Origin of the sequence: Microbacterium sp., assembly GCF_048259935.1 — a bacterium.
Lineage (GTDB): Bacteria > Actinomycetota > Actinomycetes > Actinomycetales > Microbacteriaceae > Microbacterium.
On the sequence record NZ_JBLXHF010000007.1, the window covers coordinates 111,487 to 166,945 of the forward strand.

A 55,459-nucleotide genomic window follows, 5' to 3' on the forward strand; every position below is an offset into this window, starting at 1 on the left:
GCATCGAATTCGAGGACGGGCATGCCCAGCACATCGTGACAGATGAGTCCTGGCGTTCGAGCACCGGTGAAGTCCTTGCCGACGACCTGTACAACGGTGAGACCATTGATGCGCGGTTGCGAGATGACCAGTGCACGAGGCCCGGCTTCGACGACACGTCGTGGGGCGGGGTGCGCGCGGTGCCGTTCGACACCGAGCTGCTCGAATCGCGTGTCTCTGAACCCGTGCGGCGAGTGGGGGAGCTCTCCGCTCAGCGGACCTGGACGTCGCCTGCGGGCAAAACACTGGTCGACTTCGGGCAGAACCTCGTCGGGTTCGTCCGGCTGCGGATACGCGGCGAGCGAGGCAGTGAGGTCGTGCTCCGGCACGCGGAGGTGCTCGAGGACGACGAGCTCGGTACGCGTCCGCTCCGAGCGGCGGAGGCCACCGATCGCTTCATCCTGAGCGGGTCCGATGACGTCTTCGAACCCACCCTCACGTTTCACGGTTTCCGATACGTCGAGGTGAGCGGATGGCCGGGAGAAGTCGATCATGACGCCCTGACGGCCATCGTCGTCGCATCCGATCTTCGTCCCATCGGTACATTCTCATGCTCTGACCCGCTTCTGAACCGACTGCACGAGAACGTCCGGTGGGGTATGAGAGGTAACTTCTTGAGCGTGCCCACCGATTGTCCTCAACGCGACGAGCGACTGGGGTGGACCGGCGACCTCGCGGTCTTTGCGTCAACGGCCGCCTATCTGTGTGATGTCGACGACTTCCTGTGCGACTGGCTTACGGACATGGAGCTGGAGCGCTCCGCCACCCCGGAGCACACCGTTCCGGTTGTTGTGCCGAATGTCATGAAATATCTCGACACCGGGTTTCCCGAGCCGGGGGCGACGGCGGTCTGGGGAGACGCCGCCGCGTGGGTGCCGTGGGCGCTGTGGCGAGCCTACGGAAACGAAGATTCTCTGCGTACTGCGTATCCGCTGATGGCTGCGCATGCCCGCAGCGTCGCGCGTGCACTTTCGCCGACCGGACTCTGGGACACCGGATTCCAGTTCGGCGACTGGCTGGACCCGGATGCTCCGGCCGACGACCCTGGTCGGTCCAAAGCCGATACCGGCGTCGTTGCGACCGCATCGGCGTTTCGAACGGCATCCATCCTCGCGCACGCGGCGGAGGCGCTCGGCGATCTCGCCGGTGCGTCAGAGTTCGCTGCGATGCGGGAGCGAGTGGGGGCGGCGTTTCGCACCCACTACGTCGATGGATCGGGAGTGATTCTCAGCGACAGCGCCACCGTATACGCGCTCGCGATCGTCTTCGGCATCCTTGAAGGGCCAGAGGCCGACTCCGCGGGCGACAGGCTCGCCGAACTCGTGCGAGCGGCGGACTATCGTGTCAGCACAGGGTTCGCCGGTACGCCGTTCATCCTCGATGCGCTCAGCGACACCGGCCATCTCGATGAGGCGTACGGGCTGCTGCTCGAACGAGAGATGCCGTCGTGGCTCTACCCCGTCACGATGGGTGCGACGACGATCTGGGAGCGTTGGGATTCGATGCTGCCCGACGGCACGATCAATCCCGGTGAGATGACGAGTTTCAATCACTACGCCTTCGGCGCGGTCGCAGACTGGATGCATCGCAGGATCGGCGGTATCGAGCCGCTCGAACCCGGTTACCGTCGCATTCTCATCGCCCCGCAGCCCGGTGGCGACCTGACCTGGGCTGATGCGAGTCTGCAGACGCCGCACGGGCTCGTGAGGGTGCGCTGGGATGCTGATGACGCTGCAGGTCTGACCGCAGAGGTCACTGTGCCAGAAGGAACCGAGGCTGTTCTGCGTCTTCCAGGACGCAACGAGGAGATCATCGGTGCGGGAACGCACCGCCGATAAGAGAGGTGAGGCGATGAGTGAGATTCATGAAGTTGCACTGAAGGCTGCCGGTTACGACTATGCGCTGCGGATCTACCCCGCAGCCGAGCCCAACGGGAGCATGCTGGTCTGGCTCCACGGTGGAGCCTTCATGTTCGGCACCTTGGACATGCCCGAAGCGGATCAGGTCGGTCGGCGCCTCAGCGCGGCCGGGATCACTGTGGCATCCGTCGATTACACGCTCGCTCCGCTTGACGCGCTCGATCGACTCAGCCCCCCTGATTCTGATGCAGATTTCCCCTCGCCCGAGCAGTTGCGCGCCGAAGCTGATGCCGCCGGACCGCGTGCACGATTTCCTGTCGCGTCGCTGCAGATCGTGGCGGCGTTCGACTGGGCAGTGGATAACGCGGTTCGCTACGGCGCCGATCCGGCCAGGGTCGCGTTGGGAGGCGCCAGTGCCGGAGCCAACCTCTCGGCCGGGGCGGCGATGCGGTTGCGTGACAGGGCGACGAGCCTGCCGAGCGTCCTCGGACTGGTGTACCCCTCACTGCATGACGGCATCGTGCCGGCGAACGACGAGCTGCGCGCGCTGCTGAGAGACGTTCCACCTGCCAGGATCTTCACCCCCGAGGCTCGCGCGGCGATCAATCGCAATTACCTTCCCGATGCCGGGGACCCCGAGGGGTATGCCTTTCCTGGAGGGCGGAACCTGGTCGGCTTGCCGCCTGTGCTCATCGTCAATGCCGAGCTGGACAGCCTCCGGGCATCAGGTGAGGCTTTCGCAGCAGAACTCGCCACCGCCAGTGTGGATGTGCACGTTGTGCGACAGCGCGGTGCGATGCACGGCTACCTCAATGAGGTCGGTCATCCTGCCGCAGAGCGAACCCTCGCTCTGCTGACTGACGCGGTGACTCAGGACTACCGGGAGCGATGACGGTGGCGCGACGACGCTCCGAGATCCGCATGCGCGATCCATTCATCCTCGAAGCAGCTCCCGGATCGTTCGTCTTGTTCGGCACGACTGACGAGAACGTGTGGGGTGGTCCCGCTACCGGATTCGACTGCTACACGAGCGATGATCTCGAAGAATGGGAGGGCCCCATCGCTGCCTTTCGGCCCCCCGAGGGGTTCTGGGCCGACACGCAGTTCTGGGCTCCTGAAGTCCATCGGTATGGCGGCCGATTCTTCCTGTTCGCGACGTTCGCCTCATCAGATACTCGGTCGCGCGGCGTCGCGGTGCTGGTCGCCGAGGAGCCGACGGGTCCCTATGTGCCGTGGAGCGATGGCCCGGTCACGCCCGCCGAGCTCCCCTGCCTGGACGGCACGCTGTTCGTCGATGACGCGGGCGCTCCGTGGCTGGTCTACAGCAGAGGCGCCGAGGGGGCGCGGGGAGGCGATCCGGGGCTCGCCGACGGTGAGATGTGGACACTGCGCCTCACGGATGACCTGCGGGCGCCGGCCGAAGAGCCGCACCTTCTCTTCCGCGCGTCGTCGGCACCATGGAGCAGGCCACTGCGATTCCCTGACGGCGTCGGACCTCCGCCGCAGCTGAATCTCGCTGAGGACCCGTTGTTCACCGATGGAGCGTTTCTCGTTCGCGCCCCGGACGGTGCACTCCTCATGCTCTGGTCGAGTTACGGCGAAGAGGGCTATGCGATGGGAGTCGCCCGCTCGGTCACCGGGAGCATCCTCGGTCCGTGGGAGCAGAACCCGAGACCCTTGTGGGCGCGCAATGGCGGTCACGGGATGGTTCTCACGACGTCGAGCGGCGCAACTCGGCTCGTATTCCACCACCCGAACGACAGCCCCTGGGAACGTGTGAAGCTCATCGATGTCAGATTCACAGACGTCGGTATCGAACTCGTGGATGAAGAACGGACTCAGGATGCCTGATGCCCCCACTGCTCTTCGGCTCAGATCGCGCGCAGGCGTTTCGAGATGTCATCTGCCGTCGCCTGCATGCGCTCCCGCAACGGACCCCGCAGCGAGTCGACATCATGCCGCGTCGACGATACGGCGATGTTGATCGCCGCGGCGGGAGTCGCATCGCGCCCGAACAGCGGCACCGACACCGATCGCAGACCTGCCGCGAGCTCCTGGTCCTGAAGCGCGTATCCCTGCTCGCGGATCTCGCCGAGGTGCGAACGCAGCTCCTCGAACGACGATACGGCGTTGGGTCCGGCGTGCAGCGCGAAGTCGTGTCCGGAGAGCGTCGTACGCAGGGCGTCATCGTCGAGGTAGGCCAGCAGAAGCTTGCCCATCGACGTGTACGCGGCGGGAAGCGTGGATCCGACCTGAATGTTGGCCGTGACGAGATCCGAGTTGCGCAGCCGTACGAGGTAGAGCACCTGGTCGCCGAGGAGAACACCGAGATTGACGGTCTCACCGGTCTCTTCCGCGAGACGGCGCAGCGGCTGTTCGCTCACCTGAACGATGCTCGATCCACGAAGCGCTGCCGATCCCAGGGTCAGAACGGCGACTCCGGGGCGGATGGCGCCGTCCGGAAGGCGCTCGAGGAATCCGTCCTCCTCGAGAGTGGCGACGACGCGGAAGGCCGTCGGCATCGGGATGCCGGTGCGATCGCAGATCTCGCGCAGCTTCAACGACGTCACCGATTCGTCGAACAGCCGCATCACGGCGAGGCCCTTAGCGAGCGCCTCGATCCGGTATCGGCTCGGCGATGCGGACGCGTCTGTCTGATCGTCAGTTTTCATCGTGTGAAACCGTATCTTCATGATCGGATCGCCGCAACATCAGTCCTCGACGCCGAAGACGCGCAGTTGCAATGCGAGGGTTGCGTAGTAGCCGACGAGCGTCGTCAACTCGAAAACGGTCTGGGCTCCGAGTGCCGCGGTCGCCTCGTTCCAGGTCTCATCGTCGAGATCGCCGCGTGCGAGTTGGGAGACGACGCGCGCGACGACTCCTTCTTCACCCGTGAAGAGCGATGTGGTTCCGTCGCGCAGTGCACGGAGCTCCTCGATCGTCAGTCCGGCGGCGGCGCCCACGGCTTCGTGCGACTCCCGCTCGAACGCGCTGTCCCATTCCGCGGCCACGAGGAGGATGGCGATCTCTCGTGCTCGGGCGCTGAGCGTTCCTTCATAACGGATCGCGGCTCCGACGGATTGCAGGGCCGAACCGAGTGCGGGCGAAAGCAGCAGCGCATTGAACGGGCCACGCAGAGAGCCGTCTTCGCGCGTCAAAGCGAAATGCTGGGGCCCCTGGGCGCGGGGCCCGCCTGTGATGGCGTCATAGAGCGCGCGCTGATCTTCTCCCAGGGATTCCGGGGGGAGCGACGGGATGCGGCCGGTCATGCGGTGCCCTTCGGGTTGACGGATCGACGTTCTCAGCATACATTCAATCAATGAAAGCAACTTTCAGAGGATGAACTATGGAAAACAGGACCTTATGACTGACCTGGACACCGCGGCAGCTGCGGTCACAGATGCGAGCTGGCTGGGCCTGTCCGGCTCGCGCGTCCTCATCGCTGGTGCGGGCGGCATCGGGGGTGCGTGCGCACTGGCGTACGCGGCTGCGGGAGCATCCGTCGCCGTCGTCGACCGGGATCGTGCCGCGCTCGACGCGCTCGGTGCCGAACTCGCATCGCTCGGCGCTCCTCACCTGCTCGTCGACGCCGATCTCACCGTGCATGGCGCAGGTGCACGCATCGTCTCCGATGTCATCGCCGAGTTCGGTGGGCTCGAAGTCGTGCTGCACGCGGTCGGCATCAATGACCGTCGGCCCATCCTCGACTTCACCGAGGACGAGTGGGACCACATTCTGCAGGTCAACCTCTCGACGGTCTTCGGCCTTGTGCAGGCGGCCGGACGCCATATGGTCGCGCAGGGCTTCGGTCGCGTGCTCGCGCTGTCCAGCGTCTCCGGGCTGCTCGCGCATCACTCGCACGGTCCGTACGCGGCATCCAAGGGGGGCATCAACCAGCTTCTGCGCGTCATGGCGCGGGAGTGGGCAGCCCACGGCGTCACCGTGAATGCACTGGCACCGGGCTATATCGAGACGCCCCTCACGGCTGGCGAACTCGCAAAGCCCGGCAAGAGAGAAGACCTTGAGAGTCTGGTGCCCGCGGGCAGGCTCGGCACACCTGATGAGCTGACCGGACCCGCGCTGTTCCTGTCGTCGCGTCACGCAGGGTTCATCACCGGCCACGTGATGTACATCGACGGCGGACGCACGCTCGTCTGAGAATTCGTACCTGATAGGAGAGACAGATGACTGATACCACCCCGCAGATCTTCCCCCGCTTCGCGGGAAAGACCGTGCTCGTCACGGGCGCTGGCACGGGCTTCGGCGCCGAGATCGCCGTCCGCGCGGCCCAGGAGGGCGCCAAGGTTGCCGTCCATTACCGCTCGTCCACTGCCGGTGCCGAGCGCACGCTCGAGCGCATTCGCGAAGCAGGCAGCGATGGCATTCTCGTGCAGGCCGACATCGGCTCCTGGGAGCAGATCAAGCGCATGGCCGACGAGGTCTTCGACGCGTTCGGCACGCTCGATGTGCTGGTCAACAACGTCGGTGATGTCTCCAGCGAGCAGATGGGGTGGGAAGAGCTCACCCAGGAAGCGCTCGACGCCGTCATCGACATCGACGTCAAGGGCACGCTGCTCATGACGCATGAGTTCGGTGAACGGATGCTCGCACAGGGGCACGGCAACATCGTGCAGGTCGGGTCGACGGTGATCGTCCGCGGTTCTGCGCGTGCTCCGCAGTACGCGGCGGCGAAATACGCGATCCTCGGTATCACCAAGTCTTACGCGAAGGCGTTCGCGCCTGCTGTGCGGGTGAACACCTTCGCCCCTGGCTTCATGGAGACCGAGCGGCTCCTCAACCGTGAGGACTGGAAGAACGGTCGTCGCGAGGTGCTGCTTTCGCAGACGCCGATGGGTGTCATCCCGCCGCCGGAGTTCGTCACAGGTGCCTGCCTCTGGCTGGCGACGGACGAAGCGGCCCACCTCACCGGTGGCTACATGCTCGCCGATGGCGGCTTCAACATGGTCGGCGCTTAAGCGTCGCCCGAGATCACACAGGAGAGAGAAACCATGAAGCTCATCACATTCAACGGCGGCCGCGTGGGCCGGCTCGAGCTCGAAGAGGGCACCGTCATCGAACTGGACGTACCCTCGACGCGGGAGTACTTCGAGCGCGGCGGCGACGTCCGCGAGACCGGCGAGCGCCTTGCGTACGCCGACGTGAAGCTCGAGGCGCCGATCCGTCCGAAGAAGTTCTTCCACACCGCCGGAAACTTCGCCGATCACCACAACGAATTGACCGCCGTCGACTGGTCGCATCCCGTACACAAGGGCATCGTCTTCTTCCAGAACGTCGACGCCATCATCGGCCCGGGCGATGACATCGTCTACCCAGAGGGCCTCACGCGAGAGCTTGACTATGAGCTTGAGCTGGGAATCATCATCGGCAAGTCGGGCAAGTTCTTCGGCCCGGATGAGGCCGATGACTACATCGCCGGCTTCACGGTGTTCAACGACATCACCGCGCGGGACATCCAGCGCAAGGAGATGGAGTCGGGCGTGTTCTCGTTCAGCAAGGGGATCGACACGTTCTGCCCCATCGGTCCCTGGATCGTCACGCGCGACGAGGTGCCTGACATGCACGAGCTTCCCATGCAGCTGCGCGTGAACGGCGAAGTGCGCCAGCAGGGCAACACGAACCAGACCCGGATCAAGTTCCCGCACCTCGTTGCATATCACTCGCCGCAGATCTACTCGGCGGGCGACATCATCACGACGGGGACGATCTCTGGTGTGGCTGCGGTGCAGCCGGACCCGTTCGACTTCTATCTGAAGCCGGGTGACAAGATCGAAGCGGAGATCACCGGGATCGGAACGCTGAACAACACCGTTATCTCGTGGGAAGACCGCTACGGTAAGCCCGCTCCGCAGCGCGTCGACTGGTAAGGCGTACCTGTGAGAGTCGCAAACCTCGCTGGCCGTGCCGTCCTCGTCGACGGCACGGCCGATGCCAGGATGATCGATGTCGCAGAGGCATCCGATGGCAGGTTCGGTCCGGACCCGCAGTCGCTGTTCGATGACTGGGCGGCGTTCACGCAGTGGGCGGCATCCGCAGAGCTCCGCGACGGGACTCTCGTCGCGGAGCAGGTGTTCGGCGCCCCCGTCCCGCGCCCGCGCCAGGTCTTCGCGATCGGCCTGAACTATGCCGAACATGCGGCTGAGGCCGGCTATCCGCCGGACTCGATGCCGGTGACGTTCACGAAGTTCCCGTCGTCGATCGTCGGTCCGGATGTCGTCGTCGAACTGCCCGAAGGCCATGTCGATTGGGAGGTCGAACTCGTCGTGGTGATCGGCAAGAAGGCGCACAAGGTCGATCGGGAGAGTGCGTGGGATCATGTCGCCGGTCTGACGATCGGGCAGGACATCTCCGAGCGCATCACCCAGCTGCAGGGCTCAGCGCCGCAGTTCAGTCTCGGCAAGTCCTTCCCCGGCTTCGGGCCGACAGGGCCATGGCTCGTGACATCGGACGAGTTCACCGATCGTGACGACCTCGCGATCTCCTGCAGTCTTTCCGGCGAGGAGATGCAGTCTTCGCGCACAGGCATGATGCTCTACGACGTTCCAGAACTGCTCGTGCGGCTCTCGGCCGTCTGCCCGCTGCTGCCAGGGGACATCATCTTCTCCGGAACACCCTCCGGGATCGGAAACCGCCGCACGCCGCAGCGGTTCATCGCACCGGACGATGTGCTGGTCAGCGAGATCGAGGGTATCGGCACACTGGTCACGCGTTTCTCCGCGACTGCGTCGCAGTGAGAAATCCGATCCTTCCCGGCTTCAATCCGGACCCGAGCATCGTTTGCGTCGACGGCGTCTACTACCTCGTCACGTCGACGTTCGAGTACCTCCCCGCCTTGCCGATCTATCGCAGCGCGGATCTCGAGTCGTGGGAGCTCATCGGACATGTCGCAACGCGTGAGAAGCAGGTCGGGATCGCGCAATCGCCGACGCCGGGCGGTGCGTGGGCGCCGACGATCCGTCACCACGACGGACGATTCCATGTCATCGTCAGCGTGATGTTCAACGCACGCGGATGCGTCGTCTTCACTGCGGATGCTGCGGAGGGCCCATGGTCGGACGGCGTCGTCATTCCGGCAGTCGACGGCATCGATCCCGACCTCGCGTGGGACGACGACGGAACGGCCTACGTGACGTATGCCGTAATGGGTCAGGGCATCCGCCAGGTGCGTGTCGATCTCGAAACAGGAGGAGCGCTCGAGGAGCCGCGCGGGCTCTGGTCCGGCACGGGGCTGCACGCTCCGGAAGGTCCGCATCTGTACCAGCGGGGAAACGACTGGTATCTGCTCATCGCCGAGGGGGGTACTGAGCGCGGTCACGCAGTGAGCATCGCCAGAGGTCCGTCCCCGAGCGGGCCGTTCGAGGGGTGCGTCGACAACCCGATTCTGAGCGCGCGCAGCACCGGCGCGCCCGTGCAGAACGTCGGCCATGCGGATCTTGTCGAAACGCCGGATGGCGGAACGGCTCTGGTCGCACTGGGTGTTCGCCCGGTCGGATTCACCCGTGCTTTCTCGCCGCTCGGACGCGAGACGTTCCTCACCACGGTCGACTGGGTGGACGGTTGGCCACGGCCTAGGCCGATCCTCGTCGACGCTTCGCCCGATGCCATCGCCGAAACCCTTGATCCGGCGCGTCCATTGGACGAGCAGGGCTGGATCGCGGTGCGTCAGACTCCCTCCGAGCTCGTACAGGCCGATCAGGGTCGAGTGATCCTCCGCGGCCACGGGACGGACCTGGGTGATCTGCGTCCGTGTTTCGTCGGTCGCCGACAGCAGCATCATGCGGCGGTGTTCTCCGCCCGCGTCAATGTCTCCGAGGGGACAGGCGGTATTGCAGGGCGTCATTCCGACGTGCACTGGTTCGCCATCCAAGCGGAACTCATCGGCGACAGCATCCGGGTGACCGCGCGCGCCGCGTTGTCTGGATTCGTGTACGAACAGACCGCCGAACTCGGGGCCGGTGAGGTCGTGCTGACCATCCGCACTCGGCTTCCCCGCGGCGATCGTCCGCGCCCGGAAACCGGTGGCGACCGAATTCAGCTGGTGGTGGCACACGCTGATGCACCGGACGATGAGGTGCTCCTCGTTGAACTCGACGGCAGGTACTGGAGCTTCGAAACCACCGAGTCATTCACTGGACGGGTGCTGGGGCTGTACTCGATCCGCGGTCCGGTGCGATTCGCCGACGTGCGATACGAGGGAATCGCGTGACTGAATCAGCGTGGCGCGTTGCCGTCGACAATGACTTCGCAGGCGATCCGGACGGGCTCGTGTCGCTTGCGCACCTGCTCGTGGGTGATGCGGTGCGGGTCGAACTCATCACGACGTCACTGCTGGATGCGAACCTCGCGGCACTTGCGGGCGTGGATGCGGGGCGAACTGCCGCAGCGGGGGTCATTCGAGTCGAAGGCTTGTATCGCGCGGCAGCGGCCGAGCCTCCGCCGATCATCGCTGGTGCAGAATCTCTCGACGCCGAAGCCGCGAATCCCGCGGCCGAAGCCCTCGTGACCTGGTCGGCCTCATTCGATGATGCGCCGCGGCTGCTGCTCTGCGGTGGCCCGCTCACCAACATCGCGGCAGCTCTTCGTTGCGACGCAGGTCTCGTGGACCGTGTGCGCCTCGTGTGGATCGGCGGTGCTCTCGACGGGGGGCCCGAGTACAACCGCGACACGGATGCCGCGGCGGCCGCCGAAGTCTTCGCGTCTGCGTTCGACATAGTCCAGATTCCGCGGGAGCACTATGCGCAGCTTCGCTATTCGTTGGTTGAGATCGCTGACGGTGTCGGCAGAGCAGGCGTTCTCGGCCGCTGGCTCGTCGACGAGCTGTTCGATGTGCCGCCATTCGTGACTCTTCGAGGTGCGCTCACGCTCGGTGACAGTGCGCTCGTTTCGGTCTCTGCACTCGATCCCACTCTCGACGCCGTGGTGCGTCCGGGGCGCAGAATCATCGCGGACGTCGACCCGCGACTCCTCTGGGGCGATTTCCTGACGCTGCTGAGGGGGCGAGTATGAGTGAGCAGAGCTGCCGGGACCTTCGGCTCGAATACCTCAGTGCACCGATCGGGGTGGGAGCGCGAGTCCCGCGCTTCTCCTGGATCATCGACCAGGCACAGGATGGCTACGAGATCGAGGTGATCACCGGCGACCGCACCGTGTGGGCGAGCGGTCGTATCGAATCCGCCGACACCGTGCTCATCGAGTATGCCGGCGAGCCGCTGAGCTCGAACACCGCGTACTCCTGGCGCGTGCGCAGCTTCGCTGATGGCACCTCGACAGCCTGGGCGGAATCGTCATTTGAGACCGCGCTCCTCGATGTCTCTGACTGGCAGGCGGCGTGGGTCGAGCCCGCGCAGGAGGACGCCGTCGTAGAGCGCTGGAGCATCGTGGACTGGATCCGCGGCCTCGGGCCCGACTCCCCACCTGAGGAGCGACTGCGCCCGCCGCAGCTGCTGCGCCATTCCTTCACCGCTCGCGAGAAGCCGGTGCGCGCACGAATGTATGCCACATCGCGAGGCACGTATTCGGCATTCGTGAACGGGCAGCGCGCCGACGACCAGGTGCTCGCGCCCGGCTCCGACACCTACGAGCACCGCATCTCGGTGCAGTGCTACGACATCACCCACGCGCTCGTCGTGGGGGAGAACGTCATCGCCATCGCCCTCGCCGACGGCTGGTGGGCAGGGCGGCTCGGTCTCACAGGCTCCAGCGCGCAGTTCGGCACGCGCCTCTCCGCCATCTGGCAGCTGCATCTCGACTACGTCGATGGTACGAGCGAAGTCGTGGCATCCGGACCCGATGTGCGCAGCGCATCAGGCCCCTGGGCCTACGCCGATCTCTTCGTCGGCGAGCAGTTCGACCGACGGGCCGTGCCCGAAGGGTGGGACCGGCCGGGATTCGACGACAGTCGATGGGCCCCGGTGACTCAGCTGACCGGTGGTTACGAGGTGCTGCGCCCCTTCAGCGGCGAGCCGATTCGACGCGTGCTCGAGCTGCCAGCGCAGCAGCTCATCGAGACTGCAGACGGAGTGATCGTCGATTTCGGTCAGGTCATCGCAGGGCGCGTCCGTGTGCGGCTGCACTCCACGACTCCAGGCCAGCGCATCACGATCGAACACACGGAGACGCTCGCATCGGACGGTTCGTGGTTCGCCAACATCGTCGGCATCAACAAAGAGCAGACCGACGTGTTCATCGCAGCGGGCGGCGATGACGAGTGGGAACCCGAGTTCACCTTCCACGGATTCCGCTATGCACGCGTGAGCGGTCTCACCGAGCCGCTCGACCCCGATGACATCGTCGCCGTCGTCCTCGCGAGCGATCTCGAGCAGACCGGTCTTTTTGAGACCTCGGACGCCCGACTGAACAGGCTCCACCAGAACGTGGTGTGGAGCCAGCGAGGCAATTTCATCTCGGTGCCGATGGACTGCCCTCAGCGCGAGAAGGTCGGCTGGGCCGGTGATATCCAAGCCTTCGTTGCGGCCGCGACGAACAATGCTCAGGTGGTGCCGTTTCTCTCGCGCTGGCTGGAGAACCTGCGCGCCGATCAGCTCGACGACGGACGCATCCCGATCTTCTCGCCCCGATCACCCTTCGACTCCGAGGCTGCAGCGAATGCACAGGGCGTGGGGGCGATCGTCGCATCCGCGGGCTGGAGCGATGCCATCGCCACGGTGCCGTGGACACTGTACGAGCGCTACGGCGATCGCCGTATCCTCGAGGACAACTTCGAGGCCGCCGTGCACTGGGTCGATTTCCAGCGCACGGCGGCAGCGGCGGAGCTGCCGCATGCGCTGAACGACGACGATCTCGACGACGATCGCCGGCGCAGGCAGGCGCTGCTCTTCAACACCGGTGCGCACTTCGGCGACTGGCTGACCCCCAGCACGATGGAGGGCAAGCCCACACACGAAGCGATCGGGATCGCGCCGGCGTTGACGAGCGAGTTCGTCGCGCCGATGTTCCAGGCGAACACGCTCAGCATCGTCGCCGAGATGGCTGCGGTGCTCGGGAAGGAAGCGGATGCTGCCGCGTTCGCCGTCCACGCTGCGGATGTGCGTGCGGCGTTCGCCGCTGAGTACATCGATGCCGAGGGTGATCTGCCCCTTCGATTGCAGGGCGTGTACGTGCTCGCGCTGGCGTTCGACATGGTGCCCGCGAGTCGGCGCGAATACACGGCGGCGCGCCTGGTCGAGCTGATCGAGCAGCGCGGTGACCGACTTGACACCGGGTTCCTCTCGACGCCGTATCTTCTCGATGTGCTCTGCGACACCGGCCACGCCGACGTGGCTCACCGGCTGCTCTGGCAGCACGAGATGCCGTCGTGGTTGTACGAGGTCGACCACGACGCGACGACCATTTGGGAGTCATGGGATGCGATCGCCCCCGATGGCACCATCCGGCCGATGTCGTTCAACCACTATGCGCCCGGCAGCGTCGACGATTGGCTCTATCGACGTGTCGCCGGCATTCGCTCGACATCCCCGGGCTACCGCTCGGCGACGCTCGCGCCCGACTTCGACAGCGGTGTCGACAGCGCCCGCGCCCAGGTCGGCACACCCTTCGGCCCGCTGCGCGTCGAATGGACGAAGAGTGTGGATGCAGCATCCGTCACCGCCGACGTTCCGTACGGCATCGACGCCGTCCTCCGCGGGCCGACCGGCGACACTATCCCCCTTCTGCCCGGTCGCTCGACCCACATTCTCAACGTCTTCACGGAGATCACGTGATCTCCCGATCCGCTACCGCGACGTCCCCTGTGAGACCGAGCCCTGCAGCTGACGCTGGAAGAAGATGTACACGATGAGCACCGGCACGATCGTGATGATCACCGCGGCGAACAGCGCGCCCTGATCGACCTCGTAGCCGGCGGCCGATGCGAAGGCCGCCATCCCCTGTGAGAGCACGTACTGCGAGGCGTTCGGGTTCAACGCCACCGGCAGCAGGAACTGATTCCACAGCCCGAGGAAGTTCAGGATTCCGACCGCCGCAAGCCCGGGCTTCGCCATCGGCAGCATCACCTGGAAGAACGTGCGCCATTCGCTGGCACCATCGACGTAGGCGGCTTCTTGGATCTCGTACGGCAATGATTTGAAGAACGAGTACAGGAAGAACACCGTGAACGGCCGTGATCACGGATGCCCCCGCTCCTGCCCTGCTCACCGCCGGGTTCGAGGTCATCGTCGCGTGAGGGCGCGCTCGTCGGGGCGCTTTGGTCGCGGTATCCGCGCGCCCGCCCGACACTTGTCAGTCTCGATCGCAGAGGTCAGTGCGGACCCCAGATTCCGGCTCGACATCTGTGATCCGCACTGACCGCTGTAGCAGCGGGTCGGGCGTCAGGGGCGGGTGACGGGCTGCTGCAACTCGGTGACCCAGTCGGACTGGTTGTCCGATACGGCCCGCACGTACAGTTCGCGGCACGCGCCAGACGGAACGAAGCCACGCGCGAGGATCTCCGCGTGGATCGCCTGCCAGCTGTCGGCGATCCCGTCCATAGAACCCAGATGGATGCCGCACACGGCAGCGACCTCTGCGGGCAGCTCGATGATCTCGAAGCCCTTGTGCTCGGGACCTGAGTAGGTGTATCCGACGGTGATCGCCAGGCCATCTTCGCCGTGATCGTACTGCGCGACCGGGGTATCCAGCGCGTCGGATTTGTCGCCGATTATGCCGGCGATCATGTCGAACGCGGGGCCCACGACGCCAGCGACCTCGGGCTGCGACGCCACGACGGCACGGCGAGCGGCTAGTCGGAGCGCGGGCAGAGGCTTCTCGATGATCTCGATCTGGGGCATGTGATTCTCTTTCTCTATGAGGTGGAGCCGCCGTTCCACATCGACGAGTCGGTCAGCTGCGATCCGGTGCTCTTCTTCGACCTCGGCGTGGCGTACGCGCAGCAGGGCGCTGATGCGCGCAGCATCCACTCCTTGTTCAAGGATCATCGAGATGTCATCCAGGCCGAAGCCGAGCTGACGCAGAGCGACGATCCGGTGGAGCCTTGCGAGCTGCGACGGATCATACGAGCGGTAGCCGCTGAACTCGTCCACGTGGGCGGGCACGAGCAAGCCGGCGGTGTCCCAATGCCGAAGCATCCGATGGGTCACCTGGCCGATCTGCGCGAACGCTCCGATGGACAACATGTCTCAGTTCTCCCGTCTGCCACAGTGTCAGAGTCAAGTATCTAGAACTGGGCGGCGTGGGCCAACCAGGCGGACTCGGCGGGAAGCGCGCGCAGCGGCCGCGTCGAGACGGCGAGGATGACCGAGACGGCGCAGAGTGCGGCGCCGATGATGAGGGTCGCTTCGCGCCCGACGAACGACAGCCCGACACCGGCGACCAGTGGGGCGAGCGGCATCGCGCCCATTCCCAGCACAGCGGCGGCGCTGTTCGCGCGGCCCAGCATCGGGCTCGGGGTGGCGACCATGAAGTAGCCCATCAGTGCGGCATTGACCGCGGGGATGAAGAACACCACTGCGCCGAGCACGACCGCGAGCCAGATGGGCGCGTGCACGGGGATGAGGCCGAAGACTCCGACCGTCGACACCAGCAGCCCTGCGATGATGATGGTGCCTGCCCGCACGCGAGAGACGAGAAGCGGCGCGAGCAGCGCGCCGAGGAGCATGGCGATTCCCGCCCCGGTGGCGAGCAGACCGATCGTCACCGGCGAGTGGCCCTGCTGCTGCAGCGCGTAGATGACCGTCGCGATCGCGTGTGGAAGCCCACCGACGGGGCGTGGAACGTTGGCTCTCCGGAGCATCCGATCGTTGATGAAGTGCTCGGCGGCGTGCTCATGAATTCGCTCGCTGACGATCACGTCGATATGGTGCGGCGCGTCCTGGTGTGGGCGCCGGAGTACGTCTCGGGGCGAGACCCGGAGGTGCACGGGACGTTCTCGCAACGCAGCATGCGCCTGACCGCTGCAGAGTTCGGTGAGGTTGAACGGCGAATCCAAGAGGTGATCAAAGAGGTCGAGGACGCGGCGGACCCCGATGACCCCGAGGCTCGCTTATGGTCCCTCGACATCGTTGCCGCTGACGACCTGATCTGAGCCGCGCGACGTGTCCCTGCCGCGCAGCTCGTGTCCGTGCACCTTCGTAGGATGAGCAGGTGGTCTTCTCGTACGCGGCGCTTCGCCGCTTCCCCGATGTCGAAGCGCCGAATCTGCAGGCGTGGGATGCCACGGACGAGCTCCTTGTGCAGCACGCGCTCGCCGCGGGGGTGGCAGGGGAAGAGATCGCCATCGTCGGTGACGAGTACGGTGCGATCACGCTCGCGCTGGCGGATGCGGGGCTAGCCGGCCTTCGCGTGCACCAGGATCTTGCGACGGGAAGACGGGCTCTCGCGCGCAACGCCGAGGCGCTCGGGTTGGCGGGGTTCCGCTCGCACGAACTCGAGGCGTCATTGTTCGAGGGCGCGAGGCTCGTGCTGCTGCAGCTGCCGAAGTCGCTCGCTGAGCTTGCAGAGATCACGGATGCCGTCGCTCGCTGGGCCGCACCAGAGGTGACGCTCATTGCCGGCGGACGCGTGAAGCATATGACTCTGACGCAGAACGAGGTGCTCGCGCGCAGTTTCGAGCACGTGCAGCCGCAGCGCGCTGAGCGCAAGTCGCGGCTGATCGTGGCGTCTTCTCGCCGTGAGGTCTCAGCCTCGCCGCCCTTCCCCGTTACCGCGCGCATCGAGGTGCCGGGGCGCGACGAGCTGTTGACCGTGGTCGCCCACCGAGGTGCTTTCGCCGGCGCGAAGCTCGACATCGGCACGCGCGTGCTGCTCGAGGTGCTGGTGGCGGCTGGAACCGGGGCGACGGTCGTTGACCTCGGCTGCGGCACCGGAGCGCTTGCGGCGACCTACGCGCTCACCCATCCTGAGGCCCGCGTCATCGCCACCGATCGCTCGGCGGCAGCCGTAGCATCCGCTCGCGCGACGATGCACGCCAACGGGGCCATCGTCGACGTCGCCCACGACGACGCCGGCTCAGAAATTCCCGATCAATCGGTAGATCTGGTGCTGCTCAATCCGCCATTCCACCTCGGCGCGAGCATCCATACGGGAGCTGCCACGCGTATGTTCGAGGCCGCCGCGCGCATCCTCAAGCCCGGGGGTCAACTGCTCACCGTTTACAACTCGCACCTCGCGTACAAGCACGAGCTGAGCCGTGTGGTCGGCGCGAGCGAGCAGCTGCACCGCACGTCGAAATTCACCGTCACGCGAAGCATCCGCCACTGAATTCCTTCTTCGCCGCAGATTGTCGACATTAGACAGAGCTCGGCATCTTTGTTACGTTGGAATGTAGGCCAATTGGCCTGAGACCAGTCCGCGAACACGTCGTAGGTTCGAATTGATTCATGCTGGGAAGCGACGTGGGCGTAAGGTCGATGCTTTTACGGGGGAGCAGGATCCCCTTCTCGTGCCGCCCGCAAGGCAATGTCGAACGGCCCTGAGCATCACCCGGACGTAACCGAAGTGCGCTCCCGAAACCCGAAGAATCGGTGAGCCGCCAGGGGAAACGTGACTGAAACCGCACTTGAAGCGCGCCATCTTTTCAAAGTGTTCGGACGCAATCCGAAGCAAGCAGTACAGCGACTGAAGGCCGGCGCCTCTCGCACCGAGGTGCAAGATGCCGGAACCGCCGCCGTCATCGATGCCAGCTTCACCGTCAACAAGGGTGAGATCTTCGTGATCATGGGACTGTCCGGATCGGGCAAGTCCACGATCATCCGCATGCTCAACGGGCTGCACGACATCACTGACGGCTCCGTCGTGGTGGGCGGCGACGAGATCGCCGGAGTCTCGGCATCCCGCCTGCGCGAGATCCGCCGCGACAACGTGTCGATGGTGTTCCAGCACTTCGCACTGCTGCCGCACCGCACCGTCGCCGAAAACGTCGCCTATCCGCTCGAGCTCAAGGGCGTGGCCAAGGCAGAGCGCCTGGCGAAGGCCAACGAGGTCATCGAGATGGTCGGGCTCACCGGCTGGGGCGACAAGCTGCCGTCGCAGCTGTCCGGCGGAATGCAGCAGCGCGTCGGCATTGCTCGCGCGCTCGCCGCAGACACCGAGATCCTGCTGATGGACGAGGCGTTCAGCGCGCTCGACCCACTGATCCGCCGCGAGATGCAGGAGCAGCTGGTCGAACTGCAGGCCAAGCTGCAGAAGACCATCGTCTTCATCACGCACGACCTGAACGAGGCGATGTTCCTCGGCGACCGGATCGCCGTGATGCGCGATGGCCGGATCGTGCAGATCGGCACGCCGGAAGACATCCTCACGGATCCCGCCAACGACTACGTCGAGCAGTTCGTGCAGGACGTCGACCGCGCTCGTGTGCTCACCGCCGCGAACGTCATGGAACTGCCGCGCCCGTTCGTGCCCAGCACCGGCGGCCCCCGCACCGCGCTGCGTCAGATGCGCGATGCGTACTCCTCCGCGGCGTACGTCACTGACCGTGACCGCAAGCTGCTCGGCGTCGTCTTCGACCGCGACGCGGTCAAGCTCGTGCGCAAGGGCGAGACGTCGCTGTCGTCGATCATCAAGCCGGTTCCGCAGAGTGTCTCCGAAGACGAAGTGCTCATGAACCTGTTCGTTCCCGCCGTGGAGTCGCCGTTGCCGCTCGCCGTCGTCGATGCCGAGGAGCGCCTGGTCGGCGTCATCCCCCGCATCACGCTGCTCGCCGCCCTCGGCCCCGGCCCGAACTCGACCGAGGAGATCACGCTGCCCATGCCTCCTGTCTCGCGCGACGAGATCGCCGCAGTACTCGGAGAGGCGGATGCCGCCGTCACGGGAGCATCCGCAACGGAAGGCGAGGTGCGCTGATGGACGGTTTCCGTATTCCGATCGGTGAGTGGGCGGCCGCTGCCGTCAGCTGGATCAAGAACAACCTCGAGGGCCTGCTCGATGCCATCTCGTTCATCGTCAAGTTCCTCGTCAACGGGCTGACCGATGTGCTGCTCGGCACGCCGATCGTCGTGCTGATCCTCATCGCCGCGCTCATCGCCTGGGCAGTCCGCTCAGCCTGGATGGCCGTCGGCACCATCGTGTCGTTCGTGCTGATCCTCAGCATGAACCTCTGGGTTCCGGCGATGCAGACGCTCTCGCTGGTGATCGTCGCCGCGATCGTCGCCGTGCTCATCGCGATTCCGCTCGGCATCTGGTCGGCGCGCAATGATACGGTGCGCGTGGTCCTGAAGCCCATCCTCGACTTCATGCAGACCATGCCGGCGTTCGTGTACCTGATCCCCGCGATCGTGTTCTTCAGCATCGGCGTGGTCCCCGGCCTCGTCGCCACCGTGATCTTCGCGCTGCCTCCTGGCGTGCGCATGACCGAACTCGGCATCCGCGGTGTGGATTCCGAGACGGTCGAAGCAGGCCAGGCCTTCGGCGCGACGCCAGGTCAGGTGCTGCGCGGCATCCAGCTCCCGCTCGCGATGCCGACGATCATGGCCGGTGTCAACCAGGTCATCATGCTCGCCCTGTCGATGGCCGTCATCGCCGGTATGGCCGGCGCCGATGGCCTCGGAAAGATGGTCGTAGAGGCGATCTCGACCGTCAACATCGGCAAGGGCGTCGAGGCAGGCCTCGGCGTCGTCCTCCTCGCCGTCTTCCTCGACCGCGTGACTGCGGCCCTCGGAGCCCCGAACGAATTCCGCTCGTCACTGCTCGGGATGCTGGCGCGCAAGCGCACAGCGAACGGCACAGAGAAAGCGGATGCTGCGGCAAAGCTGCAGTCCGAGCTCGTCGACCAGACGGCCAAAGGTCAGCGCCGAGCGGCATCCTGACCCACTAGACCCATACGAAACGCAGCAGAACATACGAAAGGAAGCACCATGAAGAAGTTCCGGCACATCACAGCCATCGCAGCAATTGGAATCACCGCATCCCTGGCCCTCGCGGGTTGTGCGACGGGCAACGACACCGCAGGCGGAGACGCCTCCGGCAACGAAGGCGGAGACAAGGGCACCATCACCCTCGGATTCCTTCCCTCGTGGACTGACGGCCTGAGCATGGCGTACCTGCTCCAGGACCAGTTCGAGAAGCTCGGTTACACGGTCGAGATGCAGACGCTCACCGAAGCAGGCCCGCTCTACACCGGCCTCGCCCAGGGCGACGTCGACATGTACCCCTCCGCATGGCCTGAGGTCACGCACGTGGAGTACATGAACGAGTACGGCGACGACCTCGAAGACCTCGGCGCGTACTACGACAACGCCAAGCTCACGATCGCTGTCCCCAGCTACTCGGAGCTCGAGTCGATCGAAGACCTCAAGGGCAACGCCGCGCTGCTCGATGGCAAGATCATCGGCATCGAGCCCGGTGCAGGCCTCACCCGCCAGACGCAGGAAGACATGATGCCCGCGTACGGGCTCGACGGCGAGTACACGCTCGAGACCTCGTCGACTGCGGCGATGCTCACCGTTCTCGGTGAAGCGATCGACAAGCAGGAAGAAGTCGTCGTCACGCTGTGGCGTCCGTTCTGGGCCAACAGCGCCTACGACGTGAAGGACCTCAAGGACCCGCTGGGCGCCATGGGTGAGGCGGAGACGCTGAACTTCCTTGGTCACAAGGGCTTCGCTGAGCAGTTCCCCGAGGCGGCTGAACTCGTCGGGAAGATCAAGCTCGATGACGACCAGTACGGTTCGCTCGAGGACCTCGTCGTCAACGAGTTCGGTGAAGGCCAGGAGGCCGACGCTGTCGACAAGTGGCTCGAGGAGAACGGCGACCAGTTCGACTGGGTCGTCAAGAAGTAGTCACTTCCTCGTGGGGCGTCGTCCCGGTTGCTGAGCCTGTCGAAGCACCGGGGTGGCGCCCTCTCTCGTCGTCCCGGTTGCTGAGCCTGTCGAAGCACCGAAGAGACGGATTCGCCGCGTCAGTCGCCCGCGCTGATCTCTTTCGCGACCTGCTTCTCGAGCACTTCGACAGCCTGGTCGCTGAGCACGATGAGCCCGTCGAGCTCTTCGCGCACGCGCTTGTAGGCGATGTTGCGCTCTGCCTGCGTGGCGGAGTCGTCGACGGCGACCTTCAACAGCGTCTGTGCGCGATCGAGCTTCTTGCGCTCGGCCTCGCTGAAGGTCGAGGTGCGCAGGCGCTTGGCCTCTTTCTCGGCGACGTCGAATGCGACGGCGGCATTGCCGACGGCATCCAGATACTCCGAGACGCGCTGTTCGCTCACCTTGCTGTCGGCAGACGCGGGGCGCAGAGCATCCGCCGTCTTCTTCGCCCGCAGGAATGCGGCGGTCAGCGGCTGACGGCCATCGCTCATCGCGGGGTACGCGATGAGCTTCGCGACGTCGAGCTCGTAGTCGAGCCAGCGGGCGGTGAGTTCGTCATGCTCGGCGAACAGGCGCTCGAGCAGCTCGTTCGACGAGAGCTGCGTGTCGGGCACGGCATCTTTCGGCGCCGGCAGCACCTGTCCGCGCGCCGCGAGCTGCGCGGCCTTCAGCTCGCCCTTGAGGCGCAGCGTCTCGAGGCGTCGCTCGTGCCGGCGCTTCGCGCCCTGCTCCCACGCCTTCGCGGCTCCCCCGGCCATAGCCAGGATCGGGAAGATGACCCACCAGGGCACGTGGCCGAGCCATTCGAAAAGCGGTTCCATGATGCCATCAGCCTACTGCTGTGGATCGTCGGCGACCGGGCGAAATCAGCCCAGCGGGCCAGGTGCTGGCATCGCGCCGTCTGCCGTGTCAGGATGACCACGACTCGGCTCGACGAGCCCAGAGAGTGAGGAGCAGACATGCAACTGGCCATGATCGGACTCGGCAGGATGGGCGCGAACATCGTTCGCCGTCTGATGAAGGATGGCCACGAGTGCGTCGTCTACGACGTGAACCCGGATGCTGTCGCCGCTCTCGTCGCAGAAGGCGCAACCGGCGCCGACAGCATGGCAGATCTTGCGGCGAAACTGGCACCGACCCGCGTCGTGTGGATGATGGTGCCCGCGTCGCTCACCGGATCGGTGGCCGAAGAGGTGGCGGCGGTGCTCGAGAAGGGTGACATCCTCATCGACGGCGGCAACTCGAACTATCGCGACGACGTGCGTCGTGCGAAGGCGCTGCGCGAGAAGGGCATCGAGTACGTCGACATCGGCACCAGCGGCGGTGTCTTCGGGCTCGAGCGCGGGTACTGCCTCATGGTCGGCGGCACGGACCGCGCTTTCGCGTACATCGAGCCCATCTTGAAGACGATCTCGCCCGGACCCGGAGAGATCGAGCGCACACCCGGCCGCACCGGAGAGCTCGCATCTGAGGAGCAGGGGTACCTGCACTGCGGCCCGGCTGGCTCAGGTCACTTCGTGAAGATGGTGCACAACGGCATCGAGTACGGCATCATGGCCTCGATCGCCGAGGGGCTCAACCTGCTGCAGAATGCGGATGCCGGAATCCGCGAAGCCGAGCACTCCGCCGAGATCGCACCGCTCGAGGAGCCGGAGTTCTACCAGTTCCCGATCGAGACCGACAGGGTCGCAGAGCTCTGGCGTCGCGGCTCGGTGATCTCGTCGTGGCTGTTGGATCTCACCGCTGCCGCGCTGACCGAGAACCCCACGCTCGATGGGCTCGCCGGTCGCGTCTCGGACTCGGGAGAGGGCCGATGGACGGTCAAGGCGGCCGTCGACGTCGGTGTGCCCGTCCCCGTGCTCTCGGCCGCGCTGTTCGAGCGCTTCGCTTCTCGCGGTGAGGATCGATTCGCCAACCAGGTGCTGTCGGCTATGCGTCTGCAGTTCGGCGGCCACCAGGAGCTTCCGGCCGGTGACGTGCTCGAGGCGGGCGGGCGCAAGTCCGACGCCGGCTGAGCTGGGCGCGGCGGGCTGCGCGCGCGGCTTCTCCGTTGCTGCCTGCGACACAGGTGTCAGTCCCGATCACAGATCTCAGTCGAAAACAGCTGTTTCAGGCTGGCATCCGTGATCTGGGCTGACGCCTGTCCCGGCATCCGGCATGTGTACCCGGCAGGGGGTGCGCCCCGCGCAGCAGCACGTGGGCGTCTGAACGACTGAGGGGCGGGGACGCGTTCAGCGCCCCAGCTTCTCGGCGCATGGCACGCAGAGCTCGGCGAACGGGCGCACGCGCAGGCGCGCGATCGGGATGCGGCGACCGCAGTTCGCGCAGACGCCGTAGGTTCCGGCATCCATTCGGGCCAGCGCCGCGTCGACCTGTCCGAGTTCTTCACGCGCCCCGTCGAGAAGTCCGTTCAGGCGCGACCATTCTGCCGAAAGCGGCACGCCCTCGGGGTCGTGCTCGTCGTCGTCGCTCTGGCTGCTGCGGTCGTGGGTGAGCTGGGCGAGCGTGGCGTCGAGCGCCGCCGTGCGATCGCTCGCCTCGCGGCGCAGCGCCTCGAGCAGGGGTCGCAGTTCGTCGTCACTCATGCCCATACCTTAGGCCCGTGCACGCGCCTGCGCACCGGACCGTCCCGACATGACCCGACACCCGTCAGTCCAGATCACACCCGTCAGCCGAAACCGGCCCATCCGGCCATGCAAGTGTCGAAGAGGCTGACAAGTGTCAGAAGAACCTAGCCGAACAGCAGCGACAGCACGGTCGAGCCGCCGCCGATGAGGATCAGCGAGATGATCGTGGCCCACGCGATCACGCGCATGCGCCGGGTGCGGCGCTCGCCGAGGCGTCCGTAGTCGTCGTCGATGTTGTCGACCTCGTCGCTCACGCAGTCGGCTCCGCTACGGTCGGACCGAACGCCGCAGGGAGCGTCGCCTGAGAGGTCTCACGCAGCTCGGCAGCGCTGACCGTGAACAGTCCCGTCACCTCGAGGTCGCTGACGGTGTCGGTGACGCCGATGCGCAGCACCGGGTAGTCGCGTCCCTCGCACAGGCCACGGAACTTCACGTCGTCCTCGCGCGGCACGGTCACGATGACGCGGCCGGTCGATTCCGAGAAGAGAGCGGATGCTGCATCCACCCCGTCGCGCTCCATGAGCTCGGTCAGCCACACGCGGGCGCCGATGCCGAAGCGCATGACGCCCTCGGCGAGCGCCTGGGCGAGGCCACCCTCTGACAGGTCGTGCGCGGAGGAGATCAGCCACTCGTCGCGCGCTGCGCCGATGAGCCCGGCGAGACGCTTCTCAGCAGCAAGATCCACCGAAGGGGGGAGGCCGCCGAGGTGCTGGTGCACGGTCTCGGCCCACGCCGAACCCGAGAGCTCGGTCGAGGTCGTGCCGAGCAGGTAGATGTTCTGGCCTTCGTCCTGCCAGCCAGACGGGATGCGACGGGAGACGTCGTCGATGATGCCGAGCACGCCGACGAGCGGGGTCGGGTGGATCGGGGTGTCACCGGTCTGGTTGTAGAACGAGACGTTGCCGCCGGTGACGGGGGTGCCGAGCTCGTAGCATCCATCGGCGAGGCCGTCGACGGTCTGCCCGAACTGCCACATGACCTCGGGGTTCTCAGGGGATCCGAAGTTCAGGCAGTCGGTGATCGCGGTCGGGGTCGCGCCGGTGACGGCGACGTTGCGGTACGCCTCGGCGAGGGCCAGCTGCGCACCCGCGTAGGGGTCGAGCTGGCAGTAGCGACCGTTGGCGTCGGTCGAGATCGCAAATCCCAGGCCGGACTCCTCGTCGACGCGGATCATGCCGGCGTCATCGGGGAAGGCCAACGCGGTGTTTCCGCCGACGTAGTAGTCGTACTGGTTGGTGATCCAGCGGGTGTCGGCGAGGTTCGGCGAACCCACCAGCGCGAGGAACTGCTCGCGCAGCACCTCGGCGTCGTCGGTGCGAGGCAGCAGTTCTGCAGCATCCGCCTGCAGCGCGTCGATCCACGTCGGGTAGGCGACCGGACGGTCGTAGACCGGGCCGTCGACCGCGACGGTCGAGGGGTCGACGTCGACGATGCGCTCGCCCTGCCAGTCGATGACGAGGCGGCCGTCTCCGGTGACCTCGCCGAGCACGCTGGTCTCGACGTCCCACTTGTTGACGACCTCGAGGAAGGCCTCCAACTTCGAAGGAGCCACGATCGCCATCATGCGCTCCTGCGACTCCGACATGAGGATCTCTTCAGCCGTCAGTGAAGGGTCGCGCAGCAGCACGTTGTCGAGCGAGACGTGCATGCCGCTGTTGCCGTTGGCGGCGAGCTCGCTGGTCGCGCATGAGATTCCCGCGGCTCCGAGGTCTTGGATCGCCTCGACGAGTTCGGCCTTGTAGAGCTCGAGGCAGCACTCGATGAGCACCTTCTCGGCGAAGGGGTCGCCGACCTGCACGGCCGGGCGCTTGGTCGGGCCGCCGTCGTCGAAGGAATCGGATGCCAGGATGCTGGCGCCGCCGATCCCGTCGCCGCCCGTGCGAGCACCGAAGAGCACGACCTTGTTGCCGACGCCCTCGGCGTTCGCGAGCTTGAGGTCTTCGTGGCGGAGAACGCCCACCGCCAGCGCGTTCACGAGCGGGTTGGCCTGGTAGACCGAGTCGAAGACGGTCTCGCCGCCGATGTTCGGCAGGCCCAGGCAGTTGCCGTAGAACGAGATGCCGCTGGTGACGCCGTGCACGACGCGGGCGGTGTCGGGGTGGTCGATGGCGCCGAAGCGGAGGGCATCCATCACAGCGACTGGGCGTGCGCCCATCGAGATGATGTCGCGCACGATTCCGCCGACGCCGGTCGCTGCGCCCTGGAACGGCTCGATGAAGGAGGGGTGGTTGTGCGACTCAGCCTTGAATGTGACGGCCCAGCCCTCACCGACGTCGACGACGCCCGCGTTCTGGCCCATGCCGACCATGAGACGTTCCTTCATCTCGTCGCTGACCTTCGCGCCGAAGCGCTTCAGATAGTTCTTCGACGACTTGTAGGAGCAGTGCTCGGACCACATGACCGAGTACATGGCCAGCTCGCCCGAGGTGGGGCGACGGCCGAGGATCTCGCGGATGCGGGCGTACTCGTCATCCTTCAGCCCGAGGGCGCCGTAGGGCTGCTCTTTCTCGGGCGTCGCCTCGGCATTCGAGACGGAGTCGGGGACGTGCTGACGAGCGGATGCTTCGGGGGCAGTGGTCACGCGCGCTCCAAAGGGCAGAGAAAAGGTGGCGGGGCAGTCCCAGTCTACCGACGACCGCCGTTGGCGCGTCACGGACCGACACGAGAAGTGCGCGCGCGGCGATGCGTCCATAGATTGGTGTGACCCGCTGCGAAGGAGTCACCGTGACCGAGATCCAGACCACCACCTCAGGCAGCCTGCCGCGCACACAGGCGCTGCTCGATGCCAATGCTTCGCGGGCGCTCGCGGATGACGGCTTCACACTGGAGTCGACGCCGCAGTTCGAGGAGCTGATCGGTGATGCCGTCGCCGACGTGGTCGAGCGGCAGCGTCGCGCCGGGATCACGCAGCCCGGTGATGGCGAGTTCGGCAAGGCGTCGTCGAGTTCGGTGGACTACGGCGCCTGGTGGGGCTACTCCTTCCAGCGTGTGAACGGCCTCTCGCTCACCGAGGTCAATCCGTTCAACGAGCCGGCGCGTCAGTCTTCGCCGGGGAACGTCGTTCTGACGAGCTTCCTCGACCGTCGTGACCGCCGGGCGTTCGCCGAGGCCTACGTCGACCCGGTGGCGGGAATCGGCACCGGCCGCACAGCGACGGCGTTCCCCACCACGACGGGGCCGATCACGTATCGCGGGCAGGATGCTGTCGCTGCTGACATCGCGCACCTTCGCGCTTCATTGCGGGAGGGCGAGCAGGGCTTCCTGACGGCGATCGCCCCCGGCTCTGCCGCGCGCATCCGCAACGAGTACTACGCGAGTGACGAAGAGCACATCCAGGCATGGGCCGAGGCGCTGCGTGAGGAGTACCGTGCGATCGTCGATGCGGGCCTCATCCTGCAGATCGATGACCCGTCTCTCGCAGAGAACTGGGATCAGATCACGCCCGAGCCGTCGGTCGCCGATTACCAGGCCTTCACCCGCATCCGCGTCGAGGCGATCAACCGCGCGATCGAGGGGCTCCCGAAGGAGCAGATCCGGCTGCACCTGTGTTGGGGATCATGGCACGGACCCCACTCCACTGACATCGAGGTGAAGCACATCCTTCCGGTGGTCCTGCAGGCGAAGGTCGGATCGATCTCATTCGAGGCCGCGAACGCTCGCCACGAGCATGAATGGGCGCAGTGGGCGGATGCCGCCGCATCCGGCCTCATCCCCGACGACCTCGTGCTGGTTCCCGGCGTCGTCGGCCACTCGACGAACCTCATCGAGCACCCCGACCTGGTCGCTCAGCGCATCGGTCGCTTCACGAACATCGTCGGCGCAGACCGCGTCATCGCCTCGACCGACTGCGGTCTCGGTGGCCGCGTGCACCCCGACATCGCCTGGGCGAAGCTTGAGGCGCTCGGCGAGGGCGCGCGGCGCGCCGCCCGCGCTCTCTGAGCCGCCCCGCCCCCCGCCTCGCCCCGCCCCCCGCCCCGCCGCCCGCGCCCCCGCCCACGCGCGCGTGGGATGGATTTCGGGCCTCGAGTGGCCTGTTGAGCCGTGTTTTCCATCCCGTGCGCGTGAGTCAGGGCCGCGGCGTCAGCGGCGGGAGCGGTCGATGACGCGCCAGGTCAGTGGCAGCAGCCCCGCCATCGCGACGATCTTGATCGCGTCTCCGATCAGGAACGGAACGACGCCCAGCGCGAGCGCGGTGGCCAGGTCAACGCCGAGGAACGCGGCCAGCCACGGCACGCCGAACGCGTAGATCGTCAGTGATCCGAGGCTCGCAAGGCCCAGCGTCGACCACACGTTCCGGTCGGAGCGACGACGAGCCAGGATGCCGACGATGAGGGCGGCAACGACGTATCCGACGATGTAGCCGAACGACGAGAACGCCCATCCCGCTGACCCGTTCGCGAACAGCGGCACCCCGATCAGGCCGAGGGTGAGGTAGAGCCCCGCGCTGATTCCGCCGCGCAGGGGACCAAGGCTCGCGCCGGTGAGAAGCACCGCGAAAGTGGCCAGTGACAGCGGCACCGGCGTGAACGGCAGCGGGATCGCGATGTAGCCGGCGACGGTGATGAATGCGGTGCCGATGAGCACCAGGGTGACATCGCGAACGCGCGCACCGGGCACGAGATCGGCGAGCACGGGGACGCGCGGGGCATGGGTCGCGATTGCGGACATGGTTCCTCCTGAACGACGTTCACTAGAACAGTGTTCACCTGAACACCGTTCGGTAGAGTAGCACTATGAACGCACCCGCTCGCAACGACAAGGAAACCGTCGTCGCCGCAGCCATGCGCGTGCTGGCAGAGAATGGGCTGCCCGGGCTCTCGATGCGGCGCATCGCTGACGAGCTCGAGGTGCAGGTCAGCGCGCTGTACTGGCACTTCCCCAACAAGCAGGCGCTGCTCGCCGCCGTGAGTGCGCAGATCGCGGGTGCGTCGACAGCATCCGATCAGATGGATGCTGTCGCTCGCGGCCTGCGCGACCGACTTCTCGCCCACCGTGACGGTGCCGAGATCGTATCGAGCTCACTCGCGCTCGGAATGCTCGACCTGCCTGCTCGTGCCGAGCTGGTGCGCGCCGCGCGAGAGATCGGGCTGGATGCCGCGGCCGCCGAAGTCGCCGCCGACACCGTCGTGCACTACGTGATCGGGTACACGTTCCACGAGCAGCAGCGCCTGCACGCGGCGGTCGTGGGCGCAGCGGATGCCTCGGTCGACCTCGTCCCCGCGGGCGCACAGCACGGCAGCGATGATTTCGCCGCCGGCCTCGCGATGGTCATCGCTGGCGTGCACGCTTCGGCCAGCATCCGATGAGCGCGCACTGAGGCGAGTCAGCGCTCGCGCAACAGAACTCAGCGCGCGCGCAACAGAACTCAGTGCTCGCGCAACAGAACTCAGTGCTCGCGCAACAGAACGCTGGTCGCTCCCTGAGCAGAGATCGTGAGAGTGTCTGCTTCGCAGGTGAAGATTCCGGTGGTCACAGAGAACTCCTCGTGAGGGGCCTGCATGGTCATCTCCTGCCCGTTCACCAGCATCGTCATGGTGAGCACTGAACCTGCCGCGGTCTCTGTCGTCGTCAGCGTATCGCCGCTGACCGAATAGGTCGCCAGGTCTTCGCCGTTGCGCACCATCGTCGCCATGCTGCCCTCGTGGGTTGCGACGGTCGTCCACTCGTCGAAGGCGGCCGCCGAGGTGCCGTCCGGGTGGTAGCTGACGATCGCCCAGCCGGTGACGCTGCGGACCTCGCCGCCGGCCTGTTCCAGCAGGGCTTTGAAAACATCGTTGTCGAGGTACCAGGTGCCGTAGAGGCACGCCTCACCGGTGAGGATCTCGTCATCGGAGTTCTCGGCGGCATCGTCTTCGTCGTCGACCTCTTCTGGCGCAGCGGTAGAGGTCGACGATCCCGCCGTGCTTGACGCCTGCGTCTGGTCTTCGTCTTCACCGCATCCGGTCAGCGCCAGCATCGTCAGCATGGCGAGTGCCGCAGCTGCACTGCGCACTCGCACCGACGGCATCAGGCGTCGGCTCCTGCCGCGGTGCCGGGAAGCGCCGGGCCTGCCGCGGTCTGTACCGGCACACCCTCCCACACGGTGCGGTCGGCGAGGAATCCATTGCCGGCCCACTGCGCGGGTGCGACGGCGGTGTTCCACTGGTCCTTATTGAAGGCCACGATGCCGAGCCACAGCACGGGGATCAGCCAGAAGGCGACGAAACCGGTCTCTTTGCCGAGCTTCATGCCGATTCGATACGCCGCCACGCCGCCGCCGAGGAAGAGCGCGAGAGAGAAGATGAATCCGATGCCGATCCAGCTGAGCACCACCGCGCCGCCGACGCAGTAGAGAACCAGCCACGGGCTCAGATCGCCCAGCTTGAAGAACACCATGAAGTTGTAGACGGGCACCCATGCCCGCCAGGTTCCCTGCACTCCCGCCTTCGCGAAGACCTTCGACATGAAGTAGGCCGTGAGTACGTAGGCCAGCACAGCGAAGATGACCATGCCGACCATGGCAGCCATGTAGGCGGCGAGCAGTCCTGAGTATGCGTCCATCGGTTCCCCCTTGAATCGGTTGCATCAGCGTCCGCCATGCAACCAGGGTCCGCTCACAGACCGCTCACGCGGACCGAACGGTGCGGCCACGAGGCGGGTGCGGTCGCGTGTGAGCGCTCTGTGAGCGCCACCTGCTGAACTGCGCGACGAGGGAATCATAGAGAGCAGGGGGACAACCATGAGGCACAGATCTGCACGGATCACCGGTGGTGCGCTGGCCGTGGTGATCGCGGCGATGCTGACCGGATGCTTCGCGAATCCGCTCGATGCGTTCGTCGAGAATGTGACGGAAGAGACCTCGAAGAATGCGGCGGAGGAGATGATCGAAGGGCTGACCGGTGGCGAAGCCGGCATCGAGTTCGGTGAGCTGCCCGAGGGCTTCCCGGCGGAGGTCACCCTGGTCTCGGACAACGTGCTTCAGAGCGTGACCGTGGCCGAGGGCACGATGGTGATCGTGAGCGACCCGCGCAGCATGGAAGAGCTCCTTGCGCAGGTGAAGAAGGACTTCTCCGGTTGGGAGGAGATCGTTGCAAGCGACATGGGGGTGATCGTCAGCGCGATGTACAAGAAGGACGATTCGCTGAGTGTCGCCGTCGGCATCATGGAGGGTGGTGATGGCGAAGACAATCGGGTCACCTACACGGTCATCACACCGGAGGCGGAGTGATCGATTGACCACAGCGCCATACGGCGAACCTCGTCGGTGCTGTCGGGTCTCCCGCCGGCCAGCCGGATGTCGGCGGCGGTGGAGAGCATTCCGAGGGTCTCGGCTTCGCGGGCGAGCCTGTCGAGTGCGAGACGATCGTCGGATGCTGTTGCCACCGCGTGCCGCATGATGAATCCCAGCAGTCCGCCGCCGCCGATCCTGCTGGCCTCTTCTGTCACCGCGATCGCACCACCGGTCACATCCCTGAGCGCGTGGGCATCGTCCGCACTGCCGAGCGCGCGCAATGCCCCCACCGCCTTCACGGCGCAGTGCGCCAGCAGGCCTGCGAAGTACGTGTGCTGCGCGGTCAGGACCTGGCGCGCCGAATCGACGAGCACACGCGCCGCATCGCCGTGGCGCCCGGCAGCGTTCTGGCCCCAGGCGATTGCCCAGGCCCGCATCATGACGACCTTCGGATCGGTTTCGGCCGCGGCGGGGATGACGGCGAACCGGGCATCCGCTTCATCGGTGTGACCGGCGGCGAAGGCGGCGGCGCCGGCGAGAGCGAGGGCTGCGGGCAGCAGTCCTGACGAATCGCGCCATTGGAGATGCTGCACTGCTGAGGTTGCGAGGTCGTGAGCATGGTGCGCATCGCCGCAGAGCAGGTCGATGAGTGCCAGCCCGTACTCCCAGCTGCCGAGGGCTTCAGGGGAGTTCACCTCGGCATCGGCGAGGGCACGGTCGAAGCGGCGTCGGGTGGCGGTGATGTCGCCGGTGTTCGACAGCGCCATGATGGAGAGGAGTTCGATGAGGGCTGCTCCACCGGGAACCAGCTCGATGAGATCGTCGGGTGCGCGGTGCAGGCGCTGCAGGATCAGGGTGGCTTCTTCGATGGGGCCGGTGATGGTGGCGGCGTTCGCTGCTGTGATGAGTCCGCGTACGGCCGCTGCGTCTGTGGTGTCCTCGGGGGCGTCGGCGATCTCACTCGTCTGTCCGGCGATCACGGACCAGCGCATCGCATCGCGCTGCAGATGCTGCACCTCGCCCGGTTCATCGATGACGCGGAGCGCATCGGTGATGATCGCGAGTGCTGCGCACGCGTCGTGGTGGCGCAGCCCTTCGTGCTGTGCGTGTGCGAGTGCTGCGGCGGTCTGCGCTTCGCACGTCGTCGCCGTCCGCGCAGCGGTCGCGAAATGGGCGGCGGCCCTGTCGGGATCGTTCAGGGTGGATGCCGCGATGCCGGCGATACGGTGCGCGGTGGTGTTGTCGGGATCGAGGCCGATCACGGCGTGCGCGGCACGCAGCGCGAGGCGCTCATCGAAGGCGCCGAGGGCGTACTGAGCGAGCTCCAGAGTGGGGATGACGTCGACCGGCTCGCCGAGATCCAGTCGAAGGATGTGCACGTGGCGACGCACGGCGGGGAAGGCACGGCCTTCGTCGCCGCTGAGCGCTTCGATCACTTCGAGCGACAGCTCACGCCAGAGGGCATCGCTGAACTGGCTGCGCAGAAAATCACCGTCGAGCGGGTGCGAGAGGCGCAGCCACCCCGGGGCTGAGTAGACGACGACGTCGGCGCGCGCCAGCATCCGTCGTTCGGTATCGCCGAGCGCGGAGATCGGAAGTTCCCCGGCAATCGTGATCTTCGCGGCGGCCTCGATGACGGCGTCATTCAGGCCGCTGAAGCGCTCGCCGACCAGCCGGGTGAGGCGTCTGGTCGATGCCGGGTCGTCGTGCAGGTCCCAGCCGTGGTCGGTGCGCACGAGGCGCTTCTCGCGCACGGAAGCGGTGAGGATCTCGCGCAGATGCAGCGGGTTGCCCTGGGCCATGGCGAAGATCCGTGCAGCGGCTGCCGGGGTCAAAGTGCCACCGATGGTGTGCAACACCAGCTCGCGGGCGTGGTCGGTCGTGAGCGGTTCGACCGTGACCTCGGTGAGCTCGCCGCTGTCGTAGAGGGCGTGGATCTCGCTCGGGGTGCCTTCGAGATCGCTGGCAGTGAGGATCGTCGGCATGCGCGAGTTGCGGATGAGCTGGCTGATGACGAAGAGGGATGCGTCGTCGAGCTGCTCGACATTGTCGACGAGAAGCACCGTGTTCGAGCGGTTTCGGGTGAAGTGATCCACGAGCAGGGCGGGGGTCAGCCACTTCTCCGGGACGATGCCCGCGAAGATTCCGAGTGGCACGGCATGGCTGAGCGGGGTCGCGGTCAGCAACGACACGGTGCAGCGGTGCGCTTCGAAGCGGGTGCGGATGGCGCGAAGCAGATGCGTCTTTCCGATGCCGGCAGGACCGGTCAACAAAGTGGTGCGTCCATCGCGGAGCAGCGCTGCCAGAAGATCGGGTTGGTGGGAGGTGATGCTGTGGATTGCAGCATCCGGAATCTTGAGCTCAGGCTCGGACTCGACGACCGTTGCGCCGGAGAGGCGAAGGAGCGATTCTGCGGGTTGGCCCTGGAGGATGCCGAGGTGCAGGCGACTGAGCTCACTGCTCGGTTCGACACCGAGGTGTTCGGCGAATGTCGCGCGTGCGCGAGCGAAGGCGTCGAGCGCCTCTTGGGTGCGTCCGTCGCAGTAGAGGGCGGCGATCAGCTGCCCCCAGTGGCGTTCGGTGAGCGGGTTCTCTTCGACGAGCGCGTGGAGTTCGGAGAGCACCGCGGCACCTTGTCCGAGTGCGAGGTCGAGGTCGATGCGGTCTGCGAGCGCGCTCGAGCGCAGGGTGCCGAGCCGTGCGGATTCTGCTCGCAGCACGGTGTGATCGTGGAGTCCTGTGTACGCCGTCCCCTGCCAGAGGTCGAGGCCGTCGCTGAGCAGTGCGGTCGCGCGGGAGAGGTCGCCGTCGGCCAGCGAGACGCCGCCCTGCTGGACGAGGAGCTCGAAGTGAGCGGCATCCGTCTGCACGCATGCCGGGTCGATTCGGTACCCGCCGTCGGCGAGGGTGATTTCCACCGGGATCGCCGCGCGCAAGCGCGAGATGTGTGCCTGCAGGGCGTGGCCGGGATTTCGCGGCGGAGAGTGATCCCACAGCTCGTCGATCAGGTACTGCGGTGACAGCATCCGCCCGCGCGAGACGACGAGATGAGCGAGGAGTCCGCGCTGCCTGGCGCTGCCGAGAGGGTGTTCGCGGCCGTCGGTGCTGGCCGTGACCGCACCCAGTACTGAGACGTCGAGCATAGCCTCACGTCCTTCCGTCCCCATCAGGCGTCACCATATCAGTGGGTGTGGGGGCGGGATGCCGTGGCCTTGGTGGGGTGCGGTGCGCGGGGTGGGTGGGCTGGGTGGGGTGGGTGGGCTGGGTGCCGGACACTTGTCAGCCCGATTCACGGACGTCAGTGGGAATCGCGAGATTTCGGCTGGCAAGTGTGCATTCGGCTGACGGGTGTGCGGGGCTGGCCGGCGGCCGCGCCCGGCGGCCGCCTACTGCACCGACCACCCGCCGTCGCTCGCAACGATCGCGCCGTTGATGTTCACTGCGTCATCACTGAGGAGGAAGGTGATGGACGCAGCGAGCTCTTCGGCGGTCGCCAGAGCCGGGATCGCCTGCTGGAAGGGAGCCAGGCGTGCGGACCCCGCCTCAGACATGTTCGGAGGCATCGGGATGCCGGTGGCCACCCCTCCTGGTGCGACGGAGTTCACGCGGATGCCCTTCGGCCCGTACATGAAGGCTGCGGACTTCGTGACGCCGATGATGCCGTGCTTGCTGGCGGTGTAGGCATTGCCGGAGGCATTGCCGCGCACGCCTGCTTCGCTGGCGACGTTGAGGATGGCGCCGTGGCCGGCCTTCTCCATGACGGGCAGTACCGCGCGCATGAGCTTGAACGGGGCGGTCAGGTTGATGGCGATGACGCGGTCCCAGACAGCATCCGTCGTCTCGCCGGCGGGCGAGAAGTCGTCGTTGATGCCGGCGACGTTCGCGAGAGCATCGACGCGGTCGCCGGCGGCGGCGAGCACGGCGTCGATCGCGTCTTGTTTGGTGAGGTCTCCTGCGACGGCGACGATGCCGGGGACCTCTTGCGTGAGTGCATCGAGCTTCTCGGCCGAGATGTCGGCGGCGATCACGCGCCCGCCTTCACGGGCGATGCGGGATGCCGTGGCTTTGCCGATTCCGGATGCCGCACCTGTGACGATCACGGTCTTGCCGTCGAAGCGGCCAGCGGTGATCTTCTCGACCCAGCCGGCGGGGCCGGTGTCTTCAGGGATCTCGCCGCCGTTGGCTGCGCGGACGAGGTCGTCGACGACCGACTGCGGCATCTGGCCCTGGCTGAGAACAACGAGCTGCTGCAGGGGCAGGCCGAGCACGGGAGCGAGAGAATCGGGGTTGGCGCCGGACTGCGCGAGCAGGCCCTTGATGAGCTCGCCGCCTGTCTTGTCATTCAGCCATTCGCCGATGGTGGAGCGTGCGGTCAGTGCCATGATTCTCCCTTTAGTCGGCCGTATGCATGTTTCGCAACGGTACGTCTCGTTATCGAAGTCTACGCCGAAGAGGAACGGAAGTCACTGGGTGCTTGCCGCTTCGTGAGCGGTCGGACACTCTGGGAGCACCTGTCGATGAAGCGAGGAAGTGATGACCGGAAGGTGGAGGGGACGGCGCGCGCTCGTGACCGGGGCGAGCAACGGTGTCGGCAGGGAGATCGCCCGGGCACTCGCCGCGGGTGGTGCGCATGTGCTTCTTCCGGTGCGTGATCGTGGGCGCGGGGAGTCCGCGGTCCGCAGCATCCGAGAGACGATGCCGGATGCGTCGCTCGAGCTGTGCGATCTCGACCTGGCGGACTTCGCGACGGTGACGTCGCTCGGCGAGAACCTGCGCGCCGCGGGCGAGCCGATCGAGCTGTATGTGATGAATGCCGGGATCATTCTGCTCGGGGATCGCGAGCGGCATGTTTCTGCCGACGGGCACGAGCTGCATCTGCAGACGAACTTCCTCGGTCACGCTGCGCTGACACGTGAGTTGATGCCTCTGCTCCGTGCGGGGAGTGCGCGCATCGCGGTAGAGCTGAGTGTGGCGGCGGCTCGCGGCAGCCTCGACGATCTCGAGGGCGAACGGCGGTACAGCGCGTGGCGTGCGTATGCCGGGTCGAAGCGCGCGCTCGGGCTGTGGGGCGTCGAGCTGGCGCGGCAGAATGCGTTGAAAGACTGGGGTCTGGGCGTGAATCTGTGCCATCCGGGGGTCGCGCCTGACACTGGCATCGCTGCCGAGTTGCGTCGCAAGGTGCCGGGAGGAGAATTCGGCACGATGGCGCGGCTGGCGCGGTATCTGGGTAACCCTCCTGCGCACGCGGCGGAGCCCGCGTTGATGGCGCTGGAGAGGGCTGCTGCACCGGGCAGCTTCTTCGCGCCCGGTGGACCTTTCGGGCTGTCGGGCGCTCCGCGCGAGCGGCGGTTGTTCCGGTCGTTGCGGAATGAGCGGGAAGCGCGGTTGATGTGGGATCTCGCTGAGGCGGCATGCTGAGCCGCTTCGTCCGAACCAGGTGCCCGATACGCTCGATGAATGCCTCGTCCTCGCAGTGAGAAAGCCCGCCAGTCGGTGATGGCGGCGATGCGTGCTGCGGTGATGTCGGATGGTTATGAGTCGGTGACGATCGAAGGCCTCGCGGCCGAGGCGGGTGTCTCGAAGCAGACGATCTACCGCTGGTGGTCGTCGAAGGCCGCGATCCTCGGTGAGGCGCTGCTGGAGGGCTCGCTTCCTTCGCCTGAGCTGCCGGTGTCGGAGGATCTGGCGGAGGATCTGCGGGCCTGGTTCTCGGCGATGTCGTCGCAGGCCGAGCATCTTGCGAGCGTCGAGGTTGCGCGGGCGCTGATCGCGGTGACCGCGACGGATGCTGCGCTCGGTCTCGCTCTTAATAAGAGGCTTGCTGATCCGATCATCGAGCAGGTCGTCTCGCGCCTTCGGACGGCGCAGGATGCGGGGGACGTGAGGCGCGACGTCGACGTCGCGGTCGTCGCGGACCAGTTCATCGCAATGTCGTCGTACGCGGCACTGCTGGGTAGACCGCTCGATGAGGCGCGGGTGGATGCTGTGGTCGAGGTGCTGATGCGGGGGATCGGGGCGCGCTGAACTTCGATTCCGCAGGCAACCAGCGCCTCCACCAACGGTTTGACGCCGCGGCCCCGCGACACGCAGTGATCATCAGCCCTGGGCCCGTGCGTCCCACGGATTCACGAGATCGACACCGGTTCCCACGAAGTCGCTGAGGTTGCGCGTTGCGAGCGTGCCGTCGGATCCGACGACGATGGCCGCGATCTGTGCGTCGGCAATGCTGATCGGACTTCCGGCGGCTGTGCGTGCCGCGATTACGGCTCCGTAACCGAGCGCCGTCGCCGTGGTGAAGGGCAGAATGCGATCATCGAAGCCGTCGAGCGCGAGATGGAACGCATCCGCGAGTTGGGTCCGGCGTATGCCAGCGGGCAGCAGCGCGATTCCCGCTGCGATTTCGCCGACGGTGATCGTCGTCGTCCATATCTCTCCACGCGGGAGGCCATCGAGCCAGGCAACGACATCCGAGTTCGGCTCCGCACGCATCACCTCGGAGACGACGTTGGTGTCAAGGACTATCACGTCAGATCGACGTGTTCGGGAAAGTCGGTGCGTCCGGGAATCGCCGGTGCGTCGAGGCCGGTGAAGGTTGCCGCGAGGAAGCTGCCGAACCCGCGCTCGCTGTCGATGCCCTTCGTCGCGGCCGTCAGGATGGTGCGAACTTCCGCTTCCATCGACCGGCCCTCTCGTGCCGCGCGCACCTTCAGCGCGCGCACGACGTCATCGTCGAGCCCACGGACTGTGATCGTCGACATGATGCCCCCTGACTGCAGTGCTGTCATTGCTTTCACAAGTGTACTTCCGAGAAGATCATGTGTCGACGGTAGCGAGGGCCTCTGACACGGCGGGCCGCGCGCGTAGGCTCAAGGTATGAACAAGAACAGCGTCTGGACCATCGTCGGTGTCGTCGTCGCGGTCATCGTCGCGTGGTTCGTGGTCAGTGCGCTGTTCTCGGTGCTCTGGTTCATCGTCAAGCTCGCGCTCGTGGCCGTGGTCGCCGTGGTCGTGTACCTCGTGCTTCGTGGAGCGTTCAGCAAGCACGAGTGACGCGCACCCCGTTGAGCGCGACATGGATGCGAGCGATTGCGTAACCCACTCCGCTACCGCAGCGCTTCCCGTGCGAACAGCACCAGATCGGGGTCGTCGGCTCGCGGTCGGCTGCGCCGTGACGACCCGCCGAGCAGGTCGAGCACCTGCCACGCGTGAAAGGTGGCGTGGTCGATATCCAGCGGAGTGAACATGCGACCACTCGCCGACCGCCACCCGCATATCTCCAGCCCGAAGGCGACGGCCCGCCAGCGGTCGTTGCGCGGGGTGCCGTCCGCGATCGCCAGCAGAAGCAGAGTCGCAGCATCCGTCTCGGCATCGCTGAGCTTGCGGTAAAGGCCGGTCGCCACGAGACGCAGCTGCAGCTGCGGATCGGTCAGTGCCTTCTTGGCGGCGGCGCTCAGCAGCAGTCGGCCCTTCTGCATGCGCACGAGACCCATCCGCTGCGCTGTCTCGCGCAGGTTGGCGATCGGCGGCGTCAGGTCTTCGCGGTTGCCCTTCCCGATCCAGTCGTCGGCCCAGCCGAGCGCTGTCATGCCTGCCAGCACGGTGGCCGGCGGCATCCATCCGGCAGCGGTGAGCGCGAGACCGTCCTGGCCGATGGCATCCATCAACCAGGCGAACGGGCGGACGATGCGCGCGGCCGCCTCGGCGTCGATTTCGGTCGGTTCGAGAATGCCGGTGGCGTGCAGGTGCTGGCGCAGTTCCGCGCGGATCGGCAGCGGGAGCGCGGATGCCAGGGATGCGATCGGCGACGCCTCGTCGATGTCTCCGGGGCGACGGTGCCGATCGGACTTGACGAGTCCGGACATGTCGCTCGGGGAGATACCCGATTCCTCGGGGTTGAACAGCAGGTTCAGCTCACCCTGGATGCCTACGAGGTCGAACGCGTCTGGGCTGGTCGGCGCCCACGGTCCGACGGTGGCGCGGATCCACGCGGTGATCTCCTCGTGCTCCGGATGCTGCGGATCGGCCGCGATGGCGAGCTTCTCGGCGTACCCGCCCGGGCCACCAGAGTCCTCGAACGGGCCGCGACCTGCGCCATCGAGCAGCACGACCGGCGCGAGGAGGGCTTCATCCGGCATCCGCTCCACGACGTCGATCCGGTGCACCCACCCGTCGCCGAAGTCGTACTCGTACCAGAGCGAGTCCAGCTTGAGGGAGTCCACGTTGCCGAGGACGTCGCCGACGGCGAAGTCGTCTTCGGAGAGCGTGCCTTCGATCTGGTCGTCGAAGTCCGGCGACGCCCACCGTCGGACTGGACCTGACGGGCGCGAGAACGGATCGATGTCGGTGAACGTGTGCAGATGCGACTCCCGCCAGCCCATGATCGTCTGCAGGGCGATGTGCAGCATCCGCAGACTGACGTGCTGGTGGATGTCGAAGACGCGCCAGATCTCGGGTTCGCTGCCGATGAGCGACACGCGCAGGCGGAATCGGGTCATGGGGACGATCGTAGAGCCGATCGGGGACGCTGGCCGTGATCTTCGACGTCGGGTTCTGCGCGGAGCAGATCAGCGACTTCTTCCTCTGGGCGGGGCGCGATGTTCTCGTCGAGCTCGATCTCGGGCACGGTGGCCTCGCTCGGGCTAGGGATGTGCTTCGGGTGTGGCTGGTCGTCGTGGGAATTCACGGTGGCTCCTTCATTCTGTGGCGGCCTGCGGTCGTCGTGCCCGTCGGCCTCAGAGATCCACTCTGCCGCTTTCCCCGCCTTCGTAGCGCTCACCGGTCATCTTCGACTTCACGAAGCTGAACGCCGTGGCGATCTTTCCACCCGGAGTGTCCCAATACTCGGCCGAATCCGCGCTGAACTTGAGCACGCCAACAGCAGGGTCGTCTGGACCATCGGGGAACCAGGCCTCGACCATCGGGTTCCACAGCTCCTCGATCTTCGCGCGATCCTCGACAAGTCGTGCCGTGCCCGAAAGCGAGACCCAGGCATCGTTCGAGCTGAGCGAGACGTTGGCGTGCGAGTCGGCAGCGAGATCTCTGATCGGCGATGAGGTCTTCGAAACGAGGAACCACAGGTCGCCGTCGAACTCTGCCTCCTGCACGGTGAGCGGGTGCGCGACGAGGGTGTCGTCGTTGTGGCGGGTGACGAACATCGCGAATCGGAACTTCTTGACGAGTTCTGCAACCTTCGTGCGATCATCCGTGGCGTCAGTCATGGCGTTCACCTTTCTCTTCCGGTCCATCTGTCGCAGTCAACGATGCTCTCTCTGTGCATTTGGGGGAACGGGGTTGAAAGGGATGCGCATCCGAGGTACTGGTGAGGTTCCAGTGGGCGGGGTGAAGCCGTTCGCGTCGTGGGTTCTCGCGCTGCTACGCCGTGAACCCCACGCTGCGAAGCGCGTTCACCTGCTGCCGCCAGAAGTCCTTGACGACCTCGGTCTTGGTGAACATCTGATCGAACCCGTGCGTCGCGCCGGGAACGACGTACAGCTCGCACGGCACGCCGGCCGCGTTGAGACGTCGCGCGTACTCGACGTCTTCGTCATGGAAGAGGTCGATCGCTCCTACCCCGATCCACGCCGACGGCAGCCCGGTGAGGTCTTCCCGACGCGCAGGGGCTGCGTAGGGGGAGACGCCGGGCCGTCCTGGTTCGCCGCCGGTGTAGGTTGTCCAGCCGTGTCGGTTGTTCTTGGTGTTCCAGCCCCGGTGATACTTCGCATCAGCGTGCGTTCTGAGAACCGTGCGATCGTCGAGCATCGGGTAGACCAGCAGCTGGAACTCGGGCTGCACTCCGCCCTGGTCGAGGGCGTACAGGGCGAGTCCTGCCGCGACGCCTCCGCCGGCGCTGGCTCCGCCGATGGCAAGCCGCGTCTGGTCGATGCCCCACTCTTCGCCGCGCGTCGCGAGCGTCTGGAGTGCGGCGTAGCAGTCCTCGACCGAGGCCGGTGCCGGAGCATCCGAGCCGAGCCGATAACGCGCCGCCGCAACCGCGATGCCGAGTTCTCGGACGAAGGCGATGCTGCTGCGGTCGTCTTGCTCGGGCGTGCCGAACAGATGGCCGCCGCCGTGCATCCACAGCATCGCGGGAACGGGACCGACGGTGACAGCAGGACGGAACAGGCGGATCGAGACCGTCGGAGAGATCACGATCTCCTGCACGGTGATGTCGGGGCCGGGATCGATGCCGCGCGGCTTCGCCTTTCGCATGAGCTTCACCATCCGCGGACCGGACGGCACGTTCGGCAGGAAGCGCGCGAGCGCGAGCTCAGGGTGATACGGCGACTTCGACATCGGGTCCTCTCGAAACGGGATCAGGAGCGGTGCATGCTGCACCGACAATCCTCCACCTGACGTGACGACGGCGGCGGCATTGATATCGCGCCTGCCGCTCGACAGGTGTCGTCAGCATCCTGCACGCGACCGAGATCGTCGCTGGATCTCAATCGCAGGCGATACCGTCTCCATCGCGATCGAGATCGTAGATATCCGAGCCAACGATTCGCACGGGCCCTTGGACGTAGGCGGGCCCATTTCCGCTTCCTCCAGCACAGTCAACGTCGCTGGCGATGGGGACGCATGCATCCGCGTAGTTTGAATCGCAGCCGCCGTTTTGCTGAACAAGGGGGACAGGTGCTGCCGGTGCAGGTGGTGGGGGTGGCGGTACACGGCTCCCGACAGTGGTGACCTCTGCGACGGGTTCCAGCCGCACAGTTTCAGCTATGGCCTCTCGCGCAACCTCCTTGCCGTCCACGAGAGTCACCCGGTACTTCGTCACCATGATTCCGTTCGCCCCAATCGTTGTAACCGTAGTGTTGCCTCGGTCGAGCTGGGGGTCGTCAATGGTCGTCTTCCCGAATGGAATCGGGCTCTCTTCGCTGACCGTTGTGAAGGTGGTCGGGTTGGGAGTCGGTGTCGGGCGCGACGTCGGACTTTCGATGACCGCGGGCGCAACCAGGGCAGCGGGAGATGTGGGCTCGTTCACGCTGGCACTTGAGATTCCGGCACCAAGCACGAGCATGGCAGCGGTGCCCAACGCGGTGAATCCAGCCCGTCGCGAGCCGAGGCCCAGGCGCGGCATTGGGCGGCCAGCAATCGCGACGATCGCCAGTCCCACCACTGCAAGAACGGCCAGAATGGCAATAACCGGAGACCACTTCGCAAGGACCGCGCCGATGAGGAGCGCGCCCACAATGAATGCGACCACGAGCCAGGCCTTCTTGCGCTTGGCATGTGAGGTTATTGGTTCGGAAGCGGTGGCCTGATTCAGCGGCGCAGTTATGTTTGTCCACTGGGTCCCGTCCCACCAACGGAACTGATTGGGGTTTTCGGGATCTAGGTGCCAGGAGGCAAGGGGAAGTTCGGGCATCGCGTGCACCTCTCGGGCTGAGGCCAAAAACCAATCGGGCGCAGGATGCATCCAAGGCTATGTATAGCGCCTTCAAGGGGTAGCCACAACCGGGTCGAACCGCCACTCTCGTGCCGAGAGACCCAATGAAGGTCGAAACGGGTCGTTACCTGTCGATCAGCGCGTGGAGTTGGACACGGAGCTTCGGACCACAGACATGCACGTGGGTCGCGAACTCCAACGTCAGTTGCTTGCGCCGTCCGCGACAACGAGAACACTCGTCAGAGGGATGACTGAGCGCCAACGCTCGGGCAACTTTCGGTAGTTCTCGAGAACGAAGGTCACGACATCCTCACCTGTGAGCAGGCGAAGACCGGGGCGCTGGCGTTCGATCGCGAGGGCATCTCGGGTGTAGGTCCCCAAAGTGACGAAGAGTGACATCTCACCCGGACCCTGCGTTCCGACTAGCTGCTGCACTTCGGGTGCGCCCGTGCTCCCGGCGCGATGCTTGCACTGGACTTTGATCTGCGGCGGTTCAACACCGAGCGCGTCGCGATGCGCGATGACATCCACGCCACCGTCCTGGGAATACTGCGTGACGCGGGCTTGGTACCCGAGCGCGCGCAATAGATCGGCCGTGAAATCTTCGAAGTCCTGGTGTGAGAGCTTGCGGTGCAACATCTCGAGTACAAAGTCACGAGTGTGCCGTTCGATTCGCGATGCGCGAGGCTCGTCGTCTGATTCGTCGTCGTCGTTGGCCTCCGCGATCTGATCGACAGCTTCTGCGACCTCGTCGATCGAGTTGGCTGTGGTCTGTAGCGCGGCGAGGAACTCATCAGCATGGTTACGGATGCGGAAAACCGTCAAGACGGAGCCGATTTCGTACAACGCTGACTGCGTGAAGACAGTGCGTGGCAGCCCCGTCTGGCGCCAGTCGATTCGACGACGATGACGATGCGAAGGCGCGGATTCTTCGAAGTAGTACTCGCTGTCGATCACGCCGATGTTGATCGTCGAGTTCGGCTTGTACGGTGCAACGACGACGTCTCCGAGCTGCATCTCGTCTCTAAAGCGGGCCAGGACACCTGCTTGGCCCGCGATCGAGCGTGGCTTCGCCTCGGGCTCAATTTCAGTCAAAGTCGATTTCAGACCGTCGCGTCCGTTGGGGATGTCCGTAAGCGCACCCAGATCGTCCCAGCCGATGCTGATGAACCCGTCCCCCACAAGCTCCGTCGTGAGGGTGTCGTTGTGCACTCCCCATACGTTGGTCATCGCCATGGTCACCTTTCCTAGAGACGGTGCCAGCGTATCGGTCAGCCGAACGCTATCCGAAGCCGCTCCCGCAACCCTGGAGCACACACGTACACGTATGTGCCGCGCATCCCGCGTGTCAGCAGCACGCCGTAGATGTTGCGGATGAACACGAGCAGGTCGTCGTCGGTGAACGCGTCCTTCAGATGCCCGGTGTTCTCTTTGCCCTTCTTGTCGCGGTACGCCTCGCGGTCGGCCATGACCGAGCCGTCAGCCGCGAGCCGGAGATCCGGCCCGATTACCACGCCGGCGTAGTTGAGGTCGTACCCCTGCACGGTGTGGATCGAGCCGACCTCCTCCAGCGAACCGTCGGAGTTGATCCAGTCCTTGTCCGTGCTGTTCCACCGCATCCGCTCGCCGTCGAGCTCGATATCGAACGCCGAGGGATCCTTGCGCGACTTCCAGTCCCACGCGTAACCCGCAACGAGACGAGACAGTCCGACCTCCGCATCGCGAGCGCGGATCGCCCGGCGCATCTCGCCCAGATCGTCGAAGAACCGCAGGTCGTAATCGCCGAGATCGGGCCGGTCGACGACAGTCCCGCGCAGCAGCATCCGGATGTACTCGACGTAGTCGGCGCCGGCTTTCACCCGCATCTGCGTCGTCAGCGGGAAGTGCCGGTGGGCATCCTTCGCCGCGCGAAGCTCGGCGTCGAGCGTCGCGGGCGAGAGATCATGCGGGCGCACGCTCTGCGCGCCGTCGATGAGCAGCAGTTGGTGCCGGCTGCGCGCCTTGATCCAGTCGAGCTGCGTGTAGTGGGCGGCATCCGCTCCGAACAGCCGCTCGTTGATGAGCCCGAACTTCTTGTTCTGCACGCCGGATGCCTGGTTCGCGCGCTGGTTCAGTCGGTGGGTCTCATCGACGAGGACGAGGTCGAACACCGCATCCGACTCCCCGACCTGGAACGGGGTCAGCACCATCGACGGATCCAGCTTCGGCGTCTTCTTGAACACCTTCTTCACCGACTGTCGCAGTGACTGCTGCGGGATCACGAGCGCCATCTTCAGGTCGGCGAGCAGGTCGCGGGTCGGGGGTGAAAAACTCCGCGAACATCGAGTCGGGTTCGACGTCGTCGTGATCCTGGAAGTCGCGGATATCGGCGAGCAGCTTCATGAGGAAGATCGCGACGATCGTCTTGCCGGTGCCCGGATCGCCCTGCACGACCAGGGTGGAACGGGCATCCGGATGCCGGAGATCGGCCAGCAGCCCCTCGATGATGTCCTCGATGGCGATCGCTTGATCGTCGGCGAGTGCCTTGAACGGCGAGAGCTTGAAGAGGTCGCTGTTCTCGATCTGCGGGATGCTGCGGCTGAACAGTCCTTCGGCACGCAGCGCCTCGAACACCTCGTGGAATGACTCCCGGTAGATCTCGCGTTCGTAGTAGCGGGCATCGGTGAGTCCGTCGTTGCCGTTGAGGATGCTGTACTGCCCGTCGCCGTGGAACCAGCGGATCAGATGTGACTCCAAGTCGAGGCAGGCGGACTTGTTGTAGCGCTCGTCGATGACGACGCGGATCGACTCGAGGCCCTCGTTCTTCTTGGAGCCCGACAGGTGCTGGCGCATGCGCTTCTGCGCGCTGGTCGTCTCGCCGACGTAGAGCTTCTGGTTCCTGCCGGTGCTGTCGAGCACGTAGACGACCGGCCAGTTCGTGTACTCCTGGTTGTCACGCGCCCAGCTGTCGACTCCTGTGCGGTCGAAGGGAATGCGCCGGATGCTGAAGCTCACGGCTCTGCGTTCTCTCGCGCTGCTTCTTCCGCCCGTTCGGTGTATTTGACCATGCGGCCTTTGGCGAGCTCGACAGGGTACTTGGCGCGCGTCTTCTCAAGTTTGCTCAGGATGATCTCGTCGATGTCGACTCCGAGCTTGTTCGCCAGATGGATGCAGTAGGTGAGCACATCGGCGAGCTCCTCCTCGACGCGCTCCCGGTCGGGCTCTTGGTTCCACTGGTACAGCTCGAGCAGCTCCGCGGCCTCGATCGAGATGCTCTTCGCGAGGTTCTCCGGGGAGTGGAACTGGTCCCATTCGCGCTCCGCGACGAAGGTGCGGAGGGCCTGCAGCGTTGCGGGGGAGGGCATGAGAGTGACGGTAGCAGGGTGTTAGGCGTGTGATCCGACCAGGTACTCGTAGAGGCTTCGCTCGAGAGGAGACTCCATTCCTAGGTCCATCGTGACGACACCCAAGGACACGCCCTTTGCATCCGGCATCTTGTCTTGCTTCGCGTTTGATGAGCGGGCTTCACCGAGGTAGTAAAAGTCGGTGCCTTCGGCATCGTCCTTCTTGGCAAATAGGTGCAGCGGGATGCGGTTCTCGACGATTGCTTGGACCTCTCCGCTCTTGAGCGTGCGACGACTACGGGTGAACCAATGCAGAGTGGACTCATTGAGGAACTCGTCACCGTATGCCGTGCTGGCAGATACGTCCTCGTGCTTGTCGTAGGTGATGAAGATCGGACAGGAGAGAGACGCGTAGTCGACTTTATAGCCGTAGATCGTGCTCTGCACGTTCTTCTGCCAGTTGAGCAGACGACACGCATCGACTCGGCCGCGCAGCCCGGCATCGGCATCGCGATCTGGCTGCACGCCACCGATGTCCAGGTCATCCACGACGCACTCGTCGAAGACAATCACCCGATCATCGCGGCCCCGACCGATGGGCCATTCGGCCGTACTTTCACCTTTGCCGATCTCGACGGATACCAGATCACCCTCCACGATCAGGCCTGATCCGCCGCCAAGGCCGACAAGGGACTTGGTCATCGCCCATACGATCGTTCATATGACTTCTTCGGCCCTGGTCGACCCGGCCCTGCGCCGGGCCCACGCCGGCGTCGCGCTGCTGTTCCTCACGAACGGCGCACTGTTCGCCAACATCCTGCCCCGCTACCCCGAGATCAAAGCATCCCTCGGGCTGGCAGCCGCCCCCTACGGCCTCGCGATCGCGGCGTTCCCCGCCGGCGCGATCATCGCGGGTCTTGCCGCAGCGCTGTTCATCCGCCGCTTCGGCTCGGCGAAGGTCGCTGTCGCCGGAACGATCGTCACGAGCCTCGGCATCCTCGCCGCCGGGCTCTCGCCGCACGTGCTGCTGTTCGCGCTCGGACTGCTGGTCGGGGGAGCAGCGGACGCCATCACGGACGTCGCGCAGAACGCCCACGGCCTGCGAGTGCAGCGCGGGCTCGGCCGCTCGATCATCAACTCCTTCCACGCGACCTGGTCGATCGGCGCGGTCCTCGGTGGATCGATGGCGGCCATCGCCATCGCGACGGGGCTGCCCATCGGCATCCATCTGGTCATCTCCTCGGTGATCTTCTGCGTCGTCTCACTGGTCGCCCTGCGGCTCTGCCTGCCGGGCCGCGATCGCGAGATCGACGAAGACGCCGTCGCCGGCGGCGGGGAGATCGGCGGGGCGCTCCAACGCATCACCGCGAAGACGGTCGTCATCATCGCGGCGCTGGTGCTGATCTCGATCGCGGGCGCGCTCGTCGAGGATGCCGGCATGTCATGGGCGACGCTCTACCTCGGATCCTCGCTCGGCGCCCCCGCCGCCCTCGCCGCAACTGGATACATCGCTCTCGTCGGCGCGCAGTTCATCGGGCGCCTGGTCGGCGACTCGCTCACCGACCGCTTCGGCCAGCGCGCGGTGGCGATCTCTGGTGGGCTCATCGCCTCCGTTGGCATGGGGCTCGCGCTCGCGTTCCCCTCGATTCCGGGAACCATCATCGGATTCGCCGCCGCCGGATACGGGGTCGCCACCCTCATTCCGGCCGCCATGCAGGTCGCCGATGACCTGCCAGGCCTCAAACACGGCGCGGGCCTCACGATCGTGTCGTGGCTGCTGCGTCTCGGGTTCCTCATCTCGCCGCCCATCGTCGGACTCGTCGCCGACAACGCAGGACTGCGCACAGGCCTGCTCGTCGTGCCGATCGCCGGAGTCGTCGCAGTACTGTTCGCGTGGGCGCTGCAGGGGCGGGTGAAGCCGACCCGGTAACGCGATCGGCGGCCGCGTGCTGGGTAGGCTGACCGCATGCCGACCACCGTGCCACGCGTCATCCACACCGGGCAGGCCCTGGTCGATCTGACCGTCGAGATCCCCGACCTGCCCGCGCGCGGACAGAATGTGATGGCTTCCTCCGTCACACAGTACGCGGGCGGAGCGGTCACCGTGCTGCTCGCAGCCGCGCGTCTCGGCGCGCAGTGCGTGCATGCCGGCTCGCTGGGCGCGGGTCCGCACGGGGATGTGATCCGTGCCGCGCTCGCCGCAGACGGCATCGAGGCGTCAGCGCCCGTCGTCACCACGCAGGACACCGGGGTGTGCGTGGTGCTGGTCGAACCGAGCGCCGAGCGCACCTTCGTCACCACGCTCGGCGCCGAGCGTGAGATCACCGTCGACTCCCTCTCGACCGCCGAGGTTCGCGCCGGAGATCTCGTGTGCGTCACCGGATACTCGCTCGCTGTCGAACAGACCCGTGCCCCGCTGCTCGAGTGGCTGACCTCCCTCCCAGAGGAGGCGGTCGTCGTGCTCGACCCGGGGGCCGCGTTCGCCGCTCTCCCCGCCGAGGTGCGCGATGCGATGCTCGCCTGCACGGATATCTGGACGAGCAACGCCGAAGAGGCCACCGATCTTCTGGCCGTGCGTGGTGTGGCTGTCGAAGCATCCGACCGTGAGATCGTCGCGCAGGCCGGCGCGCTCGCGCCGGTGATGCGATCGGATGCTGTCGTGATCGTCCGCGACGGAGCCGAAGGCTGCGCCGTGCACGTCGCCGGTGAGACGACGTACGTGCCGGGCTTTCCGCAGACTCCTGTCGATACCAACGGTGCCGGCGATACGCATACCGGTGCGCTGCTCGCCGGCATCGCAGCGGGCGCGACCTGGGTAGACGCATGCCGCCGTGCCAATGCCACTGCGGCGATAAAGGTGACCCGGCGCGGGCCGACGACGGCGCCGACTGCGGTCGAGGTCGACGAGTTCCTGCGGACGCAGTGATGAGCGCGGGAAACCGGGACTTCCTTAACGACACATAGCGATATATCGTTAACTCCACGATTCAGGAGGTCAACATGAACGGTTCATTCCCCACCGGCGGTTTCGGCTCCGGCTCTCCCTTCGGCGGATCAGGCTCGCCTTTCGGTGCCCCAGGAGGTCCCGGGGCGGCGATCTTCGATGCGCTCGATCAGCTCCGCAAGTCCTTCGAGCCGCGCCCGGCCGGCTCCACGCGCATGGCGCGCGGCGACGTCCGCGCGGCGGTGCTCTCGCTGCTCGCCGAAGAGCCCATGCACGGTTACCAGATCATCCGCGAGATCGAGGACCGCTCCGGCGGATCATGGAAGCCGAGCGCGGGCTCGGTTTACCCGACCCTGCAGCTGCTCGCCGACGAGGGGCTCGTCTCCGCGGAAGAGCAGAACGGACGCAAGACGTACTCGCTGACCGAAGCGGGTCGCGCCGTCGCTGACGACGAGGCGGATGCTCCGGCGCCGTGGAAGTCCAGCGGCCGCACAGGCGAGGGCGTGCACCGCCACACGGCACTGGCGAAGGCCGGCGTCGATCTGGCCGGCGCAGCCGCGCAGCTGGGTCGAACCGGCAGCTCCGAGCAGATCGATGCTGCAGTCGAGGTCCTCGACGACGCCCGTCGTAAGCTGTACGCGATCCTTGCCCAGGACTGATCAGCAGAGGGGCGCCATGGCCGTCGAGCAATCCGTGCGGCCCCATCGCGCTCGCTATCGACGCATCCTGAGGTTCGCCTCCGTGCAGCTGGTGCAGCTGTGGTGGTTCGAGCTCCTCCTGCCCCGAGTGGGGTTCGCTGGCATCAGCGAGCGCACCCGCACTGACCGGATGCGCCGGCTCGCCGAGCGCTTCCATGTGCTCGCCGTCGACCTCGGCGGGCTGATGATCAAGGTCGGCCAGTTCCTCTCGTCGCGCATGGATGTGCTGCCCCCGGAGATCACCGAAGAGCTCGCCGGTCTGCAGGACGAGGTGCCGGCGGTACCCTTCGCCGACATCAAGGGGCGCGTCGAGACCGAGCTCGGTGTTCCTCTCGAGCGCGCATACGCGTGGTTCGACGAGGTGCCGCTTGCCGCGGCATCCCTCGGTCAGGCGCATCGCGCGCGCCTTTCCGATCGCGAGGCCGACGACGCAGGATTTGTCGACGTCGTCGTCAAAGTGCAGCGGCCCGGCATCGACGACATCATCGCCGTCGACCTCGCGGCCCTTCGCAAGGTGGGCGGGTGGTTGCGCCGGATCCGGATGGTGTCTGACCGAGTGGATGCTCCGGCCCTCGTCGAAGAGTTCGCGCAGACAAGTCTCGAGGAGATCGACTACCTCCACGAGGCGGCCAATGCCGAGCGATTCGCCGAGAACTTCGCCGACGACGATCGGGTCGCGGCGCCCGCCGTGGCATGGGAGCGCACGACGAGGCGACTGCTCACGCTCTCGGATGTCACCGCGATCAAGATCAATGACATCGAGGCGCTGCGCGGTGCCGGCATCGACCCGGTCGAGGTGGCTCAGGCATTCGCAGCGGCCATGTTCGAGCAGGTGTTCACACACAGCTTCTTCCACGCCGATCCCCACCCGGGCAACATCTTCGTGACGCCTATGCCCGATGGTGCGTGGCGCCTCACTTTCATCGATTTCGGGATGATGGGCGAAGTACCCGAGGGGCTGCGAAGCGGGCTGCGCGGACTCGTCATCGCGGTGGCGTCCCGTGACGGCAAGCGTCTCGTCGAGGCAGTGCAGGAGGTCGGTGTTCTGCTGCCGTCCGCCGACACCAAGAGCTTTGAGCGCGCAGTCACTCAGCTGTTCGCGCGTTTCGGTGGGATGGGCTTCGCCGAGCTGAGCACCGTTGACCCGCGGGAGTTTCGGGACTTCGCGCATGAGTTCGGTGACACGATCCGCTCCCTCCCGTTCCAGCTCCCCGAGGGCATGCTGCTGCTGTTCCGCGCGGTGTCGCTGACTTCCGGAATGTGCAGTGGTCTTGATCCGAAGTTCAACGTCTGGGATGCGGTGGAGCCGTTCGCCGGCCAGTTGCTGCGCGATGAGTCCGGCAACACGCTGAAAGAATTCGCGTCGCAGGCGTGGGACAGCATGGGTACGACGGCGCGGCTCCCAGGCCGCATCGACTCGGTCATCAGCGATATCGAAGCCGGTACCGTTTCGTTCGACACCTCACGCCTCGAGCGACGGATGGACGCGCTCGTCCGGATAGGTCTGCGCGTGGTCTCGGCGGTACTGTTCGCGGGACTTGCGATCGGTGGGGCACTGCTGCTCGTGCCTGCACCTGCGCTGGGAATCGTGCTGCTCTCGGTGTCGATCATCCCGCTCGCGCACGCTGTGCTCGCGGGACTCTTCGGGGGTCCTCCGCGCAACTGATCGGCGGTCCCGTCGACGACACCATCACGCTCGACACGCTTTTCTGAAGTCGCTTTCTTTGTGAAGTCGTTTTCGCATCCGTGCCAGGATGACTGGCATGGGTACCCCTGGCGATCAGTCCACATCCTCCGAGGCTCACCGCGACGGGCCGCCGAAGACGGGAAGCGTTCCGCAACGCGCGGTGGCGAAGTCCACGGATGCCGCGCGAAAGATCGTGCACGACCTGTCGGTGGCGCCGCCTCGCGGTCTGCACCCGGCGCTTATCCCTGGCGTCTCGGTCGAGTCGACGGGGCGCACCTACCGGACTGATCCGCTCGTCTTCGGCGTTGCGATCACGCTGATGCTCGCGTTCATCGCGTGGGGTGTGTTCGCCGGCGACAACCTCGCGGGCACCAGCGCCACCGTGCTCGACTGGGTTCTCGAATACTTCGGCGTCTTCTTCACCGTCATTGCCACGATCGTCCTGTTCTTCATGCTGTTCATCGGCTTCAGCAAGTTCGGGCGCATCCCGCTCGGTCGCGATGACGAAGTGCCCGAGTACTCGATGTTCTCGTGGATCTCGATGCTCTTCGCCGCAGGCATGGGCATCGGTCTGGTGTTCTGGGGCGCCGCCGAACCGCTCACCATGTTCGAGTCGCCGCCTCCGGGAACGGTCGAGGCGAGCACTCTCGACGCCATGCACACCGCGCAGGTGCAGGTGCTCTATCACTGGGGCCCGCAGGCCTGGGCTTTCTACGCGCTGGTCGGCGGCGCGATCGCATACGGCGCGTATCGCCGCGGGCGCACGCCGCTCATCTCGTCGATCTTCGCCCCGCTGCTGGGCGAGAATCGTACTACCGGCCCCATCGGTCGCACCATCGACATCTTCGCGATCATCGTCACGCTGTTCGGCACTGCGGCCTCTCTCGGTCTCGGCGCGCTGCAGATCGGTCACGGGATCGAGATCGTCACCGGCATCGGTGAACTGGGCAACGGCATTCTCGTCGCCGTCATCGCGGTGCTCACCGCGTGCTTCATCGCATCCGCTGTGTCGGGTGTCTCCAAGGGCATCCGCGCGCTTTCGAACATCAACGGGATCGCAGCCCTCGTGCTGGCGATCTTCGTCTTCTTCGTCGGCCCGACGATGTTGATCCTCAACGTGCTGCCCGCAGTGGCGGTGCAGTTCATCGGCGATCTTCCGACGTTGATCGGACGCTCCGCATCGCAGGGTGTCGAGGCCGAGGACTTCCTCGCGGGCTGGACGATCTTCTACTGGGCGTGGTGGATCTCGTGGTCGCCCTTCGTTGGCATGTTCATCGCCAAGATCTCTCGCGGGCGCACTCTTCGCCAGTTCGTATCGGTGGTTATCTTGGTGCCGTCGGTCATCTCGCTGTTCTGGTTCGCGATCTTCGGTACGACGGCGATCAATCAGCAGATGGATGGCGCGGGCCTCGTCACCGACCCGCCGGAGCAGGTGCTGTTCGATGTGCTTGGAAACCTGCCGTTCCCGATGGTCACCAGCATCGGTCTCATCCTGCTCATCGCGATCTTCTTCATCACCGGCGCGGACTCCTCGTCGCTCGTGATGGGAACCCTCTCGCAGCAGGGCAGGCCGGAACCGGCGCGGTGGGTCGCGGCCACCTGGGGCACGCTCGTCGGCGTCATCGCGGCGGTGCTGCTGGTCTCTGGCGCAGAGGGGAGCGGGCTGAAGTCGCTGCAGAACGTCACAATCGTGGCGGCGCTGCCGTTCGCCATCATCATGGCCTTCATGATGGTCGCGCTCATGAAGGACCTGCGTCGGGATCCGCTCATCCTCCGCGACCGTTATGTCCGAATGGCGGTGCGGCACAGCGTGCGCACCGGGCTCGAGGAGTACGGCGATGACTTCGCGCTCGTGCCGGTTGAGTACGACCACTCCGAAGACGACATCGCGTGGGTCACCGAGGACGACGTCGACGACAGCCTGGCCGAGGTGTACGAGGCGGCGACCGAGGCCGTGGACATCATTCCGGAGAGCGTGGATGCCGCGGTGGAGCTGCCCGCGGCATCCGAGCTGTTGGAAGATGGGGATCGACAAGAAATGTCGGAAACGGGGCGCGGTGACACTGAATGTCACTAGATGTGGTGCGCTGCGCGCTCGCCCCGCTCGTCTTTTCGTGACACTTTCCTGAGTGCTTACGTGTGGTGGGTGCCGCCACTCATGCCGATGCAGAGATCTAGCCACGTCGCGGTCGGCCACAAGGCACCTGCGTTGTTGTGACTCGCGCTATCGCGTCTCTCGAACGGGCGACGCGGCCGGACGGATCAGGCGATCTCATCCCGGCGTGGCGGGTTAGCGCCACGTCTCGATACCGTGACGGCCGCCGCTCTGGCAGCCCAGTCCAGGATTGATGTGAGACTGCTCTTCGTCATCGTGTGGAGATTGGCACGGGCGGAGCCATCCGATGAACTTGTGGCGATTAGCCCATCGATGAGGGCGCCCATGAAGGTGTCGCCCGCTCCGACGGTGTCGACGATGTCAACTGGGCGGCCCGGTACGCCAACTTCGCCCGCGTCGGCGACCGCGAAGGCACCGCCCGCTCCTTCCGTCACGACCACGACCGCGGGTCCGGAAGCGCGCCAGGCGCGAGCGGTTTGGTAGGGATGGCGGCGCGGGTAGAGCCAGTGCAGGTCTTCGTCGCTGGCCTTCACCACGTCCGCTCGAGCGACGAGCGCTTCGACCCGCTGCCGTGCATCTGTCCAGTCGGAGACGAGGAGTGGGCGGATATTCGGATCATACGTGACGAGGGCTGTGTCGCGCCGTTCGTCGAGGATGCGGAGCATGTCGGACGCCCCGGGTTCGAGCAGGGCGGCGATCGAGCCGATATGGATGAGACTGGCGGGCTCGACGGCCGCGTCGGCGAGCGACCACTCGATGTCGAAGACGTACGTCGCGGAACCTACCGCATCCAACTCGGCTGTCGCAGTCGGCGTCCGCGGGATTTCGACGTGCGTGGCCACTACATCCGACTCCGCGAGCCAATCGCTCAGCTGTCGCCCGTGGTCATCCGAGCCGAGAGCCGTGAGAAGGTGTGGTGATCTCCCGAGTCGGCCGAGCGTGATCGCCACGTTCGCGGGGCTTCCGCCTGGGATCTCTTCGACACTGCCATCGGCGCGGCGGACGACATCGATGAGTGCCTCGCCGATCACAAGGATCCGGGGAGGCATCAGACACTCCACGTTGCGACCGAAGCAGGGGTGAGGAAACGCAGGGTGCTTCTCTGTCCCACGATGTGCTCGGACAGTCGTTTGTTGAATGTCTTTCCGGCGTCTGCGCCGAGATGCCTGTCGAACGCGTCGCGGTCGTGGTAGACCTCAAAGACGAAGAAGTCCTCCGGCGTCTCCCCTCCCCGGTACACATCGAAGACGACGTTTCCCGGCTCCCCGCGAACGATCTCGACGTATTCGTCGATCAGTCGTGCCACCTGCTCCTCGGAGCCGGGATGGGCGGTGAATTCAGCATGCAGGACCACGGGGTCCGCTGCAGTCATATCTGGTCTCCTCGCGTTGGTGGCCGGCTTCCGGCCTTGTGGGCTAGTCGTGATCACCACGTCCCTGCGGCGATAGCGCCGTCGACGACATGGATTGTTAGCTGCGAGCCGGCCGTCGCGTTGAATCGCGTGTTGAACGCGACGATGAGTCACCTCGGCGGATCGGTGGGCGTTGTGGTAGAGCTGACCTTCAGGTGCTCGAAAGATCGTGGTTGAGGGCGTCGGAGCGGTGCGGCTGGTGGTGAGCGTATACGCCACGGAGAACATCCACGACCTCCAGATAGCTCCGTCGTGACACGCGAGCGCTTCGCACCGCGGTCGAACCGTGGAAGGTCCCAGGGAAGCAGTGCAACTCTGTGGATACTCCCGCCCGGAGCAGGCGCAGCGCGTACTCGATGCCCTCGTCGCGCAACGGATCGACCTCAGCGACGCTGATGTAAGCCGGGGGGAGTCCGCCGAGGTCTTCTTCGCGTGCAGGCGCAGCATACTTCGGCGATGTGGTCAGGTAATCTGCCGGGTCGGTCAGGTAATGGTTCCACGACAGTCGGGCGTTAACCGCGTTCCAACCTGGCGAATCGACGAATTCTTTCGCTGATGGTGTGATCAGGCGATTATCGAGCACGGGGATATCCAGGTATTGGAAAATCGGGGCCGCGGAGAAACCTTCGTCTCTCAGTCGAAGACACAATCCAGCTGCGAGCGCAGCCCCAGCGCTTTGACCACCAACCACGATTCCGGAGGAATCAATATTGAACTGTTCGGCGGTTTCGACCAGGCTCCGGTACCCGGCGTACGAATCATCAAGGCCCGCAGGGAAAGGGTGCTCCGGAGCGAGCCGATAGTGGATTACGAACACAGCGATAGAGAGTTCCAGCGCCAGTCCGACGGCAAAGGGGCCGGCATGCTCGGGACGACCTGTGACGAATCCTCCGCCGTGCATCCAGAGCAGGGCAGGCAGAGAGGGTTTCGTCGTCAGCATCCTGCGAGGACGGTAGAGGAACCCTTCGACGCCTGGATGGAGCACAACGTGTTGAATGTCGACCTGCTGGAGGACATCCTCCGGGATCTTTGTCTCGGAGTATTCGTCGGCAAGACGGCGACTGAGCTCGACATCCACGAAGTTCACCGGCGGCACGAGATTCACAGCCGCCGTCAACTCCGGATCCAAGTTTTGATGTCGCATGGGTCTTCCTCTGCCTTCAGCCAATCGGAACTCGCACGTCATGACGCTACTCAGTGCAGTCGCGACCATTGCGCGTAGGTGGGAATGAACCGCCAATTGTCGGACGAAAGAAGACCGTCTTTAGCCGGATGTCTCTTATCGGTGATGTCTTGTCGCTCTCCAGTTGGCGGGAAGGCAGAAGCACGTATCGTCAAGTCCGCCCCCTTCCACCGTGCGTTCAGAGTGGTTCCTCGAGCACACACGAA

55 protein-coding genes and 2 pseudogenes (1 of these 57 cut by a window edge) are annotated in these 55,459 nt (G+C 65.7%); 28 read left to right on the top strand and 29 right to left on the bottom strand.

The annotated features are described in order from the left end of the window. The 3 genes in view from ACN0RC_RS12810 to ACN0RC_RS12820 are tightly spaced (at most 13 nt apart) and all read left to right on the top strand, a layout consistent with a single transcriptional unit that may run on beyond the window. A protein-coding gene (locus tag ACN0RC_RS12810) for a family 78 glycoside hydrolase catalytic domain (protein ID WP_417512302.1) crosses the window boundary here: on the top strand, positions 1 to 1,877 show its 3' portion. The gene continues 355 nt to the left of window position 1, outside the view; only the last 1,877 of its 2,232 coding nucleotides appear in the window; its start codon lies off the left edge, out of view; the stop codon is at positions 1,875 to 1,877. Positions 1,878 to 1,890: 13 nt separating this feature from the next. Further along, entirely contained in the window at positions 1,891 to 2,790 is a 900-nt protein-coding gene (locus tag ACN0RC_RS12815) for an alpha/beta hydrolase fold domain-containing protein (RefSeq protein WP_417512303.1), read from the top strand. 2 nt (positions 2,791 to 2,792) lie between these two features. Next, positions 2,793 to 3,749: a glycoside hydrolase family 43 protein gene (locus tag ACN0RC_RS12820; protein ID WP_417512305.1), complete on the top strand. Its 957-nt coding sequence runs from the start codon at positions 2,793 to 2,795 to the stop codon at positions 3,747 to 3,749. Between the two features lie 20 nt (positions 3,750 to 3,769). On the opposite strand, the gene ACN0RC_RS12825 is transcribed toward ACN0RC_RS12820, so the two are convergent. Both ACN0RC_RS12825 and ACN0RC_RS12830 read right to left on the bottom strand, forming a co-directional pair. Beyond that, positions 3,770 to 4,570, bottom strand: a complete 801-nt coding sequence (locus ACN0RC_RS12825; RefSeq protein WP_417512306.1) for an IclR family transcriptional regulator — start codon at positions 4,568 to 4,570, stop codon at positions 3,770 to 3,772. 39 nt (positions 4,571 to 4,609) lie between these two features. Next, complete coding sequence (locus ACN0RC_RS12830; RefSeq protein WP_417512307.1) at positions 4,610 to 5,167, bottom strand: carboxymuconolactone decarboxylase family protein; 558 nt, start codon at positions 5,165 to 5,167, stop codon at positions 4,610 to 4,612. Between the two features lie 94 nt (positions 5,168 to 5,261). Here ACN0RC_RS12830 and ACN0RC_RS12835 point away from each other — a divergent pair, with 94 nt between their 5' ends. Genes ACN0RC_RS12835 through ACN0RC_RS12865 form a run of 7 tightly spaced genes read left to right on the top strand, consistent with a single transcriptional unit; the run spans position 5,262 to position 13,636 of the window. After that, positions 5,262 to 6,056: an SDR family NAD(P)-dependent oxidoreductase gene (locus ACN0RC_RS12835; protein WP_417512308.1), complete on the top strand. Its 795-nt coding sequence runs from the start codon at positions 5,262 to 5,264 to the stop codon at positions 6,054 to 6,056. A 26-nt stretch (positions 6,057 to 6,082) separates the two neighbouring features. Continuing rightward, positions 6,083 to 6,874, top strand: coding sequence for an SDR family NAD(P)-dependent oxidoreductase (locus tag ACN0RC_RS12840; RefSeq protein ID WP_417512310.1), 792 nt, complete (start codon positions 6,083 to 6,085; stop codon positions 6,872 to 6,874). Between the two features lie 33 nt (positions 6,875 to 6,907). Further along, positions 6,908 to 7,783, top strand: a complete 876-nt coding sequence (locus ACN0RC_RS12845; RefSeq protein WP_417512311.1) for a fumarylacetoacetate hydrolase family protein — start codon at positions 6,908 to 6,910, stop codon at positions 7,781 to 7,783. A 9-nt stretch (positions 7,784 to 7,792) separates the two neighbouring features. Further along, positions 7,793 to 8,650, top strand: a complete 858-nt coding sequence (locus tag ACN0RC_RS12850; protein ID WP_417512313.1) for a fumarylacetoacetate hydrolase family protein — start codon at positions 7,793 to 7,795, stop codon at positions 8,648 to 8,650. Beyond that, positions 8,647 to 10,122, top strand: a complete 1,476-nt coding sequence (locus ACN0RC_RS12855; protein ID WP_417512314.1) for a family 43 glycosylhydrolase — start codon at positions 8,647 to 8,649, stop codon at positions 10,120 to 10,122. The genes ACN0RC_RS12850 and ACN0RC_RS12855 overlap by 4 nt, the downstream gene beginning before the upstream one ends. Then, positions 10,119 to 10,922 carry a nucleoside hydrolase gene (locus tag ACN0RC_RS12860; RefSeq protein WP_417512315.1) on the top strand — a complete coding sequence of 268 codons (804 nt, stop codon included), beginning with the start codon at positions 10,119 to 10,121 and terminating at the stop codon, positions 10,920 to 10,922. Before ACN0RC_RS12855 ends, ACN0RC_RS12860 begins: the two co-directional genes overlap by 4 nt. Beyond that, on the top strand, positions 10,919 to 13,636 hold the full coding sequence (locus ACN0RC_RS12865; protein WP_417512317.1) for a family 78 glycoside hydrolase catalytic domain: 2,718 nt from the start codon (positions 10,919 to 10,921) through the stop codon (positions 13,634 to 13,636). The genes ACN0RC_RS12860 and ACN0RC_RS12865 overlap by 4 nt, the downstream gene beginning before the upstream one ends. A gap of 12 nt (positions 13,637 to 13,648) precedes the next feature. On the opposite strand, the pseudogene ACN0RC_RS12870 reads toward ACN0RC_RS12865, so the two are convergent. The 3 genes and pseudogenes from ACN0RC_RS12870 to ACN0RC_RS12880 all read right to left on the bottom strand — a co-directional run. Beyond that, positions 13,649 to 14,032 (bottom strand): annotated as a pseudogene (locus ACN0RC_RS12870) (carbohydrate ABC transporter permease); the annotation flags it as partial. Between the two features lie 210 nt (positions 14,033 to 14,242). Then, on the bottom strand, positions 14,243 to 15,046 hold the full coding sequence (locus ACN0RC_RS12875) for a MerR family transcriptional regulator (protein WP_417512319.1): 804 nt from the start codon (positions 15,044 to 15,046) through the stop codon (positions 14,243 to 14,245). 41 nt (positions 15,047 to 15,087) lie between these two features. After that, a complete protein-coding gene (locus ACN0RC_RS12880) occupies positions 15,088 to 15,720 on the bottom strand; it encodes an MFS transporter (protein WP_417512321.1) in 633 nt (210 codons plus the stop codon). Between the two features lie 6 nt (positions 15,721 to 15,726). Here ACN0RC_RS12880 and ACN0RC_RS12885 point away from each other — a divergent pair, with 6 nt between their 5' ends. The 5 genes from ACN0RC_RS12885 to ACN0RC_RS12905 all read left to right on the top strand — a co-directional run bounded on the left by ACN0RC_RS12885 (position 15,727) and on the right by ACN0RC_RS12905 (position 20,644). After that, the gene (locus ACN0RC_RS12885) at positions 15,727 to 15,954 is read left to right on the top strand and encodes a hypothetical protein (protein ID WP_417512323.1); all 228 of its coding nucleotides are present in this window, start codon (positions 15,727 to 15,729) and stop codon (positions 15,952 to 15,954) included. Positions 15,955 to 16,013: 59 nt separating this feature from the next. Further along, a complete protein-coding gene (locus ACN0RC_RS12890; RefSeq protein WP_417512325.1) occupies positions 16,014 to 17,129 on the top strand; it encodes a class I SAM-dependent methyltransferase in 1,116 nt (371 codons plus the stop codon). A gap of 282 nt (positions 17,130 to 17,411) precedes the next feature. After that, positions 17,412 to 18,713, top strand: coding sequence for a quaternary amine ABC transporter ATP-binding protein (locus tag ACN0RC_RS12895; protein ID WP_417512327.1), 1,302 nt, complete (start codon positions 17,412 to 17,414; stop codon positions 18,711 to 18,713). Further along, positions 18,713 to 19,675, top strand: a complete 963-nt coding sequence (locus ACN0RC_RS12900; protein WP_417512329.1) for an ABC transporter permease — start codon at positions 18,713 to 18,715, stop codon at positions 19,673 to 19,675. Before ACN0RC_RS12895 ends, ACN0RC_RS12900 begins: the two co-directional genes overlap by 1 nt. 48 nt (positions 19,676 to 19,723) lie before the next feature. Continuing rightward, positions 19,724 to 20,644, top strand: coding sequence for a glycine betaine ABC transporter substrate-binding protein (locus tag ACN0RC_RS12905; protein WP_417512330.1), 921 nt, complete (start codon positions 19,724 to 19,726; stop codon positions 20,642 to 20,644). A gap of 119 nt (positions 20,645 to 20,763) precedes the next feature. On the opposite strand, the gene ACN0RC_RS12910 is transcribed toward ACN0RC_RS12905, so the two are convergent. Beyond that, a complete protein-coding gene (locus ACN0RC_RS12910) occupies positions 20,764 to 21,486 on the bottom strand; it encodes a hypothetical protein (RefSeq protein WP_417512331.1) in 723 nt (240 codons plus the stop codon). 138 nt (positions 21,487 to 21,624) lie between these two features. Between ACN0RC_RS12910 and gnd the strand changes: the two genes are divergently transcribed. Then, positions 21,625 to 22,680, top strand: coding sequence for a phosphogluconate dehydrogenase (NAD(+)-dependent, decarboxylating) (gnd, locus tag ACN0RC_RS12915; RefSeq protein ID WP_417512332.1), 1,056 nt, complete (start codon positions 21,625 to 21,627; stop codon positions 22,678 to 22,680). A gap of 216 nt (positions 22,681 to 22,896) precedes the next feature. Here gnd and ACN0RC_RS12920 read toward each other — a convergent pair whose 3' ends face one another. The 3 genes from ACN0RC_RS12920 to purL form a co-directional block, all read right to left on the bottom strand. Then, a complete protein-coding gene (locus ACN0RC_RS12920; protein ID WP_417512333.1) occupies positions 22,897 to 23,250 on the bottom strand; it encodes a TraR/DksA family transcriptional regulator in 354 nt (117 codons plus the stop codon). Positions 23,251 to 23,396: 146 nt separating this feature from the next. After that, positions 23,397 to 23,546 carry a hypothetical protein gene (locus ACN0RC_RS12925; RefSeq protein ID WP_417512334.1) on the bottom strand — a complete coding sequence of 50 codons (150 nt, stop codon included), beginning with the start codon at positions 23,544 to 23,546 and terminating at the stop codon, positions 23,397 to 23,399. Continuing rightward, positions 23,543 to 25,873, bottom strand: coding sequence for a phosphoribosylformylglycinamidine synthase subunit PurL (gene purL / locus ACN0RC_RS12930; RefSeq protein WP_417512335.1), 2,331 nt, complete (start codon positions 25,871 to 25,873; stop codon positions 23,543 to 23,545). The genes ACN0RC_RS12925 and purL overlap by 4 nt, the downstream gene beginning before the upstream one ends. 143 nt (positions 25,874 to 26,016) lie before the next feature. On the opposite strand from purL, the gene ACN0RC_RS12935 reads away from it, so the two are divergent. Further along, positions 26,017 to 27,231: a cobalamin-independent methionine synthase II family protein gene (locus tag ACN0RC_RS12935; RefSeq protein WP_417512336.1), complete on the top strand. Its 1,215-nt coding sequence runs from the start codon at positions 26,017 to 26,019 to the stop codon at positions 27,229 to 27,231. Between the two features lie 141 nt (positions 27,232 to 27,372). Here ACN0RC_RS12935 and ACN0RC_RS12940 read toward each other — a convergent pair whose 3' ends face one another. Beyond that, a complete protein-coding gene (locus ACN0RC_RS12940; protein WP_417512337.1) occupies positions 27,373 to 27,960 on the bottom strand; it encodes a biotin transporter BioY in 588 nt (195 codons plus the stop codon). A gap of 65 nt (positions 27,961 to 28,025) precedes the next feature. On the opposite strand from ACN0RC_RS12940, the gene ACN0RC_RS12945 reads away from it, so the two are divergent. Then, a complete protein-coding gene (locus ACN0RC_RS12945; protein ID WP_417512338.1) occupies positions 28,026 to 28,598 on the top strand; it encodes a TetR family transcriptional regulator in 573 nt (190 codons plus the stop codon). Between the two features lie 80 nt (positions 28,599 to 28,678). On the opposite strand, the gene ACN0RC_RS12950 is transcribed toward ACN0RC_RS12945, so the two are convergent. Next, positions 28,679 to 29,299 (bottom strand): hypothetical protein, encoded by a 621-nt coding sequence (locus tag ACN0RC_RS12950; RefSeq protein WP_417512339.1) that lies wholly within the window; start codon positions 29,297 to 29,299, stop codon positions 28,679 to 28,681. Beyond that, entirely contained in the window at positions 29,299 to 29,832 is a 534-nt protein-coding gene (locus tag ACN0RC_RS12955) for a large exoprotein (protein WP_417512340.1), read from the bottom strand. The genes ACN0RC_RS12950 and ACN0RC_RS12955 overlap by 1 nt, the downstream gene beginning before the upstream one ends. 178 nt (positions 29,833 to 30,010) lie before the next feature. On the opposite strand from ACN0RC_RS12955, the gene ACN0RC_RS12960 reads away from it, so the two are divergent. Then, a complete protein-coding gene (locus ACN0RC_RS12960; RefSeq protein ID WP_417512341.1) occupies positions 30,011 to 30,499 on the top strand; it encodes a hypothetical protein in 489 nt (162 codons plus the stop codon). On the opposite strand, the gene ACN0RC_RS12965 is transcribed toward ACN0RC_RS12960, so the two are convergent. Beyond that, on the bottom strand, positions 30,469 to 33,645 hold the full coding sequence (locus tag ACN0RC_RS12965; RefSeq protein WP_417512342.1) for a BTAD domain-containing putative transcriptional regulator: 3,177 nt from the start codon (positions 33,643 to 33,645) through the stop codon (positions 30,469 to 30,471). The genes ACN0RC_RS12960 and ACN0RC_RS12965 overlap by 31 nt on opposite strands. Positions 33,646 to 33,888: 243 nt before the next feature. Next, complete coding sequence (locus ACN0RC_RS12970; protein ID WP_417512343.1) at positions 33,889 to 34,884, bottom strand: SDR family NAD(P)-dependent oxidoreductase; 996 nt, start codon at positions 34,882 to 34,884, stop codon at positions 33,889 to 33,891. 151 nt (positions 34,885 to 35,035) lie between these two features. Here ACN0RC_RS12970 and ACN0RC_RS12975 point away from each other — a divergent pair, with 151 nt between their 5' ends. Both ACN0RC_RS12975 and ACN0RC_RS12980 read left to right on the top strand, forming a co-directional pair. Next, positions 35,036 to 35,920, top strand: a complete 885-nt coding sequence (locus ACN0RC_RS12975) for an SDR family NAD(P)-dependent oxidoreductase (RefSeq protein ID WP_417512344.1) — start codon at positions 35,036 to 35,038, stop codon at positions 35,918 to 35,920. A 39-nt stretch (positions 35,921 to 35,959) separates the two neighbouring features. After that, entirely contained in the window at positions 35,960 to 36,526 is a 567-nt protein-coding gene (locus tag ACN0RC_RS12980; RefSeq protein ID WP_417512345.1) for a TetR/AcrR family transcriptional regulator, read from the top strand. A gap of 72 nt (positions 36,527 to 36,598) precedes the next feature. Here the strand turns inward: ACN0RC_RS12980 and ACN0RC_RS12985 are convergent, their stop codons facing one another. Beyond that, positions 36,599 to 37,027 carry a type II toxin-antitoxin system VapC family toxin gene (locus tag ACN0RC_RS12985; RefSeq protein WP_417512346.1) on the bottom strand — a complete coding sequence of 143 codons (429 nt, stop codon included), beginning with the start codon at positions 37,025 to 37,027 and terminating at the stop codon, positions 36,599 to 36,601. Next, entirely contained in the window at positions 37,024 to 37,287 is a 264-nt protein-coding gene (locus tag ACN0RC_RS12990; protein ID WP_417512347.1) for a FitA-like ribbon-helix-helix domain-containing protein, read from the bottom strand. The genes ACN0RC_RS12985 and ACN0RC_RS12990 overlap by 4 nt, the downstream gene beginning before the upstream one ends. Before the next feature lie 88 nt (positions 37,288 to 37,375). On the opposite strand from ACN0RC_RS12990, the gene ACN0RC_RS12995 reads away from it, so the two are divergent. Then, entirely contained in the window at positions 37,376 to 37,552 is a 177-nt protein-coding gene (locus tag ACN0RC_RS12995) for a hypothetical protein (RefSeq protein ID WP_417512348.1), read from the top strand. 53 nt (positions 37,553 to 37,605) lie between these two features. Here ACN0RC_RS12995 and ACN0RC_RS13000 read toward each other — a convergent pair whose 3' ends face one another. The 10 genes from ACN0RC_RS13000 to ACN0RC_RS13045 all read right to left on the bottom strand — a co-directional run bounded on the left by ACN0RC_RS13000 (position 37,606) and on the right by ACN0RC_RS13045 (position 45,763). Beyond that, positions 37,606 to 38,997 carry a plasmid pRiA4b ORF-3 family protein gene (locus ACN0RC_RS13000; protein ID WP_417512349.1) on the bottom strand — a complete coding sequence of 464 codons (1,392 nt, stop codon included), beginning with the start codon at positions 38,995 to 38,997 and terminating at the stop codon, positions 37,606 to 37,608. Beyond that, complete coding sequence (locus ACN0RC_RS13005) at positions 38,994 to 39,185, bottom strand: hypothetical protein (RefSeq protein WP_417512350.1); 192 nt, start codon at positions 39,183 to 39,185, stop codon at positions 38,994 to 38,996. Before ACN0RC_RS13005 ends, ACN0RC_RS13000 begins: the two co-directional genes overlap by 4 nt. Positions 39,186 to 39,234: 49 nt before the next feature. After that, positions 39,235 to 39,720: a pyridoxamine 5'-phosphate oxidase family protein gene (locus tag ACN0RC_RS13010; RefSeq protein WP_417512351.1), complete on the bottom strand. Its 486-nt coding sequence runs from the start codon at positions 39,718 to 39,720 to the stop codon at positions 39,235 to 39,237. 154 nt (positions 39,721 to 39,874) lie between these two features. Then, entirely contained in the window at positions 39,875 to 40,795 is a 921-nt protein-coding gene (locus tag ACN0RC_RS13015) for an alpha/beta hydrolase fold domain-containing protein (RefSeq protein ID WP_417512352.1), read from the bottom strand. 148 nt (positions 40,796 to 40,943) lie between these two features. Further along, entirely contained in the window at positions 40,944 to 41,870 is a 927-nt protein-coding gene (locus tag ACN0RC_RS13020; RefSeq protein WP_417512353.1) for a G5 domain-containing protein, read from the bottom strand. Positions 41,871 to 42,092: 222 nt separating this feature from the next. Continuing rightward, positions 42,093 to 43,127: a restriction endonuclease gene (locus ACN0RC_RS13025; RefSeq protein ID WP_417512354.1), complete on the bottom strand. Its 1,035-nt coding sequence runs from the start codon at positions 43,125 to 43,127 to the stop codon at positions 42,093 to 42,095. Between the two features lie 35 nt (positions 43,128 to 43,162). Then, on the bottom strand, positions 43,163 to 44,080 hold the full coding sequence (locus tag ACN0RC_RS13030) for a DNA/RNA helicase domain-containing protein (protein ID WP_417512384.1): 918 nt from the start codon (positions 44,078 to 44,080) through the stop codon (positions 43,163 to 43,165). Then, positions 44,016 to 44,885, bottom strand: coding sequence for a GIY-YIG nuclease family protein (locus ACN0RC_RS13035; RefSeq protein ID WP_417512355.1), 870 nt, complete (start codon positions 44,883 to 44,885; stop codon positions 44,016 to 44,018). The genes ACN0RC_RS13030 and ACN0RC_RS13035 overlap by 65 nt, the downstream gene beginning before the upstream one ends. Beyond that, positions 44,882 to 45,235 carry a nucleotide pyrophosphohydrolase gene (locus tag ACN0RC_RS13040; RefSeq protein ID WP_417512356.1) on the bottom strand — a complete coding sequence of 118 codons (354 nt, stop codon included), beginning with the start codon at positions 45,233 to 45,235 and terminating at the stop codon, positions 44,882 to 44,884. Before ACN0RC_RS13040 ends, ACN0RC_RS13035 begins: the two co-directional genes overlap by 4 nt. A gap of 21 nt (positions 45,236 to 45,256) precedes the next feature. Next, entirely contained in the window at positions 45,257 to 45,763 is a 507-nt protein-coding gene (locus ACN0RC_RS13045) for a DUF3427 domain-containing protein (RefSeq protein WP_417512385.1), read from the bottom strand. Here ACN0RC_RS13045 and ACN0RC_RS13050 point away from each other — a divergent pair. The 6 genes and pseudogenes from ACN0RC_RS13050 to ACN0RC_RS13075 all read left to right on the top strand — a co-directional run. Continuing rightward, positions 45,686 to 45,883, top strand: a pseudogene (locus ACN0RC_RS13050) (VOC family protein); the annotation flags it as partial. The gene ACN0RC_RS13045 and the pseudogene ACN0RC_RS13050 overlap by 78 nt on opposite strands. Positions 45,884 to 45,935: 52 nt before the next feature. Continuing rightward, positions 45,936 to 47,144, top strand: a complete 1,209-nt coding sequence (locus tag ACN0RC_RS13055; protein WP_417512357.1) for an MFS transporter — start codon at positions 45,936 to 45,938, stop codon at positions 47,142 to 47,144. 36 nt (positions 47,145 to 47,180) lie between these two features. Continuing rightward, positions 47,181 to 48,140, top strand: a complete 960-nt coding sequence (locus ACN0RC_RS13060) for a PfkB family carbohydrate kinase (RefSeq protein ID WP_417512358.1) — start codon at positions 47,181 to 47,183, stop codon at positions 48,138 to 48,140. A 74-nt stretch (positions 48,141 to 48,214) separates the two neighbouring features. Then, entirely contained in the window at positions 48,215 to 48,817 is a 603-nt protein-coding gene (locus ACN0RC_RS13065) for a PadR family transcriptional regulator (RefSeq protein ID WP_417512359.1), read from the top strand. Positions 48,818 to 48,833: 16 nt separating this feature from the next. Further along, the gene (locus tag ACN0RC_RS13070) at positions 48,834 to 50,522 is read left to right on the top strand and encodes an ABC1 kinase family protein (RefSeq protein ID WP_417512360.1); all 1,689 of its coding nucleotides are present in this window, start codon (positions 48,834 to 48,836) and stop codon (positions 50,520 to 50,522) included. Between the two features lie 97 nt (positions 50,523 to 50,619). Beyond that, positions 50,620 to 52,620 (top strand): BCCT family transporter, encoded by a 2,001-nt coding sequence (locus tag ACN0RC_RS13075; protein ID WP_417512361.1) that lies wholly within the window; start codon positions 50,620 to 50,622, stop codon positions 52,618 to 52,620. Positions 52,621 to 52,805: 185 nt separating this feature from the next. On the opposite strand, the gene ACN0RC_RS13080 is transcribed toward ACN0RC_RS13075, so the two are convergent. The 3 genes from ACN0RC_RS13080 to ACN0RC_RS13090 form a co-directional block, all read right to left on the bottom strand. Then, positions 52,806 to 53,708 (bottom strand): carbohydrate kinase family protein, encoded by a 903-nt coding sequence (locus tag ACN0RC_RS13080; protein WP_417512362.1) that lies wholly within the window; start codon positions 53,706 to 53,708, stop codon positions 52,806 to 52,808. Continuing rightward, positions 53,708 to 54,031, bottom strand: a complete 324-nt coding sequence (locus tag ACN0RC_RS13085; RefSeq protein WP_417512363.1) for a putative quinol monooxygenase — start codon at positions 54,029 to 54,031, stop codon at positions 53,708 to 53,710. Before ACN0RC_RS13085 ends, ACN0RC_RS13080 begins: the two co-directional genes overlap by 1 nt. A 190-nt stretch (positions 54,032 to 54,221) precedes the next feature. After that, a complete protein-coding gene (locus ACN0RC_RS13090) occupies positions 54,222 to 55,214 on the bottom strand; it encodes an alpha/beta hydrolase (protein ID WP_417512364.1) in 993 nt (330 codons plus the stop codon). Between the last annotated feature and the right edge of the window lie 245 nt (positions 55,215 to 55,459).

Excerpts from the sequence above, each read along its gene's own strand:
- ACN0RC_RS12815 (WP_417512303.1), top strand. The coding sequence starts at position 1,891 with ATGAGTGAGATTCATGAAGTTGCACTGAAGGCTGCCGGTTACGACTAT.
- ACN0RC_RS12825 (WP_417512306.1), bottom strand. The coding sequence starts at position 4,570 with ATGAAAACTGACGATCAGACAGACGCGTCCGCATCGCCGAGCCGATAC.
- ACN0RC_RS12830 (WP_417512307.1), bottom strand. The coding sequence starts at position 5,167 with ATGACCGGCCGCATCCCGTCGCTCCCCCCGGAATCCCTGGGAGAAGAT.
- ACN0RC_RS12835 (WP_417512308.1), top strand. The coding sequence starts at position 5,262 with ATGACTGACCTGGACACCGCGGCAGCTGCGGTCACAGATGCGAGCTGG.
- ACN0RC_RS12840 (WP_417512310.1), top strand. The coding sequence starts at position 6,083 with ATGACTGATACCACCCCGCAGATCTTCCCCCGCTTCGCGGGAAAGACC.
- ACN0RC_RS12845 (WP_417512311.1), top strand. The coding sequence starts at position 6,908 with ATGAAGCTCATCACATTCAACGGCGGCCGCGTGGGCCGGCTCGAGCTC.
- ACN0RC_RS12865 (WP_417512317.1), top strand. The coding sequence starts at position 10,919 with ATGAGTGAGCAGAGCTGCCGGGACCTTCGGCTCGAATACCTCAGTGCA.
- ACN0RC_RS12875 (WP_417512319.1), bottom strand. The coding sequence starts at position 15,046 with ATGTTGTCCATCGGAGCGTTCGCGCAGATCGGCCAGGTGACCCATCGG.
- ACN0RC_RS12885 (WP_417512323.1), top strand. The coding sequence starts at position 15,727 with ATGGTGCGGCGCGTCCTGGTGTGGGCGCCGGAGTACGTCTCGGGGCGA.
- ACN0RC_RS12900 (WP_417512329.1), top strand. The coding sequence starts at position 18,713 with ATGGACGGTTTCCGTATTCCGATCGGTGAGTGGGCGGCCGCTGCCGTC.
- ACN0RC_RS12905 (WP_417512330.1), top strand. The coding sequence starts at position 19,724 with ATGAAGAAGTTCCGGCACATCACAGCCATCGCAGCAATTGGAATCACC.
- ACN0RC_RS12910 (WP_417512331.1), bottom strand. The coding sequence starts at position 21,486 with ATGGAACCGCTTTTCGAATGGCTCGGCCACGTGCCCTGGTGGGTCATC.
- gnd (WP_417512332.1), top strand. The coding sequence starts at position 21,625 with ATGCAACTGGCCATGATCGGACTCGGCAGGATGGGCGCGAACATCGTT.
- ACN0RC_RS12920 (WP_417512333.1), bottom strand. The coding sequence starts at position 23,250 with ATGAGTGACGACGAACTGCGACCCCTGCTCGAGGCGCTGCGCCGCGAG.
- ACN0RC_RS12940 (WP_417512337.1), bottom strand. The coding sequence starts at position 27,960 with ATGTCCGCAATCGCGACCCATGCCCCGCGCGTCCCCGTGCTCGCCGAT.
- ACN0RC_RS12945 (WP_417512338.1), top strand. The coding sequence starts at position 28,026 with ATGAACGCACCCGCTCGCAACGACAAGGAAACCGTCGTCGCCGCAGCC.
- ACN0RC_RS12950 (WP_417512339.1), bottom strand. The coding sequence starts at position 29,299 with ATGCCGTCGGTGCGAGTGCGCAGTGCAGCTGCGGCACTCGCCATGCTG.
- ACN0RC_RS12955 (WP_417512340.1), bottom strand. The coding sequence starts at position 29,832 with ATGGACGCATACTCAGGACTGCTCGCCGCCTACATGGCTGCCATGGTC.
- ACN0RC_RS12960 (WP_417512341.1), top strand. The coding sequence starts at position 30,011 with ATGAGGCACAGATCTGCACGGATCACCGGTGGTGCGCTGGCCGTGGTG.
- ACN0RC_RS12965 (WP_417512342.1), bottom strand. The coding sequence starts at position 33,645 with ATGCTCGACGTCTCAGTACTGGGTGCGGTCACGGCCAGCACCGACGGC.
- ACN0RC_RS12970 (WP_417512343.1), bottom strand. The coding sequence starts at position 34,884 with ATGGCACTGACCGCACGCTCCACCATCGGCGAATGGCTGAATGACAAG.
- ACN0RC_RS12975 (WP_417512344.1), top strand. The coding sequence starts at position 35,036 with ATGACCGGAAGGTGGAGGGGACGGCGCGCGCTCGTGACCGGGGCGAGC.
- ACN0RC_RS12980 (WP_417512345.1), top strand. The coding sequence starts at position 35,960 with ATGCCTCGTCCTCGCAGTGAGAAAGCCCGCCAGTCGGTGATGGCGGCG.
- ACN0RC_RS12990 (WP_417512347.1), bottom strand. The coding sequence starts at position 37,287 with ATGACAGCACTGCAGTCAGGGGGCATCATGTCGACGATCACAGTCCGT.
- ACN0RC_RS12995 (WP_417512348.1), top strand. The coding sequence starts at position 37,376 with ATGAACAAGAACAGCGTCTGGACCATCGTCGGTGTCGTCGTCGCGGTC.
- ACN0RC_RS13000 (WP_417512349.1), bottom strand. The coding sequence starts at position 38,997 with ATGACCCGATTCCGCCTGCGCGTGTCGCTCATCGGCAGCGAACCCGAG.
- ACN0RC_RS13010 (WP_417512351.1), bottom strand. The coding sequence starts at position 39,720 with ATGACTGACGCCACGGATGATCGCACGAAGGTTGCAGAACTCGTCAAG.
- ACN0RC_RS13015 (WP_417512352.1), bottom strand. The coding sequence starts at position 40,795 with ATGTCGAAGTCGCCGTATCACCCTGAGCTCGCGCTCGCGCGCTTCCTG.
- ACN0RC_RS13020 (WP_417512353.1), bottom strand. The coding sequence starts at position 41,870 with ATGCCCGAACTTCCCCTTGCCTCCTGGCACCTAGATCCCGAAAACCCC.
- ACN0RC_RS13025 (WP_417512354.1), bottom strand. The coding sequence starts at position 43,127 with ATGGCGATGACCAACGTATGGGGAGTGCACAACGACACCCTCACGACG.
- ACN0RC_RS13030 (WP_417512384.1), bottom strand. The coding sequence starts at position 44,080 with ATGGTGCTGACCCCGTTCCAGGTCGGGGAGTCGGATGCGGTGTTCGAC.
- ACN0RC_RS13040 (WP_417512356.1), bottom strand. The coding sequence starts at position 45,235 with ATGCCCTCCCCCGCAACGCTGCAGGCCCTCCGCACCTTCGTCGCGGAG.
- ACN0RC_RS13055 (WP_417512357.1), top strand. The coding sequence starts at position 45,936 with ATGACTTCTTCGGCCCTGGTCGACCCGGCCCTGCGCCGGGCCCACGCC.
- ACN0RC_RS13060 (WP_417512358.1), top strand. The coding sequence starts at position 47,181 with ATGCCGACCACCGTGCCACGCGTCATCCACACCGGGCAGGCCCTGGTC.
- ACN0RC_RS13065 (WP_417512359.1), top strand. The coding sequence starts at position 48,215 with ATGAACGGTTCATTCCCCACCGGCGGTTTCGGCTCCGGCTCTCCCTTC.
- ACN0RC_RS13070 (WP_417512360.1), top strand. The coding sequence starts at position 48,834 with ATGGCCGTCGAGCAATCCGTGCGGCCCCATCGCGCTCGCTATCGACGC.
- ACN0RC_RS13075 (WP_417512361.1), top strand. The coding sequence starts at position 50,620 with ATGGGTACCCCTGGCGATCAGTCCACATCCTCCGAGGCTCACCGCGAC.
- ACN0RC_RS13080 (WP_417512362.1), bottom strand. The coding sequence starts at position 53,708 with ATGCCTCCCCGGATCCTTGTGATCGGCGAGGCACTCATCGATGTCGTC.
- ACN0RC_RS13085 (WP_417512363.1), bottom strand. The coding sequence starts at position 54,031 with ATGACTGCAGCGGACCCCGTGGTCCTGCATGCTGAATTCACCGCCCAT.
- ACN0RC_RS13090 (WP_417512364.1), bottom strand. The coding sequence starts at position 55,214 with ATGCGACATCAAAACTTGGATCCGGAGTTGACGGCGGCTGTGAATCTC.